The organism is Exiguobacterium sp. E4787 (assembly GCF_018618375.1).
GTDB lineage: Bacteria > Bacillota > Bacilli > Exiguobacteriales > Exiguobacteriaceae > Exiguobacterium > Exiguobacterium chiriqhucha.
In genome coordinates this window covers 114,011-169,559 of record NZ_JACSLY010000001.1, presented here as the reverse complement: position 1 = coordinate 169,559, position 55,549 = coordinate 114,011, and the positions used below count along the sequence as shown (strand labels likewise).

The following is a 55,549-nucleotide window of genomic DNA, read 5'->3' as shown; positions in this document are numbered from 1 at the left end:
GGGTGCCGACGCATGTCGCCGCCGAGAAGATGGCAGAGGAGCGGATTCAGATGATGTCGCGTTCGCGCAGCCAGTTCTTGAAAGTCGAAAAGAGCTTACTCGGTGGGCGCTGAGATGACACGACAGCTCATTCTCGCCATCAACCCGGGTTCGACTTCGACGAAGGTCGGCTTGTTTGACGGAGCGGACGAGATTTTATCTCGTACCGTCCGTCACGAGGCCGACGTCACAGGATTGTCACTTCCGGAGCAACTCCCGCATCGAGAACGCGAAGTGCGGGACTTATTGGCCGAAACGGGCATTGCGGGCGAGGACTTGTCCGCAATCGTCGGTCGCGGGGGATTGCTGGCCCCGATGACATCGGGGACGTACGCCGTCAATCCGCTCATGCGTGAGGATTTGGCGAGCGGTCGCTTCGGGATGCATGCCTCGAACTTGGGTGGATTACTCGCTTATAAACTCGGTGAATTATTTCAGGTACCGAATTTCATCGTCGATCCAGTCGTCGTCGATGAGCTCAGCCCGCTCGCGCGTGCGACGGGAATGCCAGAGATCAATCGTCGCAGCATCTTTCACGCCTTGAATCAAAAGGCTGTCGCAAAACGTTTCGCAGCCGAAAATGGAAGCGATTACAATAAGCTCAACTTGATTATTGCCCACCTCGGGGGAGGTATCACAGTCGGTGCCCACGCCAAAGGGGCCGTCATCGATGTGAACAACGGACTAGACGGCGACGGGCCGCTCGCACCGGAACGGGCAGGCTCGATTCCTGTTGGACAGGTAGTAGAACTATGTTATAGTACCAGGTATAAAGAGTCGGAAATGAAACAAAAAATCGTCGGACGCGGCGGGCTGTTTGCCCACCTAGGAACGTTCGACGCGATCGAGATCGAACAGCGCATGGCAGATGGTGATGAACAGGCCGCTCTTCTTTACGAGACGATGGCATACCGCGTCGCCCAGGAAATCGCCAAACATGGCGCCACGCTACGCGGCGACGTCGACGCGATTCTGTTGACGGGTGGCATCGCCTATTCGACTTGGCTGACCGAGCAAATCAGTGCGCGCGTCGGCTATTTGGCGCCGGTCCACATCTATCCGGGCGAAGATGAGCTGAAGGCACTCGCCGAAGGCGCACTCCGGGCCATCCGACATGAAGAAGCAGTTCGAGAATATGAGGGGGATACACATGGCACGAGAATTTGAGATCGTCGTCATCGGCGGCGGTCCTGGCGGATATGTCGCAGCCATCAAGGCGGCCCAAGCCGGGAAAACTGTCGCAATCGTGGAGGCCGAGAAACTCGGCGGGACATGTCTACATAAAGGCTGCATCCCGACGAAGGCGTTGTTGAAAGCGGCCCACGTCTATCAGACGGCAAAACACGGGAGCACGTACGGTGTTGAGACGGGATCCGTTTCGTTCAACATGGAGCGGGCCCAGTCGTTCAAACGCGACTTGGTCGCGGGACTAGAAAAAGGTATTGAGCATTTGATGAAGCAAGGTAAAATCGAGGTGTTTCGCGGAAAGGCATCGATTTTGGGACCGAGCATCTTCTCGCCGCAGCCGGGAACGGTCGCGGTCGAAGACGAATCCGGGGAGTCCGAGCTCATCTTGCCGAACCAGCTCATCATCGCGACAGGATCGATTCCGCGCGAACTGCCAGGCCTGCCGTTTGACCATACACGCATCTTGAACTCGGACGACCTGCTCCAGTTCGAACAGTTGCCAGAATCCATCGCCATCGTCGGCGGTGGGGTCATCGGTGTCGAATGGGCCTCGATGCTCATCGACCTTGATGTCGCGGTCACGCTGATTGAAGTCGGGGAGCGTCTGTTGCCGCTCGAAGACAAGGCGGTGTCACGGGAAGTCGAGCGACTCCTGAAAAAACGGGGCGTCCGTGTGTTGAAGAACGTCACCGTCGACCCGGAGCGTACAGAAGTAGCAACCGATGCCGTCTCGCTCGCGGTCGGCGAAGAGATGATCTCGGTCGAGTGTGTGCTCGTCTCGGTCGGACGGGTCGCCAATACGGAGCATCTCGGGTTACAGAACACGTCGATTGTCGTCGAGAACGGTGTCATCCAAGTCGATGAGCAGTATCGGACGAAAGAACGTCACATCTTCGCCATCGGAGACTGCATCGGCAAACTTCAACTCGCCCATGTCGCTTCGGCAGAAGGAGTGAAGGCGGTCGAGACGATTCTCGGTCACGAGCCGACTCCGCTCGATTACGCCTTGATCCCGCGTTGTGTCTATGGGGTCCCAGAAGTCGCATCGGTCGGCATGACCGAAGAAGGTGCCAAAGCAGCCGGGCATGAAGTCAAAACGGGCACGTATCGTTTCAACGGCCTCGGCAAGGCCCGCATCGAAGGACAAGCGGATGGATTCGTCAAACTCGTGTCGGACAAGACGACAGACGACCTGCTCGGTGTACACATCGTCGGGCCGAAAGCGACGGAATTAATCACAGAAGGCGGACTCGCTCTCGTCTTGAACGCCACGGCATGGGAAATGGGCCAACTCGTCCATCCTCACCCGGCGCTGAGCGAAGCGTTCCAAGAAGCGGCACTGGCCGTTGACGGATTACCGATTCACGCCTAAGGAGGAAACAGAATGGAACAGATGACTGTGAATTCATATGAGGAACTAGGATTGACGAAACAAGACCTCGGTGCGATGTACGAGACGATGGTCCGCGCCCGTAAAATCGATGAGCGCATGTGGAAATTGAACCGTGCCGGAAAAATCCCGTTCGTCGTCTCGTGTCAAGGACAAGAGGCGGCCCAAGTCGGGGCGGCGTTCGCGCTTGAAAAAGGAACGGACTACATTCTTCCGTATTACCGCGATGTCGCCGTTGTCCTCCACTTCGGACAGACGGCTCGCGATTTGATGTTGTCGGCGTTCGCCAAGGCGGAAGACCCGAACTCGGGCGGTCGTCAAATGCCGGGCCATTTCGGTTCGAAACAGCACCGCATCGTGACGGGCTCGTCTCCGGTGACGACACAAGTGCCTCATGCGGTCGGTGTGGCGCTCGCCGCCAAACTAAAAAAAGAAGAACTCGTCACGTTCGTCTCGTTCGGAGAAGGCTCATCGAACCAAGGTGACTTCCACGAAGGTGCAAACTTCGCGGGCGTGCATAAGTTGCCTGTGATTTTGTTCTGTGAGAACAACAAATACGCCATCTCGGTACCGCTCTCGAAGCAACTCGCTTGCGAGCGCGTATCGGACCGCGCCAAAGGTTACGGGATGCCAGGCGTCACGGTCGATGGGACAGATCCGATTGCTGTTTATGTCGCCGTGAAAGAAGCCCGTGCCCGCGCCCTTCGCGGCGAAGGCCCGACGCTCATCGAAGCCGAAGTCGAACGTCTCGTACCGCACTCGTCGGATGACGATGACAAAGCGTATCGCTCGGTCGAAGAGTTGGCCGACCTTAAGAATCGTGACGGGAATCAATTGTTCCGGAAGCGTTTGATTGAAGATGGCGTCATGACCGAGGAAGAACTCGCAGAGATCGAGGCGAACGTCGATCGTGAAGTCAATGAGGCGACTGCTTACGCCGATAAGGCACCATATGCGTCTTCTGAATCGACGATGGACCATGTGTACGAGGGGGAAATGTGATGAAAACGTTTATTGAAGCGATCAATGAAGCGATCCATGAAGAAATGGAACGCGATGAGAACGTCTTCGTGCTCGGGGAAGATGTCGGCGTCCGAGGCGGTGTGTTCCGCGCGACGCAAGGCTTGATTGAGAAGTACGGCGAGGACCGCGTCATCGATGCACCGCTCGCCGAGAGCGCAATCGCAGGTGTCGGGATCGGGGCGGCCATGTATGGCATGCGTCCGATCGCCGAAATGCAATTCGCCGACTTCATCATGCCAGCGGTCAACCAAATCGTCTCCGAAGCGGCAAAAATCCGCTACCGTTCAAATAACGATTGGACGTGCCCGATGGTCATCCGTGCACCGTTCGGCGGCGGGATTCATGGCGCACTCTATCACTCCCAATCGGTCGAGGCGATGTTCAACTCGACGCCTGGACTCAAAGTCGTCATCCCATCTGACCCGGTCGATGCGAAAGGGTTGCTCAAAGCAGCCATCCGTTCGAACGACCCGGTCCTCTTCTTCGAACATAAACGGGCGTACCGCCTCTTGAAAGCCGACCTTCCGACCGACGACTATACGGTCGAAATCGGCAAGGCCGCCGTCAAGCGGGAAGGTGACGATATCACAATCATCACGTACGGTCTTTGCGTCCACATGGCCCAGGAAGCGGCGAAGACGCTCGAAGCTGAAGGCATCAGCACGCACATCCTCGATTTGCGCACGATCTATCCGCTCGATCAAGAGGGAATCGTCGAAGCCGTCAAGAAGACCGGGAAAGTGCTCCTCGTCACCGAGGACAATAAGGAAGGCAGCATCATCGGGGAAGTCGCGGCCATCATCGCGGAGAAAGCGCTGTTCGAACTCGATGCGCCAATCGAGCGTTTGGCGGGACCGGACGTTCCGTCGATGCCGTATGCACCACCGATGGAGAAGTTCTTCATCGTATCCCCTGAAAAAATCGCGGAGCGGGCACGTCAGCTCGCCGCCTTTTAAGGAGGGGTCATATGGAACAGACAATTAAGATGCCACAGCTCGGGGAAAGTGTCACTGAGGGGACGATCACAACGTTTCTCGTCAAACCAGGTGACCGCGTCGAGGAGTACGAGCCGCTCGCCGAGGTCATGACCGATAAAGTAACCGCTGAGATTCCGGCGACGAGTGCCGGTGTCGTGAAACAGATTTTAATCAGTGAAGGCGACACGGTCGCCGTCGGCACACCGGTCCTCGTCATGGAAGTCGAAGGTGCCGATTCGGCGCCAGCGAAAGCAGAAGTGGTACCAGAACCGGCACAAGTCGAAGCGGCCCCAGTCGAGACGAAGCAAGCGGTCACTGTAGCGTCGGCCGCGCCACGAAAACAGAATAACGGCCGTTTCTCGCCGGCCGTCATCCGACTCGCCAATGAGAACGCGATTGACTTGAACGAACTCGACGGCAGTGGCCTCGGTGGTCGCATCACGCGCAAAGACGTCCTCCGTTACTTATCGGAAGGCCGTCCAGTCAAGCCGGAAGCGGCGACGCAAGTGCCGGTCCAAGAGACGATGACACAAACGAAGCTCGACGTACCTGAGACGGCCGCGGCACCTTCCGTGTCACCATCTGTGGCAGCAACCGGCGCGTCGTCGGACCGAGTCGAACTCATTCCGACGGCAGGTGTCCGTCAAGCGATTGCGAACAACATGGTCCGCTCGAAACATGAGGCCCCGCATGCGTGGCTCATGATCGAGGTCGATGTGACAAACCTCGTCACGGCTCGGGCCAAGTTGAAAGACGAGTTCTTCAAACGGGAAGGTGTCAAACTGACGTTCATGCCGTTCTTTATGAAAGCGGCGATCGAGGCGCTCAAAAAACATCCGATGATGAACTCGGAATGGGCGGGCGATCACATCAAAATCCATCAAGACATTCATCTGTCGGTCGCCGTCGCGGCGAACGACGCCCTCTACGTCCCGGTCATCAAGAACGCGGACGAGAAGAACATCAAAGGTCTCGCCGTCGCACTTCAAGACGTCGCGGCCCGTGCCCGCGGCAACCGCTTGAAAGCGGACGAGATGCGGGGCGGCACGTTCACGATCAACAATACGGGTGCCTTCGGTTCGATTCAGTCGGCACCGATTCTGAATTACCCGCAAGCAGCGATCTTGTCGGTCGAGTCGATTGTGAAACGTCCGGTTTGGGTGAATGGGATGTTCGCGGCGCGTGACATGGTCAACTTGTGCATGTCGGTCGACCACCGTGTCCTCGACGGTCTCGTCGCCGGTCAGTTCTTGCAGGCGATCAAGCAGTCACTCGAATCGATCGACCCAGACACGTATACGCTCTATTGATTCATGTCCTGCCTTCAGTCGAAGGCAGGATTTTTCATATGGAAAATAAAAAAGCCACGGAATTTTCCGTGGCAACATGGTTCAGATGGAACGTTCAATCAATGCCTCGAGATCGCGGCGAATCCGTTCGGGCGAAGTGAGCTCGGCGTTTGTGTAGCTGAGGCGGTGTGTCGATTCGTCGGTCCCGGTCAAGTCGGCGAACAGGCTACCGAGATTGTGGACGCTCTTGTCGACTTGAATCAATAAGTCCAACGACGATTCTGTTTGGAGCATGACGACTTCGAGCTCATCGAGTTTACGTCCGTATCTCGTCCCGTTCGGCGAGTATTCGAGCTCTTGGGCAATCGGGAGACGGCCGGAACGATGGCGGGCCGGAAGCATCTCCGTATCGGCCTTCTTCAAGCGGAAGCCGATGTCGTCGAGCACGTCGAGGACGACTTGTTGGGCCTGGTTCGGTTTGACGAGAATCGAGTCCTCGTCTTTCGGGTCGACGGCCTGGGCGATATCGAGACCGGTCTCGATCCAGGATTTCGATTGGCTGACCGAAATCGGCGTGTTGAACGGCACGTCAATTGTGAACGGGATTTCCTTCACTTCTTCGGGACCGATCATGAACGGCGCTTCGTTCAACAAAATCTTCTCGATCGTGAACGTCGAATACGTCGTCTTGTCGTTCACCTCATGCTTATAGAGCGTGTTGAAGAAGATGTAAATCCGGTCGACCGATTGCTCGGTGCTGCCGCCCTTGATATGGACGACACCATTCAGTGTTCCGCCTGGCACACAGGCACTCTCTTCGAGTCGCGTATCCACCGTCGCGGCGCCGATTCCAATCGATGATAATAACTTTTTGAACATACAATGATCCTCCTTTGACGTTTGCACGTGTTCGTGTAATAGTATGTACGAATACACGTGAACAAAAGTTTCGAAACTATTGAAAAAAGGATGAACGCAGTGGAACATACAGCATTAACCGAACGGCTGGCTGATGTGATTCGCCAGAACGAGCTCGTCACAGCGACAATCAGTCAACCGCGTCAAAAGTCGAACGATTTACGCCGGGTCAAATTGAAGCCGGTCCTGTTGAAAGGCGAGTACCATATACAATTCGAATACCAATTTGAACGGGTGATGAAACATAAAAATCTCACACCGGACGAGGCGGTCGTCGAACTCGATGAATTGCTCGAGACGTTCCGCCAAGGACAGTTCCAGTTAAAGGCGTCCGAGTTCCACTTTCAACTGTCTAAAAAGTTCAAAGTGACGTTCAAGGAGCGCGAGACGGCCGTCAAACAAGTGAAGCTGAGTCATAACCGGGAGAAGAAGTACCTGTTGCCGCTCGATGAGCCGGTACCGTTCCTCATCCGACTCGGCGTCCAGTCCGAGGATGGAAAAGTAAAGCGCCAAAAGTACGACAAGTTCAAGCAAATCAACCGTTTCCTCGAATTTATCGAAGACTCGATCAAACATTTACCGACCGACCGGACCATCCGGATTCTCGATTTCGGCTCAGGAAAGTCGTATTTGACGTTCGCCCTCTATCATTTCTTGCATGAGATGAAAGGTTATGACGTCCATATCACTGGACTCGATTTGAAGAAGGAAGTCATCGAGGAATGTGCCGGGATTGCGAGCGACCTCGGTTATGAACGTCTCGAATTCCTCGTCGGTGACATCAATGAGTTCGAAGGGGAGACGGCGGTCGATATGGTCGTCACGCTTCATGCGTGCGACGTTGCGACAGATATGGCGCTCGCTCGGGCCGTGCGTTGGGGGGCGAAAGTCATCTTGAGCGTGCCGTGTTGTCAAAAAGAATTGAACCGTCAACTTGAGGCACCGAGCCTTGACGTCATGTTGCAGCATGGACTCGTCAAAGAACGGTTCGCGGCGCTCGCCACCGATTCGATTCGGGCCGAATTACTTGGACTCGTCGGCTATGAGGCGCAACTCCTCGAGTTCATCGATATGGAGCACACGCCGAAGAACATCCTCATCCGGGCCTATTTGACGAACCGGGAAGCGACCGCTGAAGCGCGGGCCCGCTATGTGGCCTTCAAGACGCTGTTGAACGCGACACCGTTCCTCGAAGGACAATTGAGCGATAGACTTGTCCTAACCGATCCACTAGACGTAAAATAAGAAAGAACAGACGCAAGTCGAAAGGGGAAACAATATGGATTTTCAATTATACTTTCAAGATGTAGTCGAACAAGCTCGCAATGAGGTACGCTCTGCAGGGTACACTGAACTCACGACACCGGAAGAAGTCGACGCGGCGTTAACGAAAGAGGGCAAGACGCTCGTGCTCGTCAACTCGGTATGTGGCTGTGCCGGTGGCATCGCTCGTCCGGCAGCAGCGTACGTGAATAAGATGGATGGCGTCAAACCGGACCAGTTCGTGACTGTGTTCGCGGGTCAAGACCGTGAAGCGACTGACCGCGCCCGAGAATACTTCGAAGGTTACGCCCCGTCGTCACCATCGATCGCGCTGTTAGAAGACGGCAATATCGTCACGATGGTCGAACGGAGCACAATCGAGTCATCGACGGCCGAAGAGCTCGTCGAGCAGTTACAGACGTTGTTCGATATTTACTACGCCTAAGAAGTGAGCGCAGAGGCATTGCCTTTGCGCTTTTTCTTAAGAAGGGATCGATGAGATGGAACCAGTCGTCAAAATCATGAGCGAGGCCGAATATACGATTGCTTTGTCGCGCGGCGAGATCAACGAGCCGACCCTCCAAACGGAAGGGTACATTCGTTGTTGCACCCCGCAACAGATCGGGAAATTCGTGCGTCGACATTATCATGGGGAGCGAGTCGTGCTCGTCTCGTTCCATGTCGGACGTCTCGGCAGCCTGCTCCACTATGAGTTTGACGAGGACGGGGAACGCTATCCCCACGTGTATAGCGCCATTCCCATCGCTTCGGTCAAACGAGTGCAACCCTACGGCTCTCGGGACAATGGTACGGTCACTTATTTTGCTTACGAGCGAATGTGACCGTATTTTTTTTAGATTTCATGCATGAATATACTTTACAAGTAATAATTATGTGTATATAGTGGTTGAAGAACAAGTCGGACATATGATGAGTCAGAGAACAGTTGAGCAACATTCGCATATATGTCATAATTTTGTTAAAGTTCTGATAATTTCATCCTATTGAAGAAAGGGACGATGAACATGAAAAAAGGTTTTCTAGCATTATGTATCGCAAGCCTAGCCGCTTTTACTGTAGCCTGTGGGGCAGACGTGAACGAAGGAGGTTCGACGTCGACCGATGAAGATGACAAAGTCATCGTCATGGGGACGAGTGCGGACTACTTCCCATATGAATTCGTCGATACGGCGAACGGGGATGAGATTGTCGGATTCGATATCGATATCGCCAAGCAAGTGGCCGAGAACATGGGCTACGAATTGAAAATTGAAGACATGGACTTCGGGAGCCTGCTCGGGGCGCTCAACGCCGGTCGTGTCGATTTCGTCATGGCGGGTATGACACCGACAGAAGAACGGAAAGAGAACGCCGATTTCTCAGACATCTACTTCACGGCGAAGAACTTGATTTTGTCAAAAGGGGATGCCATTCAGTCGCTTGAGGACTTGGACGGGAAACAAGTCGGGGTCCAACTCGGATCGATTCAAGAAGGAATTGCCAAAGAGCAAATCCCGGGTGCTGAAATCGTCGCCTTGAACAAGATTCCAGAAATCATCCAAGAAATCAAGACCGGCCGCATCGATGCGATGGTCATCGAGGACACGGTCGCGAAGAAATATCTCGATCAAGACAGCGAACTCACGACGTTTGAAATCGTCGACGAGGAAGAGGCCGGTTCAGCCGCTGCCTTCCGTAAGGACGACGAGCTCCGCGATCAATTCAATGAAGAATTGAACAAGATGATTGATTCAGGAGAAATCGAGAAGTTGGCACAAAAATGGTTCGAACAAGAAGCAGCACCAGCTGAATAAAGATTGAAGAAGGCTGACTGAAAATATCAGTCAGCCTTTTTTTAGGAGGAACTCACAATGGATTTTAGTCGGATTTATGATTCTATCCCGTATATTCTCGAAGGGATCCCGGTCATGTTCCAAGTCGTGCTCGTCTCGGCCTTGTTCGGGATCACGCTTGGCGTCGTCGTCGCCACATTCAAAATCGTCCCGAACCGTCTCGTCAACTTCATCGGACACGCCTACACGGCCGTGTTCCGCGGGACACCGCTCATCTTGCAACTCGCGATCATCCACTTCGGGTTGCCACAATTGACCGGTTATATCACGACACCGTACCAGTCGGCCGTCATCGCGTTCTCACTCAACTCGGCGGCCTATATCTCGGAAATCATTCGGGCCGGGATTCAAGCGGTCGATAAAGGCCAGTGGGAAGCGTCGGATGCCCTCGGCGTACCGTACGTCAAACAACTGCGGTCGATCATCTTGCCGCAGGCATTCAAAAACATCTTGCCGGCCCTCGTCAACGAGATGATCACGCTCACGAAAGAATCGGCGCTCGTCTCGACGGTCGGTGTGCTCGACATCATGCGCCGGGCGCAAATCGTCGGTGGGCAAAAGGCGATCTACTTTGAACCGCTCCTGTTTGCCGGTGTGATATACTTTACAATAGTGATGGTGTTGACGTATCTTGGTCAACGTCTAGAAAAACGGCTTAGAAAGAGTGATGGCAGATGATACAAGTAAAGGATTTATACAAACAATTTGGTGACCTCGAGGTCCTCAAAGGTATTACGACATCGATTGAGAAAGGGGAAGTCGTCGCCGTCATCGGTCCGTCCGGTTCCGGGAAATCGACGTTCCTCCGTTGCTTGAACATGCTTGAAGTGCCGACGTCCGGCACGGTCAGCGTCGCCGGCTATGAGCTAACGAAAAAAGGGGCGAACGTCTCGAAGGCTCGTCAAAACATCGGCATGGTGTTCCAACAGTTCAACTTGTTCCCGCATATGAGCGTGCTCGACAATTTGACGTACGCGCCGATCAACGTCTTGAAAGTGAGCAAGGCCGAGGCGATCGAACGGGCGAAAAAGCTCCTCGAACGCGTCGGATTATCAGAGAAGATTGATGCCTACCCGAGCCAATTGTCGGGCGGACAAAAGCAACGTGTCGCCATCGCCCGGGCGCTCGCTATGGAGCCGAACGTCATGTTGTTCGATGAGCCGACGTCAGCGCTCGATCCAGAAATGGTCAACGAAGTGCTCGACGTCATGAAAGGGCTTGCCGAGACTGGGATGACGATGGTCGTCGTCACGCACGAGATGGGCTTCGCCCGTGAAGTAGCTGACCGCGTCCTCTTCCTCGACGAAGGCATCTTGATGGAGGAAGGCAAACCGGCCGACCTGCTGCTCAATCCGCAGACCGACCGTGCGAAACGCTTCTTAGAAAAAGTCTTATAACTGAAACGATCCATCTGATAACAGAAAGGGAGGATTTCTATGAAGATCACATACTATGGCCATGCAACCGTTCAACTCGATATCGACGGGACGTCCGTCTTGATCGACCCGTTCCTGACGAGCAACCCGCATACGGATGTCGACCCGGCGAGCGTTAAAGCAGACTACATCCTGCTCACCCACGCTCATTTCGACCATATCGAAGACGTCGAGTTGATTGCGAAACAGACGGGCGCGACGATCGTCGCGACGCACGAACTGGCGACATATTACGAGAAGAAGGGCTTCTCAGTGCACGGCATGAACATCGGGGGCGGCCATTCGTTCGCGTTCGGCCGCGTCACGATGACGCAGGCGTTCCATAGCTCGAGCCTCGACATGGGCGACGTCCCGGTCTATATGGGGATGCCGGGCGGATTCATCATCGAGACGAACGCGCTCACGGTGTATCACGCCGGGGACACGGCACTATTTTCGGATATGAAACTGTATGGCGAACGCTTCGAGATCGACGTCGCCTTCCTCCCGATCGGAGACAACTTCACGATGGGACCGGTCGACGCGCTCGACGCGGCGCACTGGCTCCAAGCGAAACGAGTCGTGCCGATCCATTTCGATACGTTCCCGCCCATCAAACAAGACGCTCGAGCGTTCTGCGATCAATTGCATCAACGCGGTCTCTTGATTGAGCCGAACACGACGATCGAGATTTGATGAGTCATCCAGCGGTGCTCGAGACCGAGCGGTACGTGACAAAGCTCCATGCCGGAGACCATACCGGGCATGACATGGCTCATCTCGACCGCGTCCGCCGTTTGGCGATGCATCTCGCGGAAGGCGAAGCGGTCGACGGTCTCGCTTTGACGCTCGCGGCGCTCTTGCATGATGTCGAGGATGAGAAGCTCGGACGTGACAAAGGTCTCGTCGCACGTCACCTTGACACGTTACCGATCGACCCCGAACAACGGGCACACGTCCTGAGGATGATTGAAGAGTCGTCCTTTTCAAAAGGACGGTCCCCGTCGTCACGTGAGAGCGCGATACTGCAAGACGCCGACCGGCTCGACGCGATTGGGGCAATCGGCATCGCCCGGACGTTCCAATTTGCCGGCGCACGAGGCAATAGCCTCCACGGCGAGGGTGACCCGAAAAGCGCGATCGCTCATTTCGAGGAGAAGTTGCTCCGGCTCGCGAATCAGATGCATACGAAACGGGCGAGACGAATCGCCCGGGAACGCCACGCATTCATGGTCTCATTTTTGGACAGGTTCGAAGCGGAATGGACGGGACAAGACATATGAAACGGCCGAGGAATCTCCTCGGCCGTTTTCGGTTAGAACGGATGTTTATTGAGCCAATGGCCGCCGTCGAGCGAGATACATTCTCCGTTCAAATAGCGCATCTCGTCCGACGCCATCCAATAGGCGAGGTCGGCAATCTCTTCGGGTGTGCCGAACCGTCCGAGCGGCACGTTACGACGGATGCGCTCGACTTCTTTGACGTGGACGGCGAGTTTGTCGGCACCACCGGTCCGCTCGATTGGGCCCGGGCTGATCGCGTTCACGCGTGCCCCGAACTGATACCCCCATTCGACGGCGAGCGTCCGCGTCAAATTGAGCACCCCGGCCTTGGCGGCGGCGCTCGGGGCGACACCGGCGCCCGCTTGCCAGGCGTAGGAGGCGACCATGTTGATGATGGAGCCGTCCCGCAGTTGCTCCCGTTCCCAATGTTTGCCGAGGACGTGGGTACAATTGAACGTCCCGTTCAAGACGATGTCGATGACGCTCGTCCAGCCGTTCGGCGTCAAGTCGAGCGTCGGACAGACGAAGTTGCCGGCTGCGTTATTGACGAGCGCATGCACCGGTCCGAACCGTTCGCTGATTTGATCGAGTGCTTGTGAACACGCCTCGTAGTCACGCACATCGTGTTGCACGGCCATCGCTGCTCCGGCCCCGATGGCCTCCAGTTCGCCCATCGCTTCTTGTAGCCGCTCTTCGTTGCGGCCGCTGATGGCGACGTTCCAACCCTCGGTTTTGAATTTTAGCGCCATCGCCTTGCCCATCCCCGATGAGCCACCTGTGATCCAAATCGTTTTCATACAAATCCCCCTTTGGAATGAATGGTCGTTCATTTAGGTATTCGCTCAGCGAAGGGGCGATTCCTGCAAAAAAAAGTGACGGCCGTTGGGCCATCACTTCAGCTGCTCTAAATAGGTCAATCCGAGTTCACGGTCGATGCGATACATCGTCCCGGCGACTTTTTCGCCCCAATACGGGTCTGAGGCGTAATTGACGTTGACGCCTTCTTGTTTATTGCCAGGGAACGGCCCCCGGTCATAAGCGCCCGTCACGTACTTTTCGGCGAATAGTCGAGCCGCTGCGTCGATGCTCGCCTCGACAGATGGATAGGAGGCAGCATTTCCGCTCGGATCGTTGTCGGTCGCCTGGAAGCCGAACAAGTTATTCTTTTCCCGGGCGATGGCTGATGTACCGAACCCGGACTCGTGTCCGGCGACGGCCATGAGGAACAAGGCGTTAATGCCGAACTCTGCCTCGGCATCTTTGAAGGCGTCGCCTTTACCGGCGAGCGGGCTGTCGTCGAGTGTGCCGAGAAATGCGTCGAGCTCGCGAGCCGAATACGGTGCCTTCGACGCGATCGAAGCGAACTGGTATGGCGAATCGAACACGTCGCGCACGTCCTCTGTATAATAGCGGTCGGACGACTGTTGCGGCGCCGGTCCGACGAGGAACGTCCCGGCCAAGTTGCCGTTCGCCTCGACGGTATGGAACACTTGCCCGTCCCGCATCTGATAGAAGCCGCGACGCTCGACGACAGCGTCCGGATAAAGCTTCATGTCGGCCGGCTTCACGTAGACGTCGGCGCCGGAAATGTTCACCAACAAATGCTTGTCGGCCGTCTGCACGAGACGGAGTCGGGTCCCGCCGGCGACATACGACTGCCGTTTCTTAAACTCGGCGTCCTGATAGAGGTTTGTGATTCGGTCGGTCGGTGTGACGGCGATGCCAGTGCCAATGAAGTCGATGACGTCGCCTGACGCATCGAGCAGGGCACGGTTGCCCCCACGTTCCATATAGGCCCGCGCCTCGTCGAGTGACTCAAATGATCGGGTCGAAACGTCCCCGCTGTCATAGGTCTGAACGGTATACGCCCCGCTCGGACGGTCTTGGAGCCAAAGGAAACCTAAAACGGCAAGGGCGAGCGTTAGCATCGTGGGAATCACGCCACGTTTTTTTCTTTTCAATACGATCACTTCCAAACATATGGATTGCCAAACGGAAGAAACTAGTGAACAATTTTGTGAGAGAGGAGGAGATATTATGAAAATCGGATCACGTACGCTTAAGACGGCGGCAGCAGCCGGGATCGCCATGCTCATCTCCGAGACGATTCATCTCGATTACTACGTCTTCGCAGCCATCATCGCCATCCTCAGTATTCAGGAGACACGGAAAAAGTCGTTTCGGGCTTCCTATGAGCGGGTCATGGCCAGCCTGATTGCGATTGGCATGGGGGCATTGATGTTCACCTTGCTCGGTTATTCACCGGCGACGCTCACACTTTATTTTGTCATGTTCATCCCGCTCGTTCAACAGCTCAAACTGCAGGACGGCATGATCACGAGTGTCGTCATCTTGACCCATCTATATACGGAAGGGCAGTTCTCGTTCGATTTGTTCGTGAACGAGTTGTTATTGATTGCCATCGGTGTCGGGGTAGGACTCGTCGTCAACATGTACATGCCGACACTCGATAAAGAGATCGAGCGCATCAAGGACAATATCGACCGGGCTCTCGCCGTTCACTTTTATGATGTGGCCGCCTGTGTCGAGACGGGCGTCTATAACAACCATTCGATGATGCTCTTGAAGACACGGGATTATTTGAAACAAGGGAAAGACCTTGCGCTCCGTCGCATGGGGAACTCGATTGGGAAGCGGAACGAAGACATGGATTACCTGTACTTTCGGATGCGAGAACGGCAGTATGACATCTTGAAGCGCATCGCCGAGAACTCCCGGGAGATCACGATGGTCGTCAATGAAGCCAAACCTGTCGCGACGTTCCTCCGACGCGTCGGCGACAACGTCAATCAACGGGCCGACGCTTCGACGTTCCTGCGGGAGCTCGAAGAGACGATTGAGCATTATCGAAAAAACGTACCCCTCCCCACGTCGCGTGAGGAATTTGAGGTACGTTCATCGCTATTAAATATTTTGTCGGACGTGAAAAGCTACTTGATTTTAAAAGAGCGGTATATCCTTCTGTTACAGGAACATGGCCACCCCGGACAAAAACGTGCTCAATAAAAAGATGGATACGATGACGACGACACCGATTTGAATAATGCGTTGACGCTTTTTCTGTTTCTTACTCATGACGTTCCTCCAAATGTGTTTGTCCTCATTGTACAGAATGGAAAAGGTTCGTGCAAACGGCACGAGTTTGTTATAATAACCTAGAAATGTTTGGATGGAGGGATGTTTTCATGGTAAACGAGAAACGAGTGCTTGACACATTTTTACAACTGGTCGGGATCGACTCAGAGACGAAAGAAGAAGCAGTCATCTGCGAGCATTTAAAGGCGGTCTTCACAGAGCTCGGATGCGACGTCTATGAAGACGATGCGTCGACGAAAACGGCTCATTCAGGTAACAACTTGATTATTACGCTACCGGCGACTAAACAAGGCGTCGACCCGATTTATTTCACGGCGCATATGGATACGGTCACACCAGGTAAAGGGATCAAGACGAGTATTCAAGACGGTTACGTCGTGACGGATGGGACGACCATCCTCGGGGCGGATGATAAAACCGGATTGACGGCGATGATCGAACTCGTTCGCGTGTTGACGGAACAAGCGATTCCACACGGTCAAATCCAGTTCGTGATTACAGTCGGAGAAGAATCTGGGCTCGTCGGGGCAAAAGTGCTCGATCTTTCGAAAATTGATGCGAAGTTCGGATTCGCGCTCGATTCGGATGGCCCGGTCGGCGACATTATCGTCGCAGCACCGACTCAGGCGAAAGTGAACGCCAAAATCTATGGCAAGACGGCTCATGCCGGTGTAGCCCCGGAAAAAGGTGTATCGGCGATTCAAATCGCGGCGAAAGCAATCGCGAAGATGAAATTAGGCCGCATCGATGATGAGACGACGGCAAACATCGGACGCTTCGAAGGCGGCCGTGCCACGAACATCGTCTGCGACTACGTCGAAGTCCTCGCCGAGGCGCGTTCATTGATTCATGAAAAAATGGAAGCACAAGCCGAAGCGATGAAACAAGCGTATCTTGACGCAGCTGAAGAACATGGCGGACGTGCGGAAGTCGACATCGACATCATGTACCCAGGCTTTAAGTTCGAAGAAGGGGACGAAGTCGTCGAAGTGGCGAAAGCAGCCGCGACAGCGATTGGCCGTCCAATTCGAATCTTGCATTCGGGCGGCGGTTCTGACGCCAACGTGATTGCCGGCGGTGGGATTCCGACCGTCAACCTTGCTGTCGGATATGAAGAAATTCATACGACGAACGAGCGTATGCCACTCGTCGAACTGTACAAGTTGGTTGAATATGTCGTTCAAATTGTCGAGCTCGTCGCGACACCTAAAACGAAATGAAAAAGAGCCGACGTGATGTCGGCTCTTCCTATGTGTTCGAGCTATTATGCGGCGAACTCCAACGATTCTAAAACGAGTTCGTCTGAACAGTGAAGTTCCATCGCTATGTCGTGAATGAGGATTGAGGTGCCTAATTCTTGTTGGTGTTTGCGATTCATTGAAGTCGCCCGTTCCCGGATCTGTTGATAGATCGAGTCGGAATGTTCAACTTTCTTCATCACGGATCACATCCTTTTTCAACGATTGCCTACAGTATAGCATGGAATGGACGACAAGAAAGGACATTATCATTTATGAAGTTACAATTTTTAGGAACTGGCTCTGGTATGCCGTCGAAACAACGGAACGTCTCCGGGTTGGCAGTCACGCTTGCGAAACAGACGTGGCTCATCGATTGTGGCGAGGCGACGCAGCACCAGATGCTGCATACGAAAGTAAAACCGCGCAAAGTCTCCGCCGTTTGGGTGACACACCTTCACGGCGATCACGTCTTCGGTCTGCCCGGGTTCTTGTCAACGCGTTCAGCGCTCGACGGGTCGAGCCCGCTCACCTTATATGGACCGAAAGGCATCAAGAAATGGCTCGAGTTGACGATGAAAGTGACGGGTTCTTATCTCGGCTATGACTTGACGATTGTCGAGTACGAGGACGGCGATACGTTCGAACAGGACGGTCACCTCGTCATCGTCAAACGACTCGACCATCGCTTCCCGTCGTACGGATTCCGTATTGAAGCGCCGGAACGACCGGGCGCATTGCTCGTCGAAAAAGTGATGGCGCTCGGCATCCCGAGCGGACCGATTTATCGGACGATCAAGCAGTCTGACACGTTCGAGTTTGAAGGGAAAACGTACGTCTCTAAAGAATACGTCACTGACGCGGTCCCAGGACCGGTCGTGGCGATTCTAGGCGATACGGTCCCTTGTCCGAACGCAGCCATCCTCGCCACTGGCGTCGACGTGCTCGTTCATGAAGCGACGTTCATGCAAGCAGAGGCGAAACTCGCCCGTCAATACGGCCACTCGACGACAGTCGAGGCGGCAACGCTCGCAAAAACGGCGCAAGTCGGCCGTTTGATTGTCACGCATATCTCGGCCCGCTATCAAGGTCGAGACGAGGCGTTTGTGGATGAAGTACGCACCGTGTTTCCAGATAGCCATGTAGCGACTGACTTCTTCGAGTTTACAGTGGGGGATTAACGTGACAGTACAACTATACGTATGGCTAGGCTTTTTCGTCATCAGTACGTTGCTAGGTTTACGCTTAAATCAACTGAAAGAACCAGAACCAAACTTTCTTATCAAATTTTTATTTTTTTCATTGCTCGGGATCGTTTCATTCCCGATTGGTGGCTTTCATATTCCAATCGGATTCCTGATGTCGTTCTTATTCTTCCCGAAACGCAATAGCCGCTATAAATGGTACGGGGCGCTCGTCGGGTTCTTTTTCTTCATCGTCCTGTTGTTCGTCCCGCTCTTTGATCAATCCGAATTCCGGGCCGAGTCACAACAGATTGGAACGGTGTCGATTAAAGACGAGACGTTTGACGAGATGACGGACAACATTCTGCGCCGGATCAACAGTGAGTCCATCAAACTCGACCGAAGCAAAATGATTTTCAGCGAGGACGGTGAACTCCGTTCGCTCGAATATTTGCTCATGGTCGAACGCGCAAATTCGTATCAACAGATTCGAATCAACTACGACGAATCGGGCGAGCTGACGTATCGTCAAGTCGATGAACTGAATAAGGACTCGGGAAGTGCGTTCTTCGAGAAACTCGTCGACTTTGAACATATGCTCGACGCGATCCGGAAACCGGCCTGGTCTGAATTCACGACCCAAGTCGATGCCCCGTTCCTCCAGTTCTCATTCGATGGGCTGTACGATATGTACACGTTCGAGAATGAGTCGATGCTCATGATCAATCGGGATAATCGCCTCGTCAAGTTCTGGTTGCAACGCGAGCCGGTGCTCGCCAACAGCATTCAATTGTCGGGATTGAGCCAGCAAGGGCGGACGACGGGTGAGAAATACACGATTCTATACAACTACTCTATCCATCAACGAGAGGATTTGACTGATTTATGAAAAAATTGCTTCTGATGAGTTTACTAGTCCCGCTTTTGACCGCATGCGGAGGGGATACGACATCGACCGAGGAAGCGGCTTGTGATGTCGAGCCGACGATTTCTGTTTACAATGCGGCGACCGAAGAGACGCTGTTCAATGAGAAGAGTGTGTGCTTAGAAGAAGGGGCGACGGTACTCGATGCCCTTGAAGCGACCGAGCTTGACATTGAATCGGTCGGCGACGGAGACATGACTTATGTCACGGCCGTTGACGGAATTGAAGAGAAGTCGGCCGGACAATCCTCAGGCTGGGTTTACGCCTTCAATGGTAGCCCGGGCGATGAAGGCGCCGGAGCCAAAGAAGTCGAATCGACCGACATCATTCAATGGCGGTTCGAAGAAGATGCGATTTCTTTCTTCGAATGAGGCAGATTGGGAGCGCAGACATCCGGTCACGCTCCTTTTCTTCTTACTCGTCCATTTGTACGTGTTGACATACTTGAATGACTCGATTTGGCTCCTCCTCGGTCTGTTCGGTTTGTTACTGATGGAACGACGGTTTCCACTGGCGATGCTCGGTGTTATCCTCGCGTTCTTATTGATTTCACTTGCCCCGTTCGTTCTCGGTTGGAGGATTTCGGTCGGTGGTGTCACAAATCAATTGATTCCACTCGCGACTTTTTTGTTCGGTATGATTTGGGTCAATCGATTCATGCGCCTCGAGCGTTTATTGCCGTTCTTGAACAAATGGCCTCGTTCGACAAGGTTGCTGTACGGCGGTTGGGCGCTCGTCCCGACGATGGAACGGGCGGTCCGTTTATCGTTGGCCAGTCATCCGCGACGTGACTGGCAAGAGGCCGTCGTCGTCGGTATCGAAAGCCAACGCCTCGAGCCGGTATATGTGACGAATCGGATGAGACGCTTCGAACGACATGACTGGGGCCAATGCCTCGTCCTCGCTAGTTTCGGGGCGACTGCGGCTATGGTCACACCGGTTGTTTGGCTTCTGTATCCATATTTGACGAAGGGAGGGGTGCGCGATGCGTTGGTTATCCTTGGCAGACGGACGTGATGAATTCGAGGAGTGGGTGAGGGAAGAACAAGCGCGAGTCGTTCGCCTCGACACTCCGCTTGCTGGGAAAGTCGCATCGCTCATTTCTGGGAGTGACGCCCTGCGAGGAGCCGAACTGGCTGCCATTCTTCAAATCGATCATCTATTTCATAAGCGATTCGACGAGTGCTCAAGTGGGGAACGGCAACTCGTCCGAATCGCTCACGCACTGGCCGATTCATCCGAGGCGATTGTCTTAATCGAGCCGTTTCGACATTTGGATCGGTTTCGGGTCGAGCATTTGACGATGTTGCTCAGCAGGTTGACCGGGCTCGGCGTTCGGATTGCATACACGGACAGGGCGCGCGAACATACCCCATCCGACCCGTTTCACGTCAATCCGACCATGAATCAGCCCCAACTTTTCGTGACGGACGTGTCCTATCGCCATCCGTTGCAGGCTTCCTATGCGGTCGAGCATGTGTCATACGAGGCGAATCAGGCAGGACTGACCATCTGTATCGGAACGAACGGGAGCGGGAAATCGACGTTGCTCGAATTGATTGCCAAAAGCGTGCGTCCCTTGTATGGGAAGGTTAAATGGGGCGAGCGGCCAGTTTATTTACCGGCCGAGCAAGAGTACGGCCCGTTCCCGCATGCGGCGAATCGTCGCGTCGCTCAACTGCAGGCCGTCTTCGATTCCGAAGCTTCGCTGTTCTTGTTGGATGAGCCAAGCGTGGGCTTGACCGAGCAAGAGCGCTCTCAGTTTGAACGAGCGTTAACCGAGAAAGCCATGACGGCACATGTTTTGTGTGCGACACATGATGAGCAACTGATTCAGGCGGCGGACCGTATCCTTTGCCTGTCGAACGGTACGATTGTCTTCGATGGCGATTTAGACGAGTATAGGAAACGGAGTGCGCTATGGTCACATACGTCCTCATCCTAATCATTGCGGCGGGAATCATGTCAAGATTTGAGCGGACGGACATCCCGATCGCCGTTCTGACACAGATTCTCGCGCTCGCCGTCATCGGGCGCTGGTTATTCGTGGCCATCCCGAACGTGCAACCGTCGACGGCGTTGCTCATATTGACGGCCTTGTATTTCGGGTTCACGAGCGCCGCGATGCTGGCGTTGTTCGTCCCGATTTTATCGGGACTGTTGCTCGGACTCGGTCCGTTCGTCTTGTTTCAATTTTTAGGATGGCTTCTCGTCGTACTCGTCGTCATTTTACTTAAACCTCTGCTTCGTCACTCAAGGTGGCTCCTAGCTTTCGTAGGTCTGGGGGCCGGTTTTCTCTTCGGCTGGACGGCCAATCTTTCGTTCGCGGAAGTCATCGGGGCCGACTTCATCAAACTGCTCGTGCTCAGTCTACCGTTCGATGTGGCCCACGGCATCGGGAACGCCGTCTTCCTCATCTTGTTGCATGATTTGTTCGTTCGCATATTTGTGCGGGAAGACGGGTAACAATTAGGTATCACACCGAGTGAGGTGACACGTGCATGAGCGGATACGTCAATCTGGTTGAAATCGGTTGGTTTCTTTTCATCGGACTGTTGTTTATGGGGCTCAATCTGTTTTTGATGTCACGTCGGCTACTACGGACGCGCTACGGGATGCTCAGTATCCTCGGGGCCAGCGTTTGGCCGGCACTCATGATTGTCTTGTCCGTCCAAGGTGGAAGCGTCCTCGGCGGGCTGACGGAACGGGCGCTCACACTCGAAAGCACATTGGCTTGGTCGGTCGTCGTGGCGACGACACTGATGGTGTGTATTCCGGGCATAACACTCATCCGGCGCATGATTCAGTTGGCGCGGTCATAATCAAATCACATAAAGCAGGAGGAAGTCCCCCGGGGGACCTCCTCCTTTTTTAACGTGCATACATGGGTTAAATCGTCGAGACGTCTTCCGATCCAGCATCTGATGGTTTTTGGAAGCGGCGCAAAATCTCAAGGCTGACTGCGCGCGGCATGAGTTTGGCCGCGGCGACAAGCAGTTGGTTCGACACACCCGGCACGATGACGCGTTTGTTGGTCATGACGCCTTTATAGCCGAAGAAAGCGACGAGATGAGACGGCATTTTTGACACCATCATCTCGCTGCCGGCCCGATTGAAGAATCCGGTATCGGTTGGACCTGGACAGAGGACACTCACGTGCACGCCTGTTCCTTTCACTTCGGCATGGAGCGCTTCGGTGAGCGATAACACGTAGGCCTTCGTCGCGTAGTAGACCGCCATATACGGACCAGGTTGGAAGGCGGCGACCGATGCGACGTTCAACACATAGCCATGATTCCGTTCCACCATGCCCGGCAAATAAGCTTTCGTCAATTCGGTCAAGGCGTTGACGTTCAAACGGACCTCTTCGGCCTCGGTCTCGGCATCGAGCTCGATAAACTCGCCGGCCGTTCCGAAACCGGCATTGTTGATTAAAAAGTCGACCGTCAGTCCGGCATCGGCGATTGCACTCGTCAGTCGTTTTACGGCTTGGTGTTCAGACAAATCGAGGGCGAAGACGTGTACGCTGACACGGTAACGTTTCTCCAGTACTTTTTTTAATTCGTGCAACCGAGGCTCGTTGCGAGACACGAGGATACAATCAAATCCATCCCGGGCCGCTAACACGGCAAGATCGAGTCCGATTCCTGTCGAGGCTCCAGTAATTAAGGCTGTTTTTGTCAAAATCGTCCACTCCTTCGATATAAAAAGTCATACATTGTTACTGATTTCTTCACGAGTTGTTAAATTCCTGCTCGGCTGCGACGTCAAAACGTATGCTAGAGTATAGCAAGAATATGTGATTAGACTCACAAAGTGAGGAGAAGAAACCAGATGATGATACAGCTAGTGACTACAGCACAGGGCGTCGAGCAAGCAAAAGCGCTGATTATGGCGGGCTCTGACCGCATCTATATCGGAGAAGCAACATACGGGTTACGCCATAAGGGAGACTGGTCGTTGGAAGCTGTGCGAGAAGTCACAGCGATTGCCCACCGTTATGGCAAAGAAGTGACCGTCGCCGTCAATAATTTGATGCACAATCATCAGATTGAGACGCTGCCTGACTATTTATCGGCTTTAAAAACAATCGGGGTTGACAGTGTGACGGCCGGTGACCCGGGCGCCATCCGCTTAATCCGTAATGCAAATATCCCCTATTGGTATGATGCTCAAACGCTCGTCACGTCGGCCCGACACATTCAATTTTGGGGCAAACGCGATGCGATTGGGGCAATCGCGGCCCGTGAAGTGACGTTGACTGAACTCGGACTGATTCAACAGCAAATCGGATTGCCGGTCGAAGTCCAAGTATACGGACCGACGTGTATCCATCATTCGAAACGTCCGCTCTTGACGAACTACTTCAATGAGATTGGCCGATCGAACACGTTGGCAGAAGCACGCGAATATTATGTGAGCGAACCATCGGATGCGGACAGCCGCTATCCAGTGTATGAAGATGAAAACGGGACGCATGTGTTCTCTGAAGATTTGACGCTTATGGGACAACTGCCCACCTTAATAAGAGGCGGCCTTCACACATGGAAGCTCGAGGGTTGGCACGCGGGTGATGCATTCGTCGATATCGTCCGGTTGTTTGATAAGGCCCGCTCAGATTTGTTGAACGGTAGATTCGATCGTCTCGTCATGGAACGGCGTCTCGCCGAACTGCAGCCGGAACAATTCCGGCTCGGGACGGGACTATTGTTACGAAATCCAGAAGAGATCAAGTGAGGGATTAAGATGAGAAAACGTCCAGAATTATTAGCACCGGCCGGCAACTTAGAAAAATTGAAGATGGCGATTTTGTATGGGGCCGATGCGGTCTTTATCGGGGGACAACAGTTCGGACTCCGCTCTCGGGCCGGCAATTTTGGGTATGACGAGATGGCCGAAGGCGTCGCGTTCGCCCATACGCGCGGGGCAAAAGTGTATGTCGCCGCGAATATGGTGACCCATGAAGGCGATATCGATGGCGCGGGCGAGTTCTTTTGCAAGCTTCGCGATATCGGCATTGATGCCGTCATCGTGTCCGACCCGGCCATGATTGAGGTATGCCTCACGGATGCGCCGGGACTTCCGGTCCATTTGTCGACGCAGTCGTCAGCGACGAACTATGAGACGCTCCGCTTTTGGCAAGAGGAAGGATTGGAGCGAATCGTTCTCGCCCGGGAAGTATCGATGGAAGAAATCAAAGAGATGAAACGGCAAGTCGATGTCGAAATCGAGACGTTCGTCCATGGGGCGATGTGCATCTCGTACTCGGGACGTTGCACCTTATCGAACCATATGGCGCTCCGCGATGCGAACCGGGGTGGCTGTGCCCAGTCGTGCCGTTGGAAGTACGGATTCTTTGAGGCGGACGAACTGTTGACTGACGAGATGGCAGCACGCGACGAGGAACCGTTCTCGATGAGCTCGGTCGACTTGGCGATGGTACGTCACATTCCGGACTTGGTCGACGCTGGTGTCGACAGCTTGAAAATTGAAGGACGGATGAAATCGATTCACTATGTGGCGACCGTTTGTAACGTCTATCGTCAAGTCATCGACGCGTACTGTGACGACCCTGAGGGCTTCGAGTTTAATCCGGCGTGGGAAGAAGAAATCTGGAAAGCGGCACAACGAGAACTCGCGACCGGATTCTATTACGGCGTCCCGACCGAGAACGAGCAACTGTTCGGTAAGCCGCGCGCCATCCCGCAATATACATTCGCGGCACGCGTCATCTCGTATGAACCGACGACAAAAATAGCGACACTCGAGCAACGGAACCATTTTCGACGCGGGGAAGAAGTCGAGTTCTTCGGTCCCGGCTTCGTCCGTTTCTCGCAGCGTATCGATGAGCTGTACGATGAGTCGGGAGAAAGCCTCGAGACGGCGAACCAGGCGATGATGACGGTACGTGTCAAGGTCGAGCAACCGGTCGCGACCGATTTCATCATGCGCAAGCGAAAAGCCGGCGTCGTGAACACACCTGTGCCGAGCCCGGTCTGACACATCCGGCAAGACAACATAGTCGACCGTTCCATCCAATCTTGCTAACCTGTTAACATAGACGACAAAGGGGATGGAAGCATGAATCAGAATACGGAGCAGCTCCGGACCGATCCAATCGGACGTCTGCTGTTCAAACTGTCGCTACCGGCAATGATCGGGATGCTAGTGACGGCACTGTACAACATCATTGATACAATCTTCGTCGCCCGTGGCATCGGGTCGACTGCCGTGGCTGCCATCGGGATCGCCTTTCCGATTCAAATGATTCTTATGGCCGTCTCGAGCGCTGTCGGGTTGGGCGGGGCATCCATCAGTTCAAGGAAACTCGGCAAAGGCGACGATGCCGGTGCCGCCGTCACGTTTTTGAACGTGCTCGTCCTCGTCGGTGTGTTCGCCGCTTTTGCGGTCAGTTCCGCCTTTTTCATGTTGGATGACATCTTGAAAGTGTTCGGAGCGACGTCGGCCATCATGGAACTGAGCCGACAATACTTATCGGTCGTGCTCATCAGCTCTCCGTTCTTCATGTTCACACTCGCGGCGAGCGCGATGGTACGGGCTGAAGGACAGGCGCCTTATCAGATGAAAGTGATGCTCACGACTGTTGTCGTCAACTTGGTGACGACGCCGCTATTCATCTTCACGTTCGGCTGGGGCATTTACGGGGCGGCTTGGTCGACGGCGCTCGCTCAAGTCGTCGGGTCTGTGCTCATGCTCCGTTTCTTCTTCTCAAAAAATCGCCGCACCGATCTCGATTTCCAATGGCGGAAGTTTCGATTACGGTTCGGCGAATTGAAGGAGATTATGGCGATCGGCTCATCTTCGTTCATCATGATGGTGTCCCAGTCGATTTTATTCGTCGGGGTCAACGTCATGCTCGGAACATACGGCGGGACCGAGGAACTTGCCATCTTTGCGATCATCAATAAATTCATGGCGCTCGTCGGGATGCCGATTATGGGTATCGTCCAAGGCATGCAGCCGATTGTCGGTTACAATTTCGGCGCCAAACAATTCGACCGGATGAGGGAAACGATTTGGACGGCAATGCGGGCTGGAATTGCCATTGCCGTCATCATCTGGTTGACGCTCCAGTTGATTCCGGAACAACTGATGCGCATGTTCACGACCGACGCCAACTTGATTGCCGGCGGCGTGACGGCGATTCATGTGTTGTTCGCCGTCTCGTTCCTCCCGAGCGTCCAAATGCTCGTCAACGGCATCTACCAATCGCTCGGGAAGGCCCGGGTCGCGATGTTCTTGTCGCTGTCGCGGCAGACGCTCTATACGATTCCCCTCGTCTTCATCCTGCCGAACTTCTTCGGCGTATTCGGTGTCTGGCTCGCGTTCCCAATCGCTGATGCGATGACCTTCCTGACCGCGGTCGGGATGGCTGTTTGGGATCGCAAGCTCTTATTCCGCCCGTCAGAAGACGAAATCGAAGCGAAAGCAACCAATTTATGAAGCGACGTCCGTTCTTGTGGAACGGGCGTCTTCTTTTAGGAACAAGTAAATTCCGCCGAGCAGGACGGCCGCACCGACCCATTGCATCATGCCGAGACGCTCGTCGAAGAAGACGAACCCGAACAGCATGCCCCACAGCGCCTCGCCAAGGATGGTGATGCTGACAACGGTCGCACTGACACGGGCGAGCGCATAGTTGAACAAGTTATGTCCTAAAATCGTCGGGAAGAAGGCGAGGGCGAGGAAATACCACCAGTTGACCGATTCGAACGCGGTGAACGTCGTCCCCCGGACGAGAAGCATGAAACAGAGGACGACCGCTGCGACGAGATAGACGCTGAACGAGTATGTATTCGTGTTCATCTCGGTCCGGACGTGTTGGCCGACGAGCCAATAGCCGGCGATGAGCAGAGCGGCGATTAAAGCGAGCAAGTCCCCGAACAGCGCTTCACGTCCGAGTTGAATGTCGCCTGCCGCGACAAGCATACCTCCGAAGACAGCGATGAGCGCGAAGGCTAACCCTTTCCGGGTCGGATTCTTTTTAAAAATCAATGCGTTCCCGATTAAGACAAAAATCGGGCTCGAAGTGACGAACAGCGTCGAGCTGGCGACGGTTGTATAATCGAGCGATAAAAACCAGAGCCAAAAATGGAACGCGAGCAACGTCCCGCTGAGGAGCAAGGCATATCGTGTCATGAGTCGTGTCCCGAGGAGCGATTTGAAATCGACGAAGGGCAACAACATCAGGCACGTGATCAGCATACGGTAAAACGCGGCCGTCTCGGCCGGTGCGGACGTCCATTTGACGAACAAGACGCTCGTCGATAAGAAGAAGACGGCGGCGAATAAGATAAGATAAGACAAGAGACATCCCCCTTTATGTTGTACATACTCTTCTAATGATATTATAGAATAGATAAGAAAATACATTCTTTCTCGAAAGTGTCGTTCCGACGAGATTTCGGATGACTGTGAAAGTAGGGATCCTATGAGATTAATTATTGCGGAGAAACCGTCGCAGGCCCAAAAACTGGCTGCGCCGTATCCATCAAAAAAGAAAAAAGACGAGATTGAGATCGCTTCATGTGCCCGGTTCCCAGAGGGCGCCATCGTCGTCTGGGCGGTCGGTCACTTATGTGAGCTGCAAGAACCGTCCCATTATAAGCCGGAATGGAAGTCTTGGAAATATGAGTCGCTCCCAATCGTGCCGGACCGATTTGACTATCGCATCTCGAAAGGCAAGTCGAAACCGTTCCAGACGATTAAGAAATGGCTGCACGACCGGTCCATCACCGACGTCATCATCGCATCCGATGCCGAGCGGGAAGGAGAAGCCATCGTCCGTCTCATTTTACGGCTCGCCGGCAATCAAAAACCTTTGTCGCGCCTATGGATCTCGAGTTTGACCGAGCAGGCGGTCGACCGTGGTTTTGCCGCACTGCTACCAGGCGACCAGACGATCCCGTACTATCACGAAGCAATGAGTCGCGCCTGTGCCGACTGGCTCGTCGGCATGAACGCATCAAGAGCGTATACAACGCTGTTGAAGACGATCGGCATCGAGGACGTGTTTTCGCTAGGCCGTGTCCAGACTCCGACGCTCGCTTTGATTGTCAATCGCGAACGTGAGATTAAACAGTTCGTCCCAGTGCCGTATTTTGAGGTCGAGGCGACGCTTCAAAAAGGACGCGGCACGTTCAAAGCGAAATACACGCTCGGTAAGACGACGAAACTAAAGACTCGCGAACAAGCCGACGCGGTCGTCAACCGGGCGACCGGGACGGCGATTGTCCGTTCGATTGACAAAGAGGACAAGACGGAATACCCGCCGTTTTGGTTCAGTTTATCGGGTTTGCAGGCCGAAGCCGGCAAGCGGTTCGGCTTCGGGGCGAAGAAGACGCTCGACATCGCTCAAAAGCTATATACGAAAGGATGGATCAGTTATCCGCGGACTGACTCAAGTTTCGTCACACCGGACGAGGCAACGTTGTTCCCACAGACGAAAGCAAGGCTATTGAAGTCGGCGGCCTATGCCGAGTTGAAAGACGTGTTGACCGAGAACCCGTCCCGGAACAGCCGCTACGTCAACGCGAAAAAGGTCAGTGATCACTATGCGATCATCCCGACCGAGGCGTGTGGCGATGTGGCCCGACTTAGCGGGGATGAGGCAAAACTATACGATTTGATTAACCGTCGCTTTCTTGCGGCGTTCGCCCCTCCGGCCAAGCTTGAGAAAACGACGGTCGACCTCATGGACGGCGACGACCTGTACCGGGCAAAAGGGACGGTCGTCGTCAGTGCCGGCTATCGTCAAGTCGTCGAGATGAAGTCCAAAGACGTCGAACTCCCGGCGCTCACACTCGGGGAGCCGTTGACGGAAAAGAAAGTCGAAGTATTATCGAAACAAACGGAGCCACCGAAACGGTATACAGAAGGCGCGCTCATCATGGCGATGAAGGTGGCCGGTAAGCAGCTCGATGATGAAGAACTGATTCATATCATGAAAGAAGTCGAGGGGCTTGGAACCGAGGCGACACGAGCCAATATTATCGACGGATTGAAGAAGCGGGGCTATGTCGACCTACAAAAGAAAGAGCTCGTCCCGACCGATAAAGGGCGCTTGTTGATTGACGTGCTCGGTGACAGTATCCTTGCTTCACCGGCCATGACGGCCAAATGGGAGAAACGTCTCAACGAAATCGGGCAGGCATCGGCTTCGGCCGCCGAATTTATCGACCAGGCGAAAAAGATGTCGATTCATCTCGTCGAAGAGGCGAAAGCGCGAGTCGAGACGGCGAACCCGGAAGGCTATACGATTGAAGCACGACGTTTCGGGAAGAAGTCGGCGGCGCGGCCGAAAGCATCGTTCGGCGTCTGCCCGAGCTGTGGCAAGGGACTCGTCGAGCATGCGAAATTCATCGGTTGTAGCGGCTTTCGCGAAGGTTGCAAGTTTACGATGTCGAAACAAGTACTCGGCGTCGGAATTGCCAAAGATGAACTGAAACAGATGATTAACGGCGGGCAATCGAACGTGCACACGTTCAAAAAAGGGGACAAGACGTTCGATGCCGCGCTCTATCTTGAAAAAGGGGCACTTCGATTCGAATTTAAATAAAAATAGAGCCATCCGCCGATGGCTCTATTTTTTCTGCTGTTCTTCTTCAGTGATGCGGCGATTGATTTCATCGTAATCGAGCACGATGTCGTCCTTGTTGTCTTTATAGGCATATCCTTTTTGAATGACAACGATTGACGCGATTAAGACGAGCAAAATAATCAAACCGCTCACAGCGAATATCCATCCCATGCGGCATTCCTCGCTTTCGTACTTCCAGTATGCCAAAAACAAACGAGATTCTCCATCTTTGAACCACTTCGAACTGTCACAGCATTGAAATACCTAATGAAGCGATTAGATATGATACAATAATATGCAGAAGAACACTGACAGAGAAAGTAGGGATGACTATGGCGATTTTGATTGTGGACGACGAACCGGTCAATACGATGGTTCTCGAACAATTATTGCATCAACATGATTATGAGACGATTTCGGTCTCGAGTGGTGAAGATGCGCTCGCGCTCCTGATGGACCCGCAAGCCCCGTCGCTATACGACCTTGTCCTGCTTGATGTCGAGATGCCAGGAATCTCTGGAATCGAGACGTGCAAACGGATTCGACAGATGAGCGGCTATGAGGAACTTCCCGTGATTATGGTCTCGGGTCGCACCGAGGAAAAGCAAATCGCAGAAGGTCTCGACGCTGAAGCGTCCGACTATACGACGAAACCGATTAAAATCACGGAACTGCTCGCGCGCATCCGCTCCGCACTCCGTTACAAAGCGGCCGTCGATGAACGCAAAAAATATGAGGCGCGGCTCCAATACGACCTCGATCTCGCGCAAAAGATTCAACAGAGCGCGTTGACCCCGCCCATCAGCAACGATGAGATTGACGTCCGGGCTCTATACTTGCCGTCTAAAAAACTGGCCGGGGACATGTATGCCTGGTTCCAGGTCGCACCGGATCGGTATGGGGTCATCATCTTCGACGTGATGGGGCATGGTGTCTCGTCTGCGTTGATTACGATGGGGATTAGGTCGATTTTGCCCGGTCTCGTCAGCAACGTCCAATACCCAGTCGATGTGATGAGTGAGTTGAACCGCCAGATGACGTTCTTGTTCTCGGGAGAGGACATGCAAAGCTATTTCACGGCCGTTTATTGTTATATCGACACGACGAAGCGTCAAATCGAGTACGTCAATGCTGGTCATCCGCCGGTCATCGTGACGTCGGACTCGGGTGTGACTCGTCTCGAGACGACCGGTGTCCCGGTCGGCATGTTCGAGGAGCCGAATTTTGAGTCGAAGGTAGTCGACATCGAACCGGGGATGACGATGCACATGTATACAGACGGATTGATGGAATGTTACAGCAAAGACATCGACGACGGCATCCGCTGGCTCGAGAAGGACGTCGCGTCATACGGGCTTGACTACGCGCGTCACGTCGCCGAACAACTCGTCCCTAAAATCGAGATCGACGATGACTTGTGTCTCGTCACAGTCAAATTGATGTAAAAAGATGGTGTCGCCGCAACGGACGACACCATCTTTTTTAGAAATATCGCTTGCGCCACAAAATGTAAAAGGCGAGGCTTGAGAAACCGATCATCATCGTAATGGCGAACACGAAGCCAATCGGTTGTCCTTCCCACGGCACTTGGACGTTCATCCCGAATATTCCAGAGATCATCGTCGGAATACTAAGTACGATCGTAATCGAGGCCAAGAACTTCATGACGAAGTTGACATTGTTCGAGATGATCGAACCGAAGGCGTCCATCTTGATGCTGATGATATCGTTATAAATCGACGCCATCTCCATCGCCTGACGGTGCTCGACGAACACGTCTTCGAGCAACTCCTCGTCTTCTTCGTGCTTCTCGAGACTCGGTGTCTTGACGATGCGGTCGAGGACGCTGTCGTTCGCTTTGAGCGACGTCATGAAGTAGACGAGCGACTTCTGTAAGTTCATCAATTGAAAGATTTCCTGATTTCGCATCGAACGTTGCAACTCTTGCTCGAGCTCGTCCATGCGCCGATCGATTTGGCGAAGAAAGCGCAAGTATGTCATGCTTACTCGGTGCAAAATCTGAAAGACGAACCGGCTCCGGTAGTTCGTCCGGAACAAACGGGCTTTTCCGTTGGCGAACAAATTGAGCACGTCTAGATCACGCGAACAGACGGTGATGAAGTGTCGTCCCGTGACGATAATCCCAAGTGGAATCGTATTATAGGCGCGTCCTGTGTCGTCTTCTTCGACGTATGGGACGTCAATGATCATGAGGAGGCCCTCATCATCTTTTTCAAATCGTGGTTTTTCTTCAATATCAAGCGGGTCGTAGACGAAATCTTCAGGAATGCCGGAGGCGGCGATGACTTGATCGGCCTCATCTTTCGTCGGATTGACGAGTTGAATCCAGCTCCCTTTGTCAAAGTCTTCGATTTCGTCGACACGCCCAGATGCGTCGGTACGGTAAATCGTTAGCATAATGTTCCTCCTACCTTAGCTCAACCTAATTATAGGTACGCGAATGGGAGAGTGCAATCGGAAAAGGAGGAGTTTTTTTGTTTTTTCTCGAAAACATGCTACAGTGGGTAGGAATGTTAGTAGGATTGAAGCAAAGGAGGGATGGAGTTGTCACAAACGCCCCATAATGCTCTGTTTAACGAAGAAAAGTTGGCGGAGCTCCATCAAATCGCTAGCGGAAATAAAGATTTCTTAAAAAAGATTGCCGAGACATATATCCGCCAATTCGAGGCGAGATTCCCGGAATTGAGACGCATGGTGATGGAACGAAACCATGAACAAATCGAACAGCTCGCCCACTTGTTGAAAGGGGCCTCCTATTCTGTCGGCCTCGACGAGACGGCCGCCCGGTTCCATCAGCTCGAAGTGGCTGGAGAGACGAACGAAACCTCGAACCTCGAACCGATTCTCGACGACATCGAAGCCGATATGCGCCGCTTCGACCAAGAATGGGAAGCGCGCTTGAATGCATTATCATAAATAAAACGGGATTTCGCCGCAAGGCGAAGTCCCGTTTTTCGGATTAGGCTAAAAATTCGTCGAGTGTGGCAATCAACATGCCAATCTCTGGCTTCGTGATTTGGGCGTTCGCCCCGACCGCGTCGCCTTTATGTTTCAAGTCGTCCGAGATGAGCGAAGAGAAGATGATGATCGGCAGGTCGGCGAAACGATCCATCTCACGGAGTCGTTTCGTCAAATGCAAGCCGTCCATTTGTGGCATCTCGATATCGGTGATCAGCAAGTCACAATGGACGTCGCTCTGTTCGAACGCATCGAGCGCTTCCTTCCCGTTATTAAAGATCGTCGTGTTGAAATAGCCGGCGTCATCGAGCGTATCGATGATGAGCGTCCGCAACATCTCCGAATCTTCCGCAATCCAGACGTGTTTGTTCGAGCGCTCCCGGGCACCGAGTCGTTTGACCGATTCACGGGCCATGATGTCTTTACGGGACAGTTCGAGGGCGATGCGCTCGTAGTCAAGAAGGATAATCATCTGGTCGCCTGTTTTGACGACCCCGTTCGTGATTCCTTGCATGCCGCGCGCGAGATCAGACGGCGTGTCAATCTGTTCCCAAGAGATACGTTTAATCTCTGTCACTTGATCGACGCGGAGCACCGATTTCTCTCCGTTAAACTCACAGACGATCAAGCGATCGTTGTCTCCGACGTCACGCGGATGTCCGATGACCATCGGTAAATCGATGACCGTCATGACCTCACCGCGGAGCTCAATCAACCCCATGATTGCTTCCGGAGTGCCCGGGAGCGGAGTGAGGGGAAGCATCGTGATGATCTCACGTACCTTCATGACGTTAATCCCGAAAATGAACGGGCCTGACTGGAAAATGACAATCTCTAATTCGTTCGTGCCTGCCTCAAGTAAAATATTATGATCCATGCTCACTGGTGGTCCCTCCTAGTTCACGTACTCTCATCTCTTCTATCGGTCGATTTGATGAACATCTTCAGTTGAAAGTGGCAAAGTCGAGGCGGAATTGACAAAAAATTGACGAGTAACCGTTTACATTACATAAACTGAATCTTTATAGTTGTTCAACCGATTTGATTTTGCATACAATGGGGGTGGCAACGAGATATCAAAGCTTACTCAGGAGGCAGATAGAGATTATGAGTATGAACACGTATCCATATTTAATTAATGGACAATGGCAGGAATCGACAACGAACGAAACAATCGAACTCGTTTCACCTTATACAGATGAAGTCGTCGGGCACGTCCAGGCGATGTCTCGCGACGAAGTCGACGAGGCGATTCACGGCGCGAAAAGCGCACAACAGGAATGGGCGGCGCTTCCGGTCAACAAGCGTGCCGAACTGTTGTACGCTTGGGCGGACAAACTCGAAGAACGCGTTGATGAGATCGGTCAAATCATCATGCGCGAAGTCGGGAAGAACTTGAGCGACGCGAAGAAAGAAGTCGTCCGGACGGCGGAAATCATCCGCTATACGGCCGAAGAAGGTCTTCGCTTCACGGGCGGGTTCATGCAAGGGGACTCATTCCCTGGCGGTTCGAAAAACAAGATGGCGATCATCAAGAAAGAAGCGCTCGGTGTCGTCCTCGCGATTTCACCGTTCAACTACCCGGTCAACTTGGCAGCAGCCAAAATCGCACCGGCTCTTATCACTGGTAACGCGGTCGTGTTTAAACCAGCGACACAAGGCGCCATCAGCGGTGTGAAAATGGTCGAGGCGCTTCAAGACGCAGGTCTTCCGAGCGGTCTATTGAACCTCGTCACAGGACGCGGGTCGGTCATCGGTGACTACTTGACGTCACACCCTGGCATCGACATGATCACGTTCACAGGTGGTACCGGGACAGGTCAACACTTGTCACAACAAGCATCGATGGTACCTGTCGTGCTCGAACTCGGCGGGAAAGATCCGGCCCTCGTCCTTGAAGATGCGGACCTAACCCTGGCGGCTGATCAAATCGTCAGCGGGGCGTTCTCATATTCAGGACAACGCTGTACGGCGATCAAGCGCGTTTTCGTGCTCGAGCACCAAGCAGACGAACTCGTCGGAATGTTGAAAGATCGTGTCGAGAAGCTCACGGTCGGATCACCGGTCGATAACAGCTTCATCGTTCCACTCATCGACAAGAAGTCTGCAGATTACGTCCAAGGCTTGATTGACGATGCCGTCAACAAGCAAGCGACGGTCGTCCACGGAAACGAGCGCGACGGCAACCTCTTGCACCCGACGCTCCTTGACCACGTCACACGTGAAATGCGTGTCGCTTGGGAAGAGCCGTTCGGACCAGTTTTGCCGGTCATCCGCGTTAACTCACTCGACGAGATGATTGAACTCACGAACGAGTCTGAGTTCGGTCTTCAAGCGAGCGTGTTCACGCAAAATGTGAACAGCGCCTTCACGGTCGCCGACAAGCTCGAAGTCGGTACAGTCCAAGTGAACGGTCGCACAGAACGCGGCCCTGACCACTTCCCGTTCATCGGCGTGAAGCAATCAGGCCTCGGGGTCCAAGGGATTGGACGCAGCCTCGAGACGATGACACGCGATAAAGTTACCGTCATCAACTTATAAGTGATTGGAGAGGAGAAATCCTCTCCTTTTTTTGTGTGATTGAAATCCATTCTTATCGACAGGTATAATGAGTGAAGATAGGTGGAAGGGGTTGTGGGGACGTGGCGAACTGGATTTCAAGCCAACTGGCAAGACTCGATATACCGACGCCATTCGAGGTCGGCAACGTAAACGTTTATGTCGTCGAACACATGAACCGTTTCTTTATGGTCGATTGCGGACCGGACACGGAAGAGGCGTGGACCTCTTTGACGACACAACTGGCCGAGCTTGAGTTGACGCTCGCGGATATTGATTTTTTATTTTTGACGCACCATCATGCCGACCATGCGGGTCAGGCGTGGCGTCTGCGTGACGCCTCGATTCCCGTCTACGGACATGAGAAGCTCGTTCGCTATTTAGAACAGACACCGAACTTCATCAAACGAGGCAACCAATTTTTGCATGATTTGGCGCACTGGTTCGGGACCCCGGAGACGATTGTGAACAAATTGCCCGATTATCGGGAGGCGTTGCGCTGGATCGGCCCGACGACTGTGACGATGACATTCGAGGACGGGCAGGACGTGACGAGTGACGGGGCATGGAAGACAATCCATCTGCCCGGGCATGCGAGTGACCAGCTCGGACTGCTCGGCCCAGGTGGCGTGTTGATCGCGGGCGACCATTTGATCGATGCGGTCGAACCGAACCCGCTCATCGAACAGCCGTACGAAGAGGAAGGGTTCGCTTCGCCGGTCGTCCTGTATCTTGATTCGCTGCGGAAACTGCAGTCGGTCGACTTGAAGCTCGTCGTGAGCGGACATGGGGAACCGATTCACAAACCGCGTCCATTGATTGAGGCCCGCATCAGTCAGCGCTATGAGCGAAGTGAACTGCTCCTGAACGACTGGGTGGACGGCTTGAGCGTGTTCGATTGGTCGATGCGCCTGTATGGACGCAAGATGCGGCGGGCAATGCCGCTCGTCTTCAGTGAGGTGTTCGCCCGGTTGACGTTACTCGAGGAACGTGGGCGCGTCGTCAAACAGTTGACGGATGGAAAATGGATTTATGTGAGAGTGGAGGACATCTTAGAATGAGACATATTGTCATCACGGGTGCGTCGAGCGGCTTTGGGGCCGCGCTGGCGCATTCTTTTTATGAGTCGGGTGCCAAGTTGACGTTGATTGCACGGAACGAGGAGCGGTTGCGCGAACTCGGACAGAAGTTATCGGCCGATTGGATGGTGGCCGACGTCTGTACCGACTATGACACGCTCGTGGCGCAAGTCGAACGTACATATGGAGCAATCGACGTCTGGGTGAACAATGCCGGAATCGGCGAGTTCGACCGGGTCGTCGATCAAACGACCGACGTCATCGAGGAGACGATGCGCTTGAACGCGACCGCACCGATGTTGCTGGCGCGTGATTGTGCGCGAACGATGCGCCGTGGCAGTACGATTATCAACGTCTGCTCGCAAGCGGCAAAAGTCCCGACTCCGAAATCGGCCGTCTATGCCGGATCGAAAGCGGCGCTGCTCCAGTTCTCGAACGCGCTTCGGTTGGAACTGAAGCCGGCTGGGATTCATGTACTGACCGTCAACCCGGGACCTATTGCGACACCGTTCTTTCTCCGGGCCGACAAGAGTGGACGTTACGAAGCGAGTGTGAAATCGATTATGCTCGATCCCAATCGCCTTGCGAAACGCGTCGTCGCGGCATGTGAGGCGTCGAAACGTGAAGTGAACACCCCGTGGTGGATGGAACTTGGCGCGAAACTGTACGCAATGTGCCCGGTCATGTTCGAACGGCTCGCAAAACGGGGATTTGACAAAAAGTAAATGCGTCAACATAGAGAAAAAAGGGGGAGACACGATGCGCCGATTGAAACAGTTTGGCTTGATGCTGTCACTCATCTTCCTCGCTGCCTGCGGGACGACGCGCGCCGAAATCGCACCGACGTTCGATCAGGCGGCTGAAGAAGCGAAACAGTCGACGGTCAATTTTTATATGTGGGGAGGCGATGACGGCATCAATCGCTATATCGATGAGTATGTCGCGCCCCGCCTGAAAGAGACGTATGACGTGGAGTTGAACCGTGTCCCGATGGACACGGCCGAGTTTGTGCGCCAATTGTCGCTCGACAAGCGTGCGAATCGAGAAGAAGGGACGATTGACCTCATGTGGATCAATGGAGACAATTTCCGTAATGCTGCAGAGGCGGAATTGTTGCAGGGTGACCTGCTCGACAAAATCCCGAACGCCAAGCTATTGAATGAGGAAGCGCAAGCGACCGATGCGGGAACTCCGACGAACGGGCTCGAAGTCGCTTGGGGGAACGTGCAGTTCGTCATGCACTATGATGCGGACAAAGTCAAAAATCCGCCGACGACGTTCGACGAATTACATCGTTGGACCGAAGAAAATCCTGGCCGTTTCACGTATCCTGAAGTGACAGACTTCACAGGAAACGCGTTCGTCCGCCATCTGCTCTACGCCGAGTATGGGACTTTGGCCGGTAACGATGAGATTCCAGACGAGTTCTGGGAGAAGCTTGCGACGTGGTCGCCGGCCCTATGGAAACAAGGGACTACGTATCCGAAATCGCTGGCCCAGCTCGACCAGTTGTACGCCGCGGGTGACGTCTGGATGACGATGGGCTTCAATGAACGACGCGCTGAGGCTGAGCGTGAAAATGGCGTGTTTCCTAGTGGGACACGTGCACTCGTGCTCGAACATTCAATCGCCTCGACGCATTTTCTCGCCGTTCCATTTAACGCCAAAAATCCAAACGGTGCGCTCGTGGTCATCAATGAGTTATTGTCGCCCGAAGCCCAGCTCGCCAAACAAGACTCGACGTACTGGGGAGACGGGACGTCGCTCGATTTGACCAAACTCGATACGGCAGACCGTGACGCATTCTTAAAGCTCGATGAAGGTGTCACTTATCCTGACCCGGTAAGTCTCGCCGAACGCTCGATTCCTGACTATGGGCCGGCCGTGATCGATGCGATTCGTGAGGAGTGGGACCGTGTCGCGAAGTAGTCTATGGCTTAGTCTGTTCGTTCTGGCATTACCGTTCACCGGTGTTGCCTTTCTGATTTACGAGACCGTAGGATTCGACTGGTCTGAGTTAAACGATGCGGCGTGGCGTGCCAGTCTCGCCGTGACGCTGTATGTGACAGTCGTTTCGACGGTCCTCTCACTTGTCATCGGGACGTGGCTCGCCCGTTCGGTGTATCGACATCGGTCGACGTGGCTCGCGTCACTTCTCAGGTGGCCGATGTTCATACCGCACGTCGCAGCCGCGTATTTATTTTATCTATTGTTCTCAGGGGCCTTCCCATTCTATGGATTGATTGAGGCGAATGAACGCCACCATCTCGTCGTCATCTTGACGTATGTTTGGAAAGAAGTGCCGTTCGTGTTTTTGATGGTGATTGGGACGTATGCCCAATTGAATCGGGGTTATTTGGATATGGCGAAAACACTTCAACTCACGCCGTTTAAACAATTTAAAGTGGCGGAATGGCCATTCCTCGTTAAACCGCTCCTCGATTCGTTTTGGGTGCTCGTCGCTTTTATCTCGTTTGCCTATGAAGTGCCGGCCTTGTTAGGGGTCACCTTCCCTGAACTGCTCGGGGTACTCGCCTACGAACGATTGACGACCGGATTATTTTTAAATGCGTACGAGTCGTATGCGGTCGCCCTCATCTGGACGCTGTTCATCTTCATTGGTGTCATCGGCTCCTACTCGGTGACGGCTAAACGACGACGACGTATCGAACGGGGGGTGAGACGATGAGTCAGATTCTCACCGCTGGCTTGATCCTGTTCCCATTCATCGGGCTGTTTTTGGCGTTCCCGGCCGCGTTCAGTTGGGATGAGGCGTTCGGAAACACGGTCATTTATGTCATCACCCTCGGCTTCGTCAACGTATGGCTCGGTATCGGTACGGCTTGGTGGCTCATGTTCACCGAGTCGAGATGGAAAACTTTAGTCGAATGGTTCACGTTCCTTCCACTGTTCATTCCGGTCATGGTTAGCATGTTCGGCATGTATATCGCTTTGGCGCAACTCGGCCTTGTCGGCACACACATTGGAGTTGGCCTCGTCCTGCTCGTCACGACGTTGCCGTATTCCATCCGGCTGGCATATAACGCCATGTATGTGATTGGCCGAACGCTTCTTGAACAGACGTTGATGCTCGCCCCATGGACCCGGTTCGGTCTCGTGCTATTCCCGCTCTTGAAAGAGACGATTCGAACAATCGTCTTGTTCTCGACGGTTATCGTCTTGAGTCAATTCGTGCTCGTTCAATTGATCGGGGCGGGTCTCGTCCCGACGGTCACAACGCGTCTTTATCAGTCCTATGCAGGCAATGACGTCTCGCTTGCGTTACAGAATACATGGGTGCTCATCCTCGTGCCGGTCCTCCTCTATCTTGGGCTCGGCGGACTGTTCGGCATCTGGATTAGATTGGTGAAAGGACGGTTGCAATGAGCTTAGTATTATCAGGCGTTTATAAACGCTTTAAAGACCGCGACGTGTTACGCGGCATTGATTTAGATATTCCGAACGGTGAGATTCATGCTCTCGTCGGCGTGAGCGGGTCCGGAAAGTCGACGTTGCTCCGCATCATCGCAGGATTAGAGACACACGACTCCGGGACAGTGGCGTGGGAGGAGACGCCGCTTGACGGAGTGCCGCCTCACTTGCGCCGGATCACGATGTTGTCGCAATCCCCGCTCTTGTTCCCACATTTGACGGTTGGGGAGAACGTGACACTTGCCACACCGAACCAATCGCGTCAAGAAGCAGAGACGTGGCTCGCCCGCGTTCGGCTGCCTGGTCGCTATGACGCTGAGATTCACGAGCTTTCCGGCGGAGAACAACAACGCGTGAGCTTTTCCCGGGCACTCGCGGCTTCACCGCGGCTTATTCTGCTCGATGAGCCGTTTACGAACCTTGATCCCGATCTCAAATACGAGTTGCAACGCTTGATTCGCGACCTCGTTCGTGAACTTGGATTGACAGCGCTCCTCGTGACGCATGACCGGGAAGAAGCGATGCTCGTCGCTGACCGAGTGACACTGCTCGAAGCGGGGCGCGTCCGCGCGAGCGGCACCCCACAAACTTTATCCGAGACGGAATCGACGTTCGGCGACTTTATCGAACTGGGTGGCAGTCTGTATCCCTCGCTTCAGATCGAGGTGACGGATTCCCCGACTGACGAGACGGTCGTGCTGATCCGGTCGTTCACGCGTTTCGGGCATCGTCTTGGCGAATATCGCCGCGGGCAGGGGGACTACGTCATCTTGCCACGGGATGAATCGTTCCGGGACGGTGAGACGTATTATTTACGTAAGAGACAAGGAGGAATATGATGTTAGACACATACGGTAGCCGGTTCGTTCGTCCTGTCATCGAACGTGGGGCCGATCGGCTCTTGAAATGGAAGTTTACCCCGAATGAGGTGACCGTCCTCGGGGGTATCATCGGTGTTTCGGTCGGCCTCTTCATTTATAACGACATGCTGTGGACGGCCGTCTTGCTATTATGGGTGTCCGGTCTGTTCGACGTCCTCGATGGGACGATGGCGCGTCGCTCGCAGAAAACGGGCTTCGGGACGGTGCTCGACCTCGTGTTCGATCGCATCGTCGAGATTGCCGTCGTCATCGCGCTCGCCTTACGCCATCCGGAGCATATGCCGGTCTTTCTGCTGTTGCTCGGATCGTTCGTCGTGGCGATGACGTTGTTCCTCGCAGTCGGGGCGAGCAGCTCCCGCCGGTCGGAGAAGTCGTTCTATTACCAACCTGGTATTTTAGAACGGACGGAATGCTTCATCTTGTTCACGCTCATGATTTTATTCCCGACATGGATTGGCGTCATCGCGACGATGTTCCTCGTCCTTGAAGTGTCGACCATTTTACAGCGGTTGTTCGAAGCGCGGCGAATTTTACGATGAAGCCTCGTCTCGTCCTCGTCGGGCTCGGTCACGGACAGCTCGAGATTCTCGCTCGGCTCGACGAGATCCAAGAACGGTATGACGTCAAGTATATCGGGGGACGCGAAACGATATACACGGGCGCGTTCCCGCAAGTGATTGCCGGGGAGATGGAATCGGCGACGACACGGTTGCGCCCTGACGTCACGCCGGTCGCCAATCGCCTCATCGGGCTCAATCCGGTTGCCCGGATTGTCGAGACCGAACACAGGCAAGTTGGATATGATCTCCTCGTGCTCGCGACCGGTGCGAAAAGTCGTGGACTCGGGACGGGACTAAAACCGATGACGTCATATGTCTTGGACGACATTGTCAACAGTGAGGCCGTCACCATCGTCGGCGGTGGCAAGGCCGGGGTCGAGCTCGCCTTCGCATGCATCCGACAAAAGCGACGCGTGACATTGTATGCGCGTCGCCTGTTGCCTGAACTCCCACGGCGCGTCGCTCAGCGTATGGCACGTCGTCTCGTCCGGAGCGGCGTGACGATCATCCTGGCCCCGTTCCAATCCGGACAAGGGGACGGACTCGTCTTGGATGCGACCGGTGTCGTCGCTGACGACTGGTGGTCAGCGGCCGGACTGGCGGAAGAAGCGGCGTTCATCGAGACCGAAGACGATTTGCGGCATCCGGTCTATCGCGATATCTTTATTACTGGCGATATGGCGGCCCGATTGAACGGCGGCGTCGATGCCGTCCGCTCAGGGCGACACGTCGCACGTCTGTTGCTCGGCACAAAGCGTCCGTTCAAATCACGGACATCGCTCAATATCTTACTGACGACTCCGGGACAAGCACTCTTGACGTACGGGAAGTTGACGTGGCACGGGCGGTTACCGTTTTGGTTGAAACGGACAATCGACCGACGCTACGTCGAACGATTTACATGAAGGAACGAAAAAAGACGACCATGACGGTCGTCTTTTTGTTTAGTCGTTCAACGTATCGAGGAACGAACGGATTTGCATCTCTGTCTTGGCGTTCGCCGAGTGGAGATGCTCTTGTTTAACGCCTTCTTTATAGAAGAGAAGCGAGGGGATGCCCCGTACTTCTTGCGCGTCCGACAGTTCCGGCAATTCGTCGCGGTCGACGACGTACCAGTTGAACTGTGGGTAGTCTTTGACGAGCTCGTCGACGTACATGTCGAGTCGACGGCAGTCCGGGCACCATGACGTCGTGAAGACGACCATGCCTTTATCTTGAATGGCTTCTTGGAATTGCTGATCGGATTGAATCGGTTTCATAAAAATCTCTCCCTTCACGTATATTGTCTGTGTAATCGCAATGGGCGTCAACCGATTGGCATTCTCGGTCGCGCCGTAATATGTGATACACTAATAAAAATAGAACCGCAAGGGATAGGTGATGGTTATGGCGTTACGTCATGCACTACTCGGGTTATTGACCCATCAACCCGCTACCGGCTATGCCTTGAACGCGACGTTCAAAGCGCAAATGATTCATTTTTGGCACGCCCATCATACACAGATTTACCGTGAACTGTTAAAAATGGAAGACGAAGCACTCGTCTCCTCTGAGCATGTGGCCCAACATGATTTACCGGACAAAAAGATTTACTCGATCACCGACACGGGACGTCAAGAGTTGATTGACTGGTTGCGGCAACCGACCTCGTACCAACCGAAAATGAAAGACGAGAACTTGCTTCGGGTCAGCCTGTTGCAGTTGCTCCCGCTCGACGAGGCGATTCGCTACGTCGAAGAGACGAAAGCGCATCACGAGCAAGTCGCCCATCAAATCCGGGCGTTTCAAGCGGCCCATCAGTCCGAGGCCGATACGCTCGGCTATTTACTGACGAGCGAGTATGCGATTCGGATGATGGAAAACTACGCCGGTTGGGCCGATTGGGCCATCGAACAAATGAAACAACGTGACACCGATGCGACCTGACGTTCAGGTCGCATGTTTTGTGTAGGGGTGAATAGGCAGCCGTGCCAACAGCTCATCAAGTTTGTCCGAATCGACGTCGGCTTGATTGGCGGCAATCAAGTCGTTCAATTGATCGACCGAAGAGGCACCCGGCAGGACGACGGCACACGTTCGTTTCGCGGCGGCAAGGGCGTAAGCTTGAATCGGCGTTGGGATCGTCGGCAACACGTCGCGTAACTCTGATGCAGTCCATGCTTCGAAGCCTTTGTCCGTCAAGCGCTCGGACCACTCAGTGGTCAATAGTCCTTTGGCGAGCGGTCCGCGACCGACAATCGGGATGTCGAGGTCGAGCGATTCGATGCGACGATCGAGCAACGAATATGGTGTCATCAAGACGTCGAGTTCACCGTGCTCGAGCCAATAGCGAATGACGTTCGGACGAATCGAGGACAGTCCGATGTGTCGGATGACCCCGGCTTGTTTTTGCCGGCGCATGAATGTGATCGTCTCATCGAGATCGTCCTCGATCGTGCCGCCATGGACGTAATATAAATCCAAATAGTCAGTCTGGAGACGTTCGAGCGAATCGGCCAGCGCCTGCTCCAAATACGTGGCGCTCGGATCCCAGCGCATCCCATCTTCCGTTCGCACGTTCCCGCCCTTGCTCGTTAAGAACAGCTCGTCCCGGCGTCCGGCGAACGTCGAACCGACTAGACGTTCCACCTCGAAGTGATCGTAGACGTCGGCCGTATCGAAATGCCGAACCCCAGCGTCGTAGGCGGCCTCTAGAATCCGACGACCCTCTGCTTCCCCGTGTTTTAAAATCGACATGGTACCTAATCCTAACTCTGCCATTGATAATTCCTCCTTGTTCCGTCTGACGATATGAATCATAATCACAGTATATAGGAAAAGTGAGGGGTACATACAAATGGAAGAGATAACGATTGAACGGGAAGTCATTTACGAAGGAAAGATCTTTAACGTTGAGAAACACGTCGTCTCGCTCCCGAACGGAGGGACCTCGGTTCGTGAACTCGTCTATCATAACGGGGCCGTCGCCGTCCTCGTCGTCGATGAAGACGACCGCATCGTCCTCGTCGAGCAGTACCGGAAAGCGTTTGAATCGATGTCACTCGAGATTCCGGCCGGTAAACTGGAAGTCGGTGAGGAACCGCTCGCGAGCGCGAAGCGCGAACTCGAAGAAGAGACCGGTTATACGGCCGAGACGCTCGAAAAAATCTTCTCATTTTACGGGGCACCCGGTTTTTGCAGTGAACGGGTCGATGTCTATGTCGCACACGGCTTGACGGCCGGTACGATGAACCTTGATGAGGACGAGTTTTTACAAGTCCAACGCTTCACGTTCGACGAGGCGGTCGACTTGCTGGCGAGTGGACGCATCACTGACGCGAAGACGATTATGGCGATTCAGTGGTGGCAATTATCTAAATTGAAATGATTCTAATCTAGAGTGAGTTATGTTACACTTACATAGGAATCATTTTAATTTGAAAAACCGGACGAACTTCGGTATGCTTTGAATAGTGAATTATGCTAAGAGGGGGCGCCTTATGGAAACGCGAATTGAACGGATCAAACAGCAATTGAGCGCCAAAGGATATAAATTGACACCGCAACGAGAATCAACTGTCCGGATTCTACTTGAGAATGAGACGGACCATTTGAGCGCAGAGAACGTGTTCATGCTCGTCAAAAGCATCGCACCGGAAATCGGGCTCGCGACCGTCTATCGGACGCTGGAGCTATTGACGGAGCTCGGTGTCGTCGACAAAGTCAACTTCGGTGACGGAGTCGCCCGTTTCGACCTCAGACCAGAAGGCGCGAACCATTCGCACCATCATCTCGTCTGTGTCGAGTGCGGTTCGGTGGAGGAGATTATGGAAGACTTGCTTGTCGACGTCGAGAAGAAAGTCGAAAGCAAATACGAATTTTTAATCAAAGACCATCGCTTGACGTTTCACGGCATCTGTAAAGTCTGCCAAGCCAAAGGCGTCACGCTCGAGGGTCATAAAGCAGTCATCAACGGATAAAGCAAGACAGGCAGCCTCTCAAAGGCTGCCTGTCTTTTGTATGTCGTCACGTCGTCAAGTAACGGGACAGGACGGTGGCGATCCCGTCTTCATTGTTCGATGTCGTCATTTCCGTGGCTATGGTCAAGATGTCCTCGACGGCGTTGCCCATGGCGACGCCGATGCCGGCATACTCGATGATCGACCGGTCGTTGTGCCCGTCACCGAACGCGATGACACGGTCGCGGCTGATCCCGATGTTTTGGAACACATGGTCGAGCGCCCGGGCCTTGTCGATGCCGAAGTCTGTGAACTCATAGTACATGGCGGCCGTGAACATGCCGGTGACGCGGTCCGTGAACGGTCCGGCGAGCGAAGCGGCATGCGCCTGCAGATAGTCAGGTTGTCCCGCGACGAGAATCTTATAGACGGGGAAATTGATGGCGTCGGCGAGACGGGGTGCTTCCCGTAATCGGAACCGACCGCCGCGCGACTCGTACTCGATAATATTGAACGGCTCACCGTTCAACTCGAGCATGCCGTTGAAGACGTCATTGACATACATATACGTCTCGTCATTGATCATCGGAATGACGTCGAAGCCGGTCAAATGATCCAAAATGGCACGAGCGTCGTTCGGATGAATCGCCTGTTCGAACAATGTTTCTTTAGTCGCCGCATCCGTGACGCACGCCCCGTTCGAGGAGACGATGAGTCCCCCGTATTCATGCAGTCTAAGCTCTTCGGCGAACGGTTCGATACCCCGTTTCGGCCGTCCGGAGGCGAGTACGACTTTTTTGCCTTCCGCCTGGAGGTCGAGCAAGATCTGTTTCGTGCGCGGTGAAATCATCTTCTGGTCGGTCAATAACGTTCCGTCTAGGTCGAGTAAAATCGCCTGAATCATCGTCTCATCTCCTTAAATCGTCAATTCAAGTTTATTTTGTTCGGGGTCGAGCAGGACACTTTCATAATAACCGTCTCCCGTCGTCCTCGGTCCGTCGATGAGCGGATACCCGTCGACTTCGAGTCGTCGTGTCAACGCATCGACCGCCTCTTTGCTACCGAGCGCGAACGCGATATGCGCGTAGCCGATCGTTTCGCGTGGTGTGCCTTGGACGTCCGGGCGTCGCATCAACTCGAGCCGGCATGTCGAATCAGGGAACGTCAGAAAATAGGATTCGAACTGTTTTTGTTCGTTCGTATACTTATCGTTTGCAGTTGCCCCGAGGTACGTCTCGTAGAAGCGGCGCATCGGTTCGAGGTCGTTCACCCATATGGCGATGTGTTCGATTTTCATGTAAGTTCCTCCTTTGATGGTTGGTGCATGATCAAATTCAAGCGTTCCGTGTTCCAGAGCATTCCGAGCATGATCAAGACGGTCACGAGCGGAAATAAGCCGAGCGACGTCTGAGACACGATGAGTCCGAATAGCGGGGGCAGGAACGTGCTGCCCGTGTAGGCGAACGCCATCTGGAATCCCATCAACCGTTTTGCCCGTTCCTTTCCGAACCGCTGCGGCGTCTCATGGAGCATGCTCGGGTAAATCGGGGCCAAGCCTAGCCCGATAAAAATCAATCCGACCAACATCGCTCCGGTCGCCGGAATGAGAAACACGAGGCTACCGATTAAAGCGAGGGTTTGCCCGAGCCGAATCATCTGTCGATTCGTGAAGCGGAACGAGAGGAACCCGCTCAGGAAGCGACCAAGCGTGATGCTGCCGTAATAGATTGACACCCACGTCGCAGCCGTCGCGACAGAGAACTGTTTCATCTGGACGAGGTAACTGCTGGCCCACAGGCCGATGAGCGCCTCAATCCCACAATAGAGAAGGAACGTGGCTAGCGCATACGAGAGGCCTTTCGGCATCTTTCGTTCGAGCGCGGTCACGGCCGTCTCTTGTCGTTCGAGCGGTGAGGGCTCCGTTTTGTTTTCGCGCTTCCAGAGCGGGAACGACAGGAGCAGGAGGAAGGCGAGCGCGAATTGAATCAATGCGACGATTAAATAGCCGTCACGCCAACCGCTCTCCGTCAAGACGCCGGCCATGACGAGCGGTCCGCCCGTCGCTCCGACGCCCCAGAAGCAATGGAGCCAGTTCATATGGTGCGCCTTATAGTTTTCTGCGACGTAATGGTTGAGCGCGGCATCGACCGCCCCGGCACCAAGTCCGAGTGGAATCGATAGGACGAAAAGCCAGATCAAGGACGGGGCCGCGTAAAAGCCGAGCAGACACATTGCCGTCACGAGTCCGGAGCCGAACGTGACTTGCTTCGTATCGAATCGTTCGAGTAACCTACCGCTGAGTAGGCTCGATAAAATCGTGCCCGCGGCAATGGTCATAAAAATCCATCCGGCCATTGAGATCGGGGCGTTGAACTCGACGTGCATTAACGGCCAACTGACACCGAGCAAGGCGTCGGGCAGGCCAAGACTGATAAAGGCAATGTAAATCACGGTCAATAATAAAAATCCTGTCATAATTCACCTCTTCAAATCGATTCAAGGATCAACCCGACGCAACGTCGAGCTAAGCCTGCGAAATAATCTTCCTCCCATATGCCGATCAATAAATCTGGGGTGTGAGCCGCCGGAATATGACGCTGGCAGGCGTTCCGAATCCCCTCCAACTCGGTATCGACGAGATCGACGTCCGAAAAAATGATGGCGTGCGGATTGAGCGTCGCGGTGAAGGTCGCGACGAGCCGACCGTGCGCATCGAGCGCGGCGTCCGACAATGGGGCCGGGGCCGACCGCTCACTCGCTATCCGGTCATGAAACGTCGAGTCGTCATAGAGTGGTAGAAACGAAATCTCCCCGCTGAACCCGGTCTTTCCACGGATGAGCTGTCCGTTGATGAGTATCCCGGCACCGGGTCCGTTTTTTCCCAGATAGATGTAGACGATTGACTGGTCGCCAGTGAGTTCGTGCGTGTGTCCGTATCCATAGACAGCCGCGTTCATGTCGTTCTCGATGACGGCAGGGCGAGCTGTGCGTGACTCGACCCAATGTTTTAAGTCGAGGTGTGCGAACGTAGGATAGTCCGGGGCGAAGATGACCGTCCCGTCCGCGACAGCCGCCGCGACACCGATGGAGATTGCGCTCACGTCGGGGGTTCGGTCCAACTGTCGGTCGAGCACCGAGCCGAGCGCACCGAGGTGGTCCCCGTTTAGAATCTCCTGCGTCCCGTCGTTAATCGTTGCGCCCTTGCAATCGATGAGACGATAGCGGACGACCGACTTCTCGACGTATAGCGTCAATCCGTGCGTGAACCGCTCATTATAGATGTAACGTTTGGCTGGGCGACCACCGCGTGAATCCTCAAAACCGTGTTCGAACACTTCACCGGCCTCCATCAACTGCTCCAACTGCTTCTTGACGGTCGGAAAGCTGAGCCGGGTCGCCTCCGAGATGGCGGCGATGGTCGAATGACCGGATAAGACGAGTTGACGTCTGACGGCGACCGTCAGATTAGTAGTGGTCTGTTCCATGGACGACTCCTCCCAAACTTTTTAAATCATTTTAATAAGTCGACTTGAGTGTAACAAATCATGATGAGATTTGTAAGCCCTCAATCGAAATATATGGATGAAAACCTCACCCAAATCTGTCACAAAAAAGCTTTTAAAAAAATGAGGTCAGACGTCTTCACAACGGTTTACATAAGTGATATGATGTAAGCGTATTCAGGTGTAACAAGGAAGGAGGGGGATGTCATGCGTTCGCAAGTCGAGTCATTTTTGCAGTACATGACGGTAGAAAAACGAATGTCGACGAACACGAGACAAGCCTATGCGAGCGATTTGACCCAGTACTTATCGACGTTGACCCAACTCGGGGTGACTGAATGGAATGAAGTCACGCGGGCACATATCGTCAAGCATATGGAAGAGTTGTCGCAAGCCGGTCGGGCTGCTTCATCATTGCGGCGGGCCGTCAGTTCGATTCGGACGTTCCATCATCATTTAAAGATGACGGGTGGGGCAACGACTGACCCGGCGCTCTATTTAGAGACGCCGAAAGCAGAGCGCCATCTACCGGACACGTGGTCGCAAGACGAAGTCGAGCGATTGCTCGACAGCGTTCCGACGTCTGACCCGCTCGCGCTGCGCGATCGGGCCATGCTCGAACTGCTTTACGGAACAGGTATGCGCGTCAGTGAACTTCTTGGGCTCGATTTGGATGATTTACAGTTCGAATTGGGGTATCTACAGTGTGAAGGCAAAGGCGAGAGTGCCCGGATTATCCCGGTGTCATCTGTCGCCCAAAGTTTTGTCGAACGCTATATCCAACAGGCACGTAACGGGCTTGGTGGTCGGGAGACCGAGGCGTTGTTCTTGAACGGACGTGGTGGTCGGCTCAGTCGTCAAGGATTCTGGAAGATGATTAAACGACGGGCCAAAGAGGCTGGCATTCAAAAAGAGATCACGCCACACGTGCTCCGGCATTCGTTCGCGACACACTTGCTCGAGAACGGCGCCGACCTTCGGGCCATTCAACAGATGCTCGGGCATGCTGACCTCTCCACGACTCAAATCTACACACATGTCAATAAGGCACGACTCCACGATGTCTATCGAAAACATCATCCGCGTGCGTAAAGACACTAAAGGAGGAACTTTTTGTGAAGAAATTTAAACGTATTTTCTTGGTCGTCATGGACTCGGTCGGGATTGGGGAAGCCCCAGATGCCGACCAGTTCGGAGACGTCGGTTCAGACACGCTCGGGCATATCGCTCGTGAACACGGTGGGTTGAACATGCCGCATATGGGCCGTCTCGGCTTGGCGAATATTAAACCGATCGAAAGCATCGAACCGTCTGAGACGCCTAGCGCCTATGGACGTATGGAAGAGATTTCAGCCGGGAAAGACACGATGACCGGCCATTGGGAGATCATGGGCCTTCATATCGATACGCCGTTCCGCGTCTTTGAGGAGTTCCCGGATGACTTGATCAATCGTCTCAAAGAGTTCAGCGGACGTGACGTCATCGGCAACAAGCCGGCATCAGGCACAGAGATTTTGGATGAGCTCGGTGAAGAACACGTCAACACGGGCGCCTTGATCGTCTACACGTCGGCTGATTCGGTGCTTCAAATCGCGGCGCATGAAGAAGTCGTCCCGCTCGACGAGTTGTATCGCATCTGCGAATACGCCCGTGAAATCACGCGCGAAGACCCGTACATGCTCGGTCGCATCATCGCCCGCCCGTTCCTCGGAACACCTGGCGCTTGGGTCCGCACATCGAACCGCCACGACTATGCGCTCAAACCGTTCGGCAAGACGGTCATGAACACGCTCGAGACGGCCGGGAAAGACGTGATCGCCCTCGGGAAAATCAGCGACATTTATGACGGCGAAGGCGTCACAAAAGCGATTCGGACGAAGTCGAACATGGACGGGATGGATAAGCTTGTCGAATCGCTCGATGAAGACTTCGAAGGACTCTGCTTCTTGAATCTCGTTGACTTTGACGCACTCTTCGGTCACCGCCGTGACCCAGAAGGCTATGCGATCGCGCTTGAAGAGTATGACGCCCGTCTACCGGAAGTGATGGAGAAGTTGCGTGAAGACGACTTGCTTATCATCACGGCCGACCACGGGAACGATCCGACGGCACCAGGCACGGACCATACGCGTGAATACGTGCCGCTCATCGTTCATCATCACGGCGCGACAGCAGTCGACCTCGGGATTCGAGGAACGTTCGCCGACATCGGCGCCACAGTCGCGGATAACTTCGATGTCGATGCACCAGCACACGGAAAGAGTTTCTTAAACGAAATTTGAGGAGGCACTACTCATGGTAAATTGGAACGAAACAAAGGCATTTTTACAGGAACGCATGAACGGAACACCAGAAATCGGACTCATCCTCGGCTCAGGACTCGGCGTCCTCGCCGACGAGATCGAGAACGCGGTCAAAATCCCTTACGAGGACATCCCGCACTTCCCGGTATCGACCGTCGAAGGACACGCTGGACAACTTGTCTTCGGTGACCTCGAAGGAAAACGCGTCGTCGCGATGCAAGGACGGTTCCACTTCTATGAAGGCTACTCAATGGAACAAGTCACGTTCCCGGTCCGCGTCCTCAAATTGATTGGTGTCGAGACGCTCATCGTCACGAATGCGGCCGGTGCTTGCAACGAGTCGTTCAACCCAGGGGACTTGATGATCATCACGGATCACATCAACTTCTTCGGCACGAGCCCGCTCATCGGCAAGAACGCGAGCGACTTCGGGACACGTTTCCCAGATATGTCAGAAGCGTACGATAAAGAGCTCGTCACGTTGACGGAAGGTGTCGCTGCGAAGCTCGGCCTCTCGATTCAAAAAGGCGTCTATTTCGGAAACACAGGTCCGACATACGAGACACCAGCCGAAGTGAAGATGGCACGCCTCCTCGGCGGCGACGTCGTCGGCATGTCGACGGTACCTGAAGTTATCGTGGCCCGTCATTCGGATATGCGTGTGCTCGGCATCTCGTGCGTGTCGAACATGGCAGCCGGGATTTTAGATCAACCGCTCAACCATGAAGAGGTCATCGAGACGACAGAACGCGTCCGTCAAGACTTCCTTTCACTCGTACGCGGCACGATTCAAAGCATGTAACCACTACCCAATTAGGAGGACGAAACTTATGCGCATGGTCGATTTGATTTTGAAAAAACGTAACGGTGGCGAATTAAACGAAGAGGAGATTCGCTTCATCATCGAAGGCTTCACGAACGAGACGATCCCTGACTATCAGATGTCGGCCCTTTCAATGGCGATTTACTTTAACGGCATGACAGAGAAAGAGACGGCAGCCTTGACGATGGAGATGGTCAAATCTGGTGACGTCATCGATTTGTCGAACATCCAAGGTAAAAAAGTCGATAAACACTCGACCGGCGGTGTCGGTGACAAAATCAGCTTAATCGTCGCTCCGCTCGTCGCGTCAATCGGCATTCCGGTCGCGAAGATGAGCGGGCGCGGTCTCGGCCACACGGGCGGGACAATCGATAAGCTCGAATCGTTCCCTGGCTTCAACGTCGAGTTGACGGAAGAACAGTTCACGAAGCAAGTAAACGATATCAAGATGTCCATTATCGGTCAGACGGGTAACTTGACGCCTGCCGACAAACGTCTTTACGCACTCCGTGACGTGACGGCGACGGTCGATTCAATCCCGCTCATCGCGAGTTCGATTATGTCGAAGAAAATCGCGGCCGGTGCCGACAGTATCGTCCTCGACGTCAAGACGGGTTCAGGCGCGTTCATGAAGTCGTTCGATGATGCAAAAGCGCTTGCTGAAGAGATGGTTGCCATCGGGAAGAACGTCGGCCGTCAAACGGTTGCCGTCATCACGGACATGGACCAGCCGCTCGGTTTCGAAATCGGGAACGCGAATGAAGTGAAAGAAGCGATCGAAGTCCTCTCGGGCAAAGACGTGAACGACTTGAAGACGATCGCCCTCACGATTGCCGGCCATATGGCTGTACTCGGCGAGTTCTATCCGACGTTCGACGAGGCGTATGCTGACCTGGAGAAACGGATGGCGGATGGTCATGCCCTCGAAGTGTTCCGGCAGTTCGTAGCGGCACAAGGTGGCGACGCGTCGCTCGTCGATGACTTGTCGAAACTTCCGCAAGCGAAGTATGAGACGACGTTCGTCGCGAAACAAGCAGGTTACGTCGAGTCGATTATCGCTGACGAAGTCGGTGTGGCAGCGATGCTCCTCGGCGCAGGTCGCGCGACAAAAGATGATCAGCTCGACTTCGCGGCCGGTATCACGCTCGAGAAGAAAGTCGGTGACAAGGTCGAGGCCGGTGACGTGATCGCCGTGCTCCGTTCGAACAAAGAAGACATGACATCTGCGCTCGAGCGGATGGACCACGCGTACACAATCGGTGCGACAGAGCCGACGGCGCGTCCACTCGTCCACGCCGTCATCCAGTAAGCGGCAAGTCAGAACGTCTGTTTCCACAAAATAGTGGAGACAGACGGTTTTTTTTGATAGAATGGGCAATGTGTGAGTGAGAATGACAATATGAACATAAAGGGGTAACTTTTCATGAAAAAAGGATCTATGAAATTAGAGAACGGCGAAATGATCGAATTCGACTTGTTCCACGATGCGGCACCAATCACGGTCGACAACTTCGAGGAGCTCGCGAACAGCGGCTTCTATAACGGTTTGACGTTCCACCGGGTCATCCCAGGTTTCGTCAGCCAAGGCGGTTGCCCAGACGGGACAGGCATGGGCGGTTCAGGCAAGACGATCCCATGTGAGACATCGACATCGTTCCCATACAAACATGAAGCGGGTTCGCTTTCAATGGCACACGCCGGACGCAACACGGGCTCGTCACAGTTCTTTATCGTCCATGAGCCACAACCACATCTCGACGGTGTCCACACGGTCTTCGGAAAAGTGACGTCTGGTCTTGAGCACGCGGTCAAACTTCGTCAAGGCACGAAGATGGCCGAAGTTAAAGTTTGGGACGAGAATTGATTTCTGCCTGAACGTTATGGCACAATGAGCCATGTCTCTCACGTGTTCACTTAGTGAAACATGAATGACTAAAGGTGGTGAAACCAGCAATGCTGGTGAAATACAAACAATCGTACGAAAAGACGGCGATGGGCTTGCTCGCGTTCTCATGTAGCGACAAATCTCCGCTCGCCTTGCTCGACCTCGTTCGGTCCTATGAAGATGATCCTGCCAAATTCCTTTATCTCTGGAGAGTCGGGGAAGACTTCGTCGGGATTATCGGGATGGAGCAACAAGAGACGACGATGATCATCCATCATATCGCGCTGTCTCCGTCGTTCCGCGGCGAGAAGCGTTCTTACGAACTGCTCGATGAGACCCGCAACTTATTGCCGCTCGACTTGACGCTCGTCGGTCGAGGCAAGACCGGGGACTTGCTCGATAAATGGAATCAAGTCGCAATCTAAAAAAGCTAGGCTCAGCGCCTAGCTTTTTTGCGTGCCTCGAGCGCCCGGAGACGCTCGTTGACGACCGGTGTTCGGTCTCGATATATATGTTTATGGACGAGCTCGTCAAACGTGAGCGTCGTCGGTTCGAAAGTGGGCTTCAAACGCTCGATTCGTTGCCGCGTCGGGTTGTCGAGCGGGAGCGTCTCGGGAAGCGGCCAACGACCCAGGTCCTTGGCGAACGCGTCCACGTCGATGCCGTGCCCCTCGAGCTCGGTCGCGGCCAATCCAAGCTTTTGCTGCAACGCCGCGATGCTCTTTTTCGCCCCGGCCATATTGCCGCGGCGGGCATGGTAATGGGCGACGGCGTACTGAATCAAGGCGGCGTAACCTAAATCTTGACGGCCTCCGTCTTGCCAAGCTTCCTCGAGCACTTCGTGGCATTCGAAATAATCGGCATGGCATTCAAACAAGAGCGTATACTGGATTAAAGGCGTTGACATCAAATTTCTCCTTTCGTGGTCACGGTACTACAAAACATGTTATACTAAAGCGCAAAAATGTAAATGGCAGGTGTCTCTATGGAAGCGTACAACGTCAAAATCGATACGTTCGAAGGTCCGCTCGACTTGCTGCTCCACTTGATCGGCAAGATGGAGCTCGACATCGCGGACATCTCTGTCTCCGAGGTCACGGACCAGTATGTCGCCTTTATCCGGGCGATGCAAAAATTTGAGCTCGATGTGGCCAGTGAGTATTTGGTCATGGCGGCGACGTTGCTCCAATTGAAGAGCAAGCAGCTGTTGCCACCGGTACCGGTCGAAGAGGATGACATTCCTGACTTCGGCGAAGAACCGACCCGCGAAGGGTTGATTCGACAGTTGATTGAATATAAGGCCTATAAAGAAGCGGTCGTGTTCATGCGCGAGCAGGAAGAGTCTCGGCTCGAACTGTACAGCCGCCCGGGCCAAGATTTGACGCGCTATATGTCCGACCTCGTCCAACCGTACGACGGACCGCTCAACTTCTCGGACTTGTTGCACGCCTATTCGAAGATGGTCGAGCGCAAGCGGTGGAAAGAACGCCGTAAGAAGACGATCAAACGCGAAGAACGGACGCTCGAAGAGCAGATGACGCGGTTGCACGAGCACGTCTCGGCAGCAGGGACGACCTCGTTCTTTTCGTTTTTTGAGGAGCGGCCCGATGTCTCCGACCTCGTCGTCACGTTCATGGCGTTGCTTGAGCTAATCAAGTTGCGTGTCGTCACGACCAAACAAGAAGAACGGGACATTCAAATCTCGTTCGTCGAATCATCAAAGGAAAGGAATGAAGCCGTTGCTGTCTTATGAAACGATTATTGAGAGTCTACTGTTCGTTGTCGGCGAAGAAGGGATGGAAGTGCGTGCCCTCGCGGATACACTCGACATTTCGGAAGCCGCCGCCCGCGAACAGTTGAGTAAGCTAGAAGTATCGTTTAAAGACTCCGGTCGCCCGTTCCAAT

At 53.9% G+C, this 55,549-nt stretch carries 65 protein-coding genes (2 of these 65 cut by a window edge); 49 read left to right on the top strand and 16 right to left on the bottom strand.

From position 1 onward, the window contains the following. The 6 genes in view from KNP80_RS00915 to KNP80_RS00890 are tightly spaced (at most 21 nt apart) and all read left to right on the top strand, a layout consistent with a single transcriptional unit that may run on beyond the window. Window positions 1-113: the 3' end of a Glu/Leu/Phe/Val family dehydrogenase gene (locus KNP80_RS00915; RefSeq protein ID WP_214720377.1), read on the top strand. Its footprint begins 1,009 nt before the window's first position; only the last 113 of its 1,122 coding nucleotides appear in the window; its start codon lies beyond the left edge, outside the window; it ends in the stop codon at window positions 111-113. Between the two features lies 1 nt (window position 114). Next, a complete protein-coding gene (gene buk, locus KNP80_RS00910) occupies window positions 115-1,206 on the top strand; it encodes a butyrate kinase (protein WP_214831838.1) in 1,092 nt (363 codons plus the stop codon). Further along, window positions 1,190-2,599 (top strand): dihydrolipoyl dehydrogenase, encoded by a 1,410-nt coding sequence (gene lpdA, locus KNP80_RS00905; protein ID WP_214831836.1) that lies wholly within the window; start codon window positions 1,190-1,192, stop codon window positions 2,597-2,599. Before buk ends, lpdA begins: the two co-directional genes overlap by 17 nt. 21 nt (window positions 2,600-2,620) lie before the next feature. Then, entirely contained in the window at window positions 2,621-3,619 is a 999-nt protein-coding gene (locus KNP80_RS00900; RefSeq protein ID WP_214720401.1) for a thiamine pyrophosphate-dependent dehydrogenase E1 component subunit alpha, read from the top strand. Next, complete coding sequence (locus tag KNP80_RS00895; RefSeq protein WP_029595281.1) at window positions 3,619-4,596, top strand: alpha-ketoacid dehydrogenase subunit beta; 978 nt, start codon at window positions 3,619-3,621, stop codon at window positions 4,594-4,596. Before KNP80_RS00900 ends, KNP80_RS00895 begins: the two co-directional genes overlap by 1 nt. Before the next feature lie 11 nt (window positions 4,597-4,607). After that, entirely contained in the window at window positions 4,608-5,927 is a 1,320-nt protein-coding gene (locus KNP80_RS00890) for a dihydrolipoamide acetyltransferase family protein (protein ID WP_214831834.1), read from the top strand. An 81-nt stretch (window positions 5,928-6,008) separates the two neighbouring features. Here the strand turns inward: KNP80_RS00890 and KNP80_RS00885 are convergent, their stop codons facing one another. Next, window positions 6,009-6,785, bottom strand: coding sequence for a sporulation protein (locus KNP80_RS00885; protein WP_214831832.1), 777 nt, complete (start codon window positions 6,783-6,785; stop codon window positions 6,009-6,011). A gap of 90 nt (window positions 6,786-6,875) precedes the next feature. On the opposite strand from KNP80_RS00885, the gene KNP80_RS00880 reads away from it, so the two are divergent. From KNP80_RS00880 to KNP80_RS00845, 8 genes are all read left to right on the top strand, one after another. After that, window positions 6,876-8,069, top strand: a complete 1,194-nt coding sequence (locus KNP80_RS00880; RefSeq protein ID WP_214831830.1) for a class I SAM-dependent methyltransferase — start codon at window positions 6,876-6,878, stop codon at window positions 8,067-8,069. A gap of 34 nt (window positions 8,070-8,103) precedes the next feature. Then, window positions 8,104-8,532, top strand: a complete 429-nt coding sequence (locus KNP80_RS00875) for a BrxA/BrxB family bacilliredoxin (RefSeq protein WP_214720382.1) — start codon at window positions 8,104-8,106, stop codon at window positions 8,530-8,532. Between the two features lie 55 nt (window positions 8,533-8,587). Continuing rightward, window positions 8,588-8,929 carry a DUF952 domain-containing protein gene (locus tag KNP80_RS00870; protein ID WP_021067681.1) on the top strand — a complete coding sequence of 114 codons (342 nt, stop codon included), beginning with the start codon at window positions 8,588-8,590 and terminating at the stop codon, window positions 8,927-8,929. Window positions 8,930-9,112: 183 nt separating this feature from the next. Further along, on the top strand, window positions 9,113-9,901 hold the full coding sequence (locus KNP80_RS00865; protein WP_029595285.1) for a transporter substrate-binding domain-containing protein: 789 nt from the start codon (window positions 9,113-9,115) through the stop codon (window positions 9,899-9,901). A gap of 57 nt (window positions 9,902-9,958) precedes the next feature. After that, entirely contained in the window at window positions 9,959-10,618 is a 660-nt protein-coding gene (locus KNP80_RS00860) for an amino acid ABC transporter permease (RefSeq protein WP_021067679.1), read from the top strand. Next, a complete protein-coding gene (locus KNP80_RS00855) occupies window positions 10,615-11,337 on the top strand; it encodes an amino acid ABC transporter ATP-binding protein (protein WP_214831829.1) in 723 nt (240 codons plus the stop codon). Before KNP80_RS00860 ends, KNP80_RS00855 begins: the two co-directional genes overlap by 4 nt. A gap of 39 nt (window positions 11,338-11,376) precedes the next feature. Then, on the top strand, window positions 11,377-12,051 hold the full coding sequence (locus KNP80_RS00850) for a metal-dependent hydrolase (protein WP_214753165.1): 675 nt from the start codon (window positions 11,377-11,379) through the stop codon (window positions 12,049-12,051). Further along, window positions 12,051-12,638: an HD domain-containing protein gene (locus KNP80_RS00845; RefSeq protein ID WP_214831827.1), complete on the top strand. Its 588-nt coding sequence runs from the start codon at window positions 12,051-12,053 to the stop codon at window positions 12,636-12,638. The genes KNP80_RS00850 and KNP80_RS00845 overlap by 1 nt, the downstream gene beginning before the upstream one ends. Window positions 12,639-12,670: 32 nt before the next feature. Here the strand turns inward: KNP80_RS00845 and fadH are convergent, their stop codons facing one another. Together fadH and KNP80_RS00835 are read right to left on the bottom strand one after the other, a co-directional pair. After that, window positions 12,671-13,435, bottom strand: a complete 765-nt coding sequence (fadH, locus tag KNP80_RS00840) for a 2,4-dienoyl-CoA reductase (RefSeq protein WP_034777934.1) — start codon at window positions 13,433-13,435, stop codon at window positions 12,671-12,673. Between the two features lie 93 nt (window positions 13,436-13,528). Further along, complete coding sequence (locus KNP80_RS00835) at window positions 13,529-14,566, bottom strand: N-acetylglucosaminidase (RefSeq protein ID WP_251128799.1); 1,038 nt, start codon at window positions 14,564-14,566, stop codon at window positions 13,529-13,531. A gap of 109 nt (window positions 14,567-14,675) precedes the next feature. Here KNP80_RS00835 and KNP80_RS00830 point away from each other — a divergent pair, with 109 nt between their 5' ends. Beyond that, entirely contained in the window at window positions 14,676-15,665 is a 990-nt protein-coding gene (locus KNP80_RS00830; RefSeq protein WP_214720388.1) for an aromatic acid exporter family protein, read from the top strand. A 179-nt stretch (window positions 15,666-15,844) separates the two neighbouring features. Beyond that, complete coding sequence (locus KNP80_RS00825; protein ID WP_029595289.1) at window positions 15,845-16,975, top strand: M20/M25/M40 family metallo-hydrolase; 1,131 nt, start codon at window positions 15,845-15,847, stop codon at window positions 16,973-16,975. A 44-nt stretch (window positions 16,976-17,019) separates the two neighbouring features. On the opposite strand, the gene KNP80_RS00820 is transcribed toward KNP80_RS00825, so the two are convergent. After that, complete coding sequence (locus KNP80_RS00820; RefSeq protein WP_021067671.1) at window positions 17,020-17,193, bottom strand: hypothetical protein; 174 nt, start codon at window positions 17,191-17,193, stop codon at window positions 17,020-17,022. A gap of 75 nt (window positions 17,194-17,268) precedes the next feature. On the opposite strand from KNP80_RS00820, the gene rnz reads away from it, so the two are divergent. From rnz to KNP80_RS00785, 7 genes are read left to right on the top strand one after another with little or no spacing between them, the layout of a single operon-like run. Next, window positions 17,269-18,174 (top strand): ribonuclease Z, encoded by a 906-nt coding sequence (rnz, locus tag KNP80_RS00815; protein WP_214831825.1) that lies wholly within the window; start codon window positions 17,269-17,271, stop codon window positions 18,172-18,174. Between the two features lies 1 nt (window position 18,175). Next, window positions 18,176-19,066, top strand: coding sequence for a hypothetical protein (locus KNP80_RS00810; protein WP_214831824.1), 891 nt, complete (start codon window positions 18,176-18,178; stop codon window positions 19,064-19,066). Between the two features lie 14 nt (window positions 19,067-19,080). Then, window positions 19,081-19,473, top strand: a complete 393-nt coding sequence (locus KNP80_RS00805) for a DUF4430 domain-containing protein (RefSeq protein WP_236355691.1) — start codon at window positions 19,081-19,083, stop codon at window positions 19,471-19,473. After that, window positions 19,451-20,119: a hypothetical protein gene (locus tag KNP80_RS00800; RefSeq protein WP_214831823.1), complete on the top strand. Its 669-nt coding sequence runs from the start codon at window positions 19,451-19,453 to the stop codon at window positions 20,117-20,119. The genes KNP80_RS00805 and KNP80_RS00800 overlap by 23 nt, the downstream gene beginning before the upstream one ends. Next, complete coding sequence (locus tag KNP80_RS00795; protein WP_214831822.1) at window positions 20,088-21,047, top strand: ATP-binding cassette domain-containing protein; 960 nt, start codon at window positions 20,088-20,090, stop codon at window positions 21,045-21,047. Before KNP80_RS00800 ends, KNP80_RS00795 begins: the two co-directional genes overlap by 32 nt. Next, complete coding sequence (locus tag KNP80_RS00790; RefSeq protein ID WP_214831821.1) at window positions 21,023-21,568, top strand: hypothetical protein; 546 nt, start codon at window positions 21,023-21,025, stop codon at window positions 21,566-21,568. Before KNP80_RS00795 ends, KNP80_RS00790 begins: the two co-directional genes overlap by 25 nt. Before the next feature lie 35 nt (window positions 21,569-21,603). Next, window positions 21,604-21,924 (top strand): hypothetical protein, encoded by a 321-nt coding sequence (locus KNP80_RS00785; RefSeq protein WP_214714680.1) that lies wholly within the window; start codon window positions 21,604-21,606, stop codon window positions 21,922-21,924. 67 nt (window positions 21,925-21,991) lie between these two features. On the opposite strand, the gene KNP80_RS00780 is transcribed toward KNP80_RS00785, so the two are convergent. Then, entirely contained in the window at window positions 21,992-22,786 is a 795-nt protein-coding gene (locus KNP80_RS00780) for an SDR family NAD(P)-dependent oxidoreductase (RefSeq protein WP_021067663.1), read from the bottom strand. A 150-nt stretch (window positions 22,787-22,936) separates the two neighbouring features. Here KNP80_RS00780 and KNP80_RS00775 point away from each other — a divergent pair, with 150 nt between their 5' ends. The 3 genes from KNP80_RS00775 to KNP80_RS00765 all read left to right on the top strand — a co-directional run bounded on the left by KNP80_RS00775 (window position 22,937) and on the right by KNP80_RS00765 (window position 26,566). Further along, window positions 22,937-23,839 (top strand): peptidase U32 family protein, encoded by a 903-nt coding sequence (locus tag KNP80_RS00775; RefSeq protein ID WP_214831820.1) that lies wholly within the window; start codon window positions 22,937-22,939, stop codon window positions 23,837-23,839. A gap of 9 nt (window positions 23,840-23,848) precedes the next feature. Further along, window positions 23,849-25,102, top strand: a complete 1,254-nt coding sequence (locus KNP80_RS00770) for a peptidase U32 family protein (RefSeq protein WP_214831819.1) — start codon at window positions 23,849-23,851, stop codon at window positions 25,100-25,102. Window positions 25,103-25,183: 81 nt separating this feature from the next. Further along, window positions 25,184-26,566 carry an MATE family efflux transporter gene (locus KNP80_RS00765; protein WP_131471238.1) on the top strand — a complete coding sequence of 461 codons (1,383 nt, stop codon included), beginning with the start codon at window positions 25,184-25,186 and terminating at the stop codon, window positions 26,564-26,566. Here the strand turns inward: KNP80_RS00765 and KNP80_RS00760 are convergent. Next, window positions 26,561-27,430 (bottom strand): DMT family transporter, encoded by an 870-nt coding sequence (locus KNP80_RS00760; protein WP_214831817.1) that lies wholly within the window; start codon window positions 27,428-27,430, stop codon window positions 26,561-26,563. The two genes, KNP80_RS00765 and KNP80_RS00760, sit on opposite strands and share 6 nt — an antisense overlap. A gap of 124 nt (window positions 27,431-27,554) precedes the next feature. On the opposite strand from KNP80_RS00760, the gene KNP80_RS00755 reads away from it, so the two are divergent. Next, entirely contained in the window at window positions 27,555-29,681 is a 2,127-nt protein-coding gene (locus KNP80_RS00755) for a DNA topoisomerase III (protein ID WP_214831816.1), read from the top strand. A gap of 24 nt (window positions 29,682-29,705) precedes the next feature. Here the strand turns inward: KNP80_RS00755 and ytzI are convergent, their stop codons facing one another. Further along, on the bottom strand, window positions 29,706-29,873 hold the full coding sequence (ytzI, locus tag KNP80_RS00750) for a YtzI protein (protein ID WP_021067657.1): 168 nt from the start codon (window positions 29,871-29,873) through the stop codon (window positions 29,706-29,708). Window positions 29,874-30,034: 161 nt separating this feature from the next. On the opposite strand from ytzI, the gene KNP80_RS00745 reads away from it, so the two are divergent. Further along, complete coding sequence (locus KNP80_RS00745) at window positions 30,035-31,147, top strand: PP2C family protein-serine/threonine phosphatase (RefSeq protein WP_214832258.1); 1,113 nt, start codon at window positions 30,035-30,037, stop codon at window positions 31,145-31,147. Window positions 31,148-31,184: 37 nt separating this feature from the next. Here KNP80_RS00745 and KNP80_RS00740 read toward each other — a convergent pair whose 3' ends face one another. Beyond that, on the bottom strand, window positions 31,185-32,120 hold the full coding sequence (locus KNP80_RS00740) for a magnesium transporter CorA family protein (protein ID WP_021067655.1): 936 nt from the start codon (window positions 32,118-32,120) through the stop codon (window positions 31,185-31,187). 141 nt (window positions 32,121-32,261) lie between these two features. On the opposite strand from KNP80_RS00740, the gene KNP80_RS00735 reads away from it, so the two are divergent. After that, window positions 32,262-32,639 (top strand): Hpt domain-containing protein, encoded by a 378-nt coding sequence (locus tag KNP80_RS00735; protein ID WP_214831815.1) that lies wholly within the window; start codon window positions 32,262-32,264, stop codon window positions 32,637-32,639. A 43-nt stretch (window positions 32,640-32,682) separates the two neighbouring features. Here the strand turns inward: KNP80_RS00735 and KNP80_RS00730 are convergent, their stop codons facing one another. Next, window positions 32,683-33,558 (bottom strand): chemotaxis protein CheV, encoded by an 876-nt coding sequence (locus tag KNP80_RS00730; protein ID WP_021067653.1) that lies wholly within the window; start codon window positions 33,556-33,558, stop codon window positions 32,683-32,685. Window positions 33,559-33,785: 227 nt separating this feature from the next. Between KNP80_RS00730 and KNP80_RS00725 the strand changes: the two genes are divergently transcribed. The 9 genes from KNP80_RS00725 to KNP80_RS00685 all read left to right on the top strand — a co-directional run bounded on the left by KNP80_RS00725 (window position 33,786) and on the right by KNP80_RS00685 (window position 42,097). Then, window positions 33,786-35,222, top strand: coding sequence for an NADP-dependent glyceraldehyde-3-phosphate dehydrogenase (locus tag KNP80_RS00725; RefSeq protein WP_214832257.1), 1,437 nt, complete (start codon window positions 33,786-33,788; stop codon window positions 35,220-35,222). A gap of 101 nt (window positions 35,223-35,323) precedes the next feature. Continuing rightward, window positions 35,324-36,301, top strand: a complete 978-nt coding sequence (locus KNP80_RS00720; RefSeq protein ID WP_214831814.1) for an MBL fold metallo-hydrolase — start codon at window positions 35,324-35,326, stop codon at window positions 36,299-36,301. Next, window positions 36,298-37,044 carry an SDR family NAD(P)-dependent oxidoreductase gene (locus tag KNP80_RS00715; protein ID WP_214831813.1) on the top strand — a complete coding sequence of 249 codons (747 nt, stop codon included), beginning with the start codon at window positions 36,298-36,300 and terminating at the stop codon, window positions 37,042-37,044. Before KNP80_RS00720 ends, KNP80_RS00715 begins: the two co-directional genes overlap by 4 nt. A 34-nt stretch (window positions 37,045-37,078) precedes the next feature. After that, window positions 37,079-38,248, top strand: a complete 1,170-nt coding sequence (locus KNP80_RS00710) for an ABC transporter substrate-binding protein (protein WP_214831812.1) — start codon at window positions 37,079-37,081, stop codon at window positions 38,246-38,248. Next, complete coding sequence (locus KNP80_RS00705) at window positions 38,235-39,008, top strand: ABC transporter permease subunit (protein WP_214831811.1); 774 nt, start codon at window positions 38,235-38,237, stop codon at window positions 39,006-39,008. Before KNP80_RS00710 ends, KNP80_RS00705 begins: the two co-directional genes overlap by 14 nt. After that, window positions 39,005-39,706, top strand: a complete 702-nt coding sequence (locus KNP80_RS00700) for an ABC transporter permease (RefSeq protein ID WP_214831810.1) — start codon at window positions 39,005-39,007, stop codon at window positions 39,704-39,706. The genes KNP80_RS00705 and KNP80_RS00700 overlap by 4 nt, the downstream gene beginning before the upstream one ends. Beyond that, a complete protein-coding gene (locus tag KNP80_RS00695) occupies window positions 39,703-40,590 on the top strand; it encodes an ABC transporter ATP-binding protein (RefSeq protein ID WP_214831808.1) in 888 nt (295 codons plus the stop codon). The genes KNP80_RS00700 and KNP80_RS00695 overlap by 4 nt, the downstream gene beginning before the upstream one ends. Beyond that, entirely contained in the window at window positions 40,590-41,171 is a 582-nt protein-coding gene (locus tag KNP80_RS00690) for a CDP-alcohol phosphatidyltransferase family protein (protein ID WP_214831807.1), read from the top strand. The genes KNP80_RS00695 and KNP80_RS00690 overlap by 1 nt, the downstream gene beginning before the upstream one ends. Then, the gene (locus tag KNP80_RS00685) at window positions 41,168-42,097 is read left to right on the top strand and encodes an NAD(P)/FAD-dependent oxidoreductase (protein WP_214831806.1); all 930 of its coding nucleotides are present in this window, start codon (window positions 41,168-41,170) and stop codon (window positions 42,095-42,097) included. The genes KNP80_RS00690 and KNP80_RS00685 overlap by 4 nt, the downstream gene beginning before the upstream one ends. A 39-nt stretch (window positions 42,098-42,136) precedes the next feature. On the opposite strand, the gene KNP80_RS00680 is transcribed toward KNP80_RS00685, so the two are convergent. Then, window positions 42,137-42,451: a thioredoxin family protein gene (locus KNP80_RS00680; protein WP_029595313.1), complete on the bottom strand. Its 315-nt coding sequence runs from the start codon at window positions 42,449-42,451 to the stop codon at window positions 42,137-42,139. 127 nt (window positions 42,452-42,578) lie between these two features. On the opposite strand from KNP80_RS00680, the gene KNP80_RS00675 reads away from it, so the two are divergent. Then, on the top strand, window positions 42,579-43,118 hold the full coding sequence (locus tag KNP80_RS00675; RefSeq protein WP_021067642.1) for a PadR family transcriptional regulator: 540 nt from the start codon (window positions 42,579-42,581) through the stop codon (window positions 43,116-43,118). A gap of 3 nt (window positions 43,119-43,121) precedes the next feature. On the opposite strand, the gene KNP80_RS00670 is transcribed toward KNP80_RS00675, so the two are convergent. Continuing rightward, complete coding sequence (locus tag KNP80_RS00670) at window positions 43,122-43,952, bottom strand: aldo/keto reductase (RefSeq protein ID WP_214831805.1); 831 nt, start codon at window positions 43,950-43,952, stop codon at window positions 43,122-43,124. 76 nt (window positions 43,953-44,028) lie between these two features. Between KNP80_RS00670 and KNP80_RS00665 the strand changes: the two genes are divergently transcribed. Further along, a complete protein-coding gene (locus KNP80_RS00665; RefSeq protein ID WP_214831804.1) occupies window positions 44,029-44,559 on the top strand; it encodes an NUDIX domain-containing protein in 531 nt (176 codons plus the stop codon). A 112-nt stretch (window positions 44,560-44,671) separates the two neighbouring features. Continuing rightward, window positions 44,672-45,151: a ferric iron uptake transcriptional regulator gene (gene fur / locus KNP80_RS00660; RefSeq protein ID WP_016509373.1), complete on the top strand. Its 480-nt coding sequence runs from the start codon at window positions 44,672-44,674 to the stop codon at window positions 45,149-45,151. A gap of 46 nt (window positions 45,152-45,197) precedes the next feature. Here fur and KNP80_RS00655 read toward each other — a convergent pair whose 3' ends face one another. From KNP80_RS00655 to KNP80_RS00640, 4 genes are read right to left on the bottom strand one after another with little or no spacing between them, the layout of a single operon-like run. Further along, on the bottom strand, window positions 45,198-46,034 hold the full coding sequence (locus KNP80_RS00655) for a Cof-type HAD-IIB family hydrolase (RefSeq protein ID WP_214831803.1): 837 nt from the start codon (window positions 46,032-46,034) through the stop codon (window positions 45,198-45,200). Window positions 46,035-46,046: 12 nt separating this feature from the next. Continuing rightward, entirely contained in the window at window positions 46,047-46,427 is a 381-nt protein-coding gene (locus KNP80_RS00650; RefSeq protein ID WP_021067638.1) for a VOC family protein, read from the bottom strand. Continuing rightward, entirely contained in the window at window positions 46,424-47,605 is a 1,182-nt protein-coding gene (locus KNP80_RS00645) for an MFS transporter (RefSeq protein WP_214720422.1), read from the bottom strand. The genes KNP80_RS00650 and KNP80_RS00645 overlap by 4 nt, the downstream gene beginning before the upstream one ends. An 11-nt stretch (window positions 47,606-47,616) precedes the next feature. Continuing rightward, complete coding sequence (locus tag KNP80_RS00640; protein ID WP_214831802.1) at window positions 47,617-48,615, bottom strand: ROK family transcriptional regulator; 999 nt, start codon at window positions 48,613-48,615, stop codon at window positions 47,617-47,619. 225 nt (window positions 48,616-48,840) lie between these two features. Here KNP80_RS00640 and xerD point away from each other — a divergent pair, with 225 nt between their 5' ends. From xerD to KNP80_RS00610, 6 genes are all read left to right on the top strand, one after another. Next, on the top strand, window positions 48,841-49,725 hold the full coding sequence (gene xerD, locus KNP80_RS00635; RefSeq protein ID WP_021067635.1) for a site-specific tyrosine recombinase XerD: 885 nt from the start codon (window positions 48,841-48,843) through the stop codon (window positions 49,723-49,725). A 23-nt stretch (window positions 49,726-49,748) separates the two neighbouring features. Continuing rightward, the gene (deoB, locus tag KNP80_RS00630; RefSeq protein ID WP_214831801.1) at window positions 49,749-50,915 is read left to right on the top strand and encodes a phosphopentomutase; all 1,167 of its coding nucleotides are present in this window, start codon (window positions 49,749-49,751) and stop codon (window positions 50,913-50,915) included. 13 nt (window positions 50,916-50,928) lie between these two features. Continuing rightward, a complete protein-coding gene (locus tag KNP80_RS00625) occupies window positions 50,929-51,738 on the top strand; it encodes a purine-nucleoside phosphorylase (RefSeq protein WP_021067633.1) in 810 nt (269 codons plus the stop codon). 28 nt (window positions 51,739-51,766) lie between these two features. Beyond that, window positions 51,767-53,068 (top strand): pyrimidine-nucleoside phosphorylase, encoded by a 1,302-nt coding sequence (locus KNP80_RS00620; RefSeq protein ID WP_214756568.1) that lies wholly within the window; start codon window positions 51,767-51,769, stop codon window positions 53,066-53,068. Window positions 53,069-53,182: 114 nt separating this feature from the next. After that, entirely contained in the window at window positions 53,183-53,623 is a 441-nt protein-coding gene (locus KNP80_RS00615; RefSeq protein WP_029334855.1) for a peptidylprolyl isomerase, read from the top strand. A gap of 89 nt (window positions 53,624-53,712) precedes the next feature. After that, window positions 53,713-54,069, top strand: coding sequence for a GCN5 family acetyltransferase (locus tag KNP80_RS00610; RefSeq protein WP_214720417.1), 357 nt, complete (start codon window positions 53,713-53,715; stop codon window positions 54,067-54,069). An 11-nt stretch (window positions 54,070-54,080) separates the two neighbouring features. Here the strand turns inward: KNP80_RS00610 and KNP80_RS00605 are convergent, their stop codons facing one another. Further along, on the bottom strand, window positions 54,081-54,551 hold the full coding sequence (locus tag KNP80_RS00605) for a DUF309 domain-containing protein (protein WP_214720416.1): 471 nt from the start codon (window positions 54,549-54,551) through the stop codon (window positions 54,081-54,083). Window positions 54,552-54,629: 78 nt separating this feature from the next. Between KNP80_RS00605 and KNP80_RS00600 the strand changes: the two genes are divergently transcribed. Then, window positions 54,630-55,397 (top strand): segregation and condensation protein A, encoded by a 768-nt coding sequence (locus KNP80_RS00600; RefSeq protein WP_214720415.1) that lies wholly within the window; start codon window positions 54,630-54,632, stop codon window positions 55,395-55,397. Continuing rightward, window positions 55,375-55,549, top strand: partial view of an SMC-Scp complex subunit ScpB gene (gene scpB / locus KNP80_RS00595; protein WP_214831800.1) — the 5' portion only. 419 nt of this gene lie beyond the right edge of the window; only the first 175 of its 594 coding nucleotides appear in the window; it begins with the start codon at window positions 55,375-55,377; the stop codon falls past the right edge of the window. Before KNP80_RS00600 ends, scpB begins: the two co-directional genes overlap by 23 nt.

Coding starts and splice junctions, on each gene's coding strand:
- KNP80_RS00890 (WP_214831834.1), top strand. CDS start 4,608: ATGGAACAGACAATTAAGATGCCACAGCTCGGGGAAAGTGTCACTGAG.
- buk (WP_214831838.1), top strand. CDS start 115: ATGACACGACAGCTCATTCTCGCCATCAACCCGGGTTCGACTTCGACG.
- KNP80_RS00855 (WP_214831829.1), top strand. CDS start 10,615: ATGATACAAGTAAAGGATTTATACAAACAATTTGGTGACCTCGAGGTC.
- fadH (WP_034777934.1), bottom strand. CDS start 13,435: ATGAAAACGATTTGGATCACAGGTGGCTCATCGGGGATGGGCAAGGCG.
- KNP80_RS00885 (WP_214831832.1), bottom strand. CDS start 6,785: ATGTTCAAAAAGTTATTATCATCGATTGGAATCGGCGCCGCGACGGTG.
- KNP80_RS00835 (WP_251128799.1), bottom strand. CDS start 14,566: ATGCTAACGCTCGCCCTTGCCGTTTTAGGTTTCCTTTGGCTCCAAGAC.
- KNP80_RS00900 (WP_214720401.1), top strand. CDS start 2,621: ATGACTGTGAATTCATATGAGGAACTAGGATTGACGAAACAAGACCTC.
- KNP80_RS00690 (WP_214831807.1), top strand. CDS start 40,590: ATGTTAGACACATACGGTAGCCGGTTCGTTCGTCCTGTCATCGAACGT.
- KNP80_RS00655 (WP_214831803.1), bottom strand. CDS start 46,034: ATGATTCAGGCGATTTTACTCGACCTAGACGGAACGTTATTGACCGAC.
- KNP80_RS00845 (WP_214831827.1), top strand. CDS start 12,051: ATGAGTCATCCAGCGGTGCTCGAGACCGAGCGGTACGTGACAAAGCTC.
- KNP80_RS00870 (WP_021067681.1), top strand. CDS start 8,588: ATGGAACCAGTCGTCAAAATCATGAGCGAGGCCGAATATACGATTGCT.
- KNP80_RS00605 (WP_214720416.1), bottom strand. CDS start 54,551: ATGTCAACGCCTTTAATCCAGTATACGCTCTTGTTTGAATGCCATGCC.
- KNP80_RS00735 (WP_214831815.1), top strand. CDS start 32,262: ATGGAGTTGTCACAAACGCCCCATAATGCTCTGTTTAACGAAGAAAAG.
- KNP80_RS00875 (WP_214720382.1), top strand. CDS start 8,104: ATGGATTTTCAATTATACTTTCAAGATGTAGTCGAACAAGCTCGCAAT.
- KNP80_RS00880 (WP_214831830.1), top strand. CDS start 6,876: ATGAACGCAGTGGAACATACAGCATTAACCGAACGGCTGGCTGATGTG.
- KNP80_RS00865 (WP_029595285.1), top strand. CDS start 9,113: ATGAAAAAAGGTTTTCTAGCATTATGTATCGCAAGCCTAGCCGCTTTT.
- KNP80_RS00830 (WP_214720388.1), top strand. CDS start 14,676: ATGAAAATCGGATCACGTACGCTTAAGACGGCGGCAGCAGCCGGGATC.
- KNP80_RS00895 (WP_029595281.1), top strand. CDS start 3,619: ATGAAAACGTTTATTGAAGCGATCAATGAAGCGATCCATGAAGAAATG.
- KNP80_RS00710 (WP_214831812.1), top strand. CDS start 37,079: ATGCGCCGATTGAAACAGTTTGGCTTGATGCTGTCACTCATCTTCCTC.
- rnz (WP_214831825.1), top strand. CDS start 17,269: ATGAAGTTACAATTTTTAGGAACTGGCTCTGGTATGCCGTCGAAACAA.
- KNP80_RS00825 (WP_029595289.1), top strand. CDS start 15,845: ATGGTAAACGAGAAACGAGTGCTTGACACATTTTTACAACTGGTCGGG.
- KNP80_RS00745 (WP_214832258.1), top strand. CDS start 30,035: ATGGCGATTTTGATTGTGGACGACGAACCGGTCAATACGATGGTTCTC.
- KNP80_RS00820 (WP_021067671.1), bottom strand. CDS start 17,193: ATGAAGAAAGTTGAACATTCCGACTCGATCTATCAACAGATCCGGGAA.
- KNP80_RS00645 (WP_214720422.1), bottom strand. CDS start 47,605: ATGACAGGATTTTTATTATTGACCGTGATTTACATTGCCTTTATCAGT.
- KNP80_RS00805 (WP_236355691.1), top strand. CDS start 19,081: ATGAGTTTACTAGTCCCGCTTTTGACCGCATGCGGAGGGGATACGACA.
- KNP80_RS00685 (WP_214831806.1), top strand. CDS start 41,168: ATGAAGCCTCGTCTCGTCCTCGTCGGGCTCGGTCACGGACAGCTCGAG.
- KNP80_RS00755 (WP_214831816.1), top strand. CDS start 27,555: ATGAGATTAATTATTGCGGAGAAACCGTCGCAGGCCCAAAAACTGGCT.
- KNP80_RS00665 (WP_214831804.1), top strand. CDS start 44,029: ATGGAAGAGATAACGATTGAACGGGAAGTCATTTACGAAGGAAAGATC.
- ytzI (WP_021067657.1), bottom strand. CDS start 29,873: ATGGGATGGATATTCGCTGTGAGCGGTTTGATTATTTTGCTCGTCTTA.
- KNP80_RS00775 (WP_214831820.1), top strand. CDS start 22,937: ATGATGATACAGCTAGTGACTACAGCACAGGGCGTCGAGCAAGCAAAA.
- KNP80_RS00790 (WP_214831821.1), top strand. CDS start 21,023: ATGGTCACATACGTCCTCATCCTAATCATTGCGGCGGGAATCATGTCA.
- KNP80_RS00675 (WP_021067642.1), top strand. CDS start 42,579: ATGGCGTTACGTCATGCACTACTCGGGTTATTGACCCATCAACCCGCT.
- KNP80_RS00615 (WP_029334855.1), top strand. CDS start 53,183: ATGAAAAAAGGATCTATGAAATTAGAGAACGGCGAAATGATCGAATTC.
- KNP80_RS00640 (WP_214831802.1), bottom strand. CDS start 48,615: ATGGAACAGACCACTACTAATCTGACGGTCGCCGTCAGACGTCAACTC.
- KNP80_RS00795 (WP_214831822.1), top strand. CDS start 20,088: ATGCGTTGGTTATCCTTGGCAGACGGACGTGATGAATTCGAGGAGTGG.
- KNP80_RS00770 (WP_214831819.1), top strand. CDS start 23,849: ATGAGAAAACGTCCAGAATTATTAGCACCGGCCGGCAACTTAGAAAAA.
- KNP80_RS00695 (WP_214831808.1), top strand. CDS start 39,703: ATGAGCTTAGTATTATCAGGCGTTTATAAACGCTTTAAAGACCGCGAC.
- KNP80_RS00670 (WP_214831805.1), bottom strand. CDS start 43,952: ATGGCAGAGTTAGGATTAGGTACCATGTCGATTTTAAAACACGGGGAA.
- KNP80_RS00650 (WP_021067638.1), bottom strand. CDS start 46,427: ATGAAAATCGAACACATCGCCATATGGGTGAACGACCTCGAACCGATG.
- KNP80_RS00600 (WP_214720415.1), top strand. CDS start 54,630: ATGGAAGCGTACAACGTCAAAATCGATACGTTCGAAGGTCCGCTCGAC.
- KNP80_RS00860 (WP_021067679.1), top strand. CDS start 9,959: ATGGATTTTAGTCGGATTTATGATTCTATCCCGTATATTCTCGAAGGG.
- KNP80_RS00800 (WP_214831823.1), top strand. CDS start 19,451: ATGCGATTTCTTTCTTCGAATGAGGCAGATTGGGAGCGCAGACATCCG.
- KNP80_RS00730 (WP_021067653.1), bottom strand. CDS start 33,558: ATGGATCATAATATTTTACTTGAGGCAGGCACGAACGAATTAGAGATT.
- xerD (WP_021067635.1), top strand. CDS start 48,841: ATGCGTTCGCAAGTCGAGTCATTTTTGCAGTACATGACGGTAGAAAAA.
- KNP80_RS00740 (WP_021067655.1), bottom strand. CDS start 32,120: ATGCTAACGATTTACCGTACCGACGCATCTGGGCGTGTCGACGAAATC.
- KNP80_RS00700 (WP_214831810.1), top strand. CDS start 39,005: ATGAGTCAGATTCTCACCGCTGGCTTGATCCTGTTCCCATTCATCGGG.
- KNP80_RS00680 (WP_029595313.1), bottom strand. CDS start 42,451: ATGAAACCGATTCAATCCGATCAGCAATTCCAAGAAGCCATTCAAGAT.
- KNP80_RS00625 (WP_021067633.1), top strand. CDS start 50,929: ATGGTAAATTGGAACGAAACAAAGGCATTTTTACAGGAACGCATGAAC.
- KNP80_RS00610 (WP_214720417.1), top strand. CDS start 53,713: ATGCTGGTGAAATACAAACAATCGTACGAAAAGACGGCGATGGGCTTG.
- KNP80_RS00715 (WP_214831813.1), top strand. CDS start 36,298: ATGAGACATATTGTCATCACGGGTGCGTCGAGCGGCTTTGGGGCCGCG.
- KNP80_RS00620 (WP_214756568.1), top strand. CDS start 51,767: ATGCGCATGGTCGATTTGATTTTGAAAAAACGTAACGGTGGCGAATTA.
- KNP80_RS00785 (WP_214714680.1), top strand. CDS start 21,604: ATGAGCGGATACGTCAATCTGGTTGAAATCGGTTGGTTTCTTTTCATC.
- lpdA (WP_214831836.1), top strand. CDS start 1,190: ATGGCACGAGAATTTGAGATCGTCGTCATCGGCGGCGGTCCTGGCGGA.
- fur (WP_016509373.1), top strand. CDS start 44,672: ATGGAAACGCGAATTGAACGGATCAAACAGCAATTGAGCGCCAAAGGA.
- KNP80_RS00850 (WP_214753165.1), top strand. CDS start 11,377: ATGAAGATCACATACTATGGCCATGCAACCGTTCAACTCGATATCGAC.
- KNP80_RS00765 (WP_131471238.1), top strand. CDS start 25,184: ATGAATCAGAATACGGAGCAGCTCCGGACCGATCCAATCGGACGTCTG.